Source organism: Brevundimonas sp. KH_058 (assembly GCF_057838505.1).
In genome coordinates, this window is the sequence record NZ_CM174469.1 from 1,685,520 (window position 1) to 1,740,778 (window position 55,259).

The 55,259-nt window shown below is 67.8% G+C and carries 55 protein-coding genes (2 of these 55 cut by a window edge); 22 read left to right on the forward strand and 33 right to left on the reverse strand.

Annotation, left to right across the window (positions count from 1 at the left end):
• Positions 1-20: the 5' end (the start) of a YMGG-like glycine zipper-containing protein gene (locus tag AC3ISA_RS07980; protein ID WP_372694667.1), read on the reverse strand. Its footprint begins 334 nt before the window's first position; 20 of the gene's 354 nt are visible here — the first part of the coding sequence; the start codon lies at positions 18-20; the stop codon falls past the left edge of the window.
• A gap of 134 nt (positions 21-154) precedes the next feature.
• Between AC3ISA_RS07980 and AC3ISA_RS07985 the strand changes: the two genes are divergently transcribed.
• Complete coding sequence (locus AC3ISA_RS07985; RefSeq protein WP_372694665.1) at positions 155-1,090, forward strand: diacylglycerol/lipid kinase family protein; 936 nt, start codon at positions 155-157, stop codon at positions 1,088-1,090.
• Entirely contained in the window at positions 1,091-1,942 is an 852-nt protein-coding gene (locus tag AC3ISA_RS07990; protein WP_372694663.1) for a metallophosphoesterase family protein, read from the forward strand.
• Between the two features lie 6 nt (positions 1,943-1,948).
• On the opposite strand, the gene AC3ISA_RS07995 is transcribed toward AC3ISA_RS07990, so the two are convergent.
• Complete coding sequence (locus AC3ISA_RS07995) at positions 1,949-3,394, reverse strand: AMP nucleosidase (protein WP_489180053.1); 1,446 nt, start codon at positions 3,392-3,394, stop codon at positions 1,949-1,951.
• A gap of 142 nt (positions 3,395-3,536) precedes the next feature.
• On the opposite strand from AC3ISA_RS07995, the gene AC3ISA_RS08000 reads away from it, so the two are divergent.
• The 4 genes from AC3ISA_RS08000 (at position 3,537) to recQ (ending at position 10,487) form a co-directional block, all read left to right on the forward strand.
• Positions 3,537-4,787 (forward strand): multidrug effflux MFS transporter, encoded by a 1,251-nt coding sequence (locus tag AC3ISA_RS08000; RefSeq protein WP_489180055.1) that lies wholly within the window; start codon positions 3,537-3,539, stop codon positions 4,785-4,787.
• Between the two features lie 73 nt (positions 4,788-4,860).
• Complete coding sequence (locus tag AC3ISA_RS08005) at positions 4,861-6,828, forward strand: M1 family metallopeptidase (protein WP_489180056.1); 1,968 nt, start codon at positions 4,861-4,863, stop codon at positions 6,826-6,828.
• Between the two features lie 700 nt (positions 6,829-7,528).
• Positions 7,529-8,506, forward strand: a complete 978-nt coding sequence (locus AC3ISA_RS08010; protein WP_489180057.1) for a complex I NDUFA9 subunit family protein — start codon at positions 7,529-7,531, stop codon at positions 8,504-8,506.
• 85 nt (positions 8,507-8,591) lie between these two features.
• Complete coding sequence (gene recQ / locus AC3ISA_RS08015) at positions 8,592-10,487, forward strand: DNA helicase RecQ (RefSeq protein WP_372694653.1); 1,896 nt, start codon at positions 8,592-8,594, stop codon at positions 10,485-10,487.
• A 6-nt stretch (positions 10,488-10,493) separates the two neighbouring features.
• On the opposite strand, the gene AC3ISA_RS08020 is transcribed toward recQ, so the two are convergent.
• Positions 10,494-10,970, reverse strand: a complete 477-nt coding sequence (locus tag AC3ISA_RS08020; protein WP_489180058.1) for a hypothetical protein — start codon at positions 10,968-10,970, stop codon at positions 10,494-10,496.
• Positions 10,971-11,079: 109 nt separating this feature from the next.
• Between AC3ISA_RS08020 and pgi the strand changes: the two genes are divergently transcribed.
• Complete coding sequence (gene pgi / locus AC3ISA_RS08025) at positions 11,080-12,687, forward strand: glucose-6-phosphate isomerase (RefSeq protein ID WP_489180059.1); 1,608 nt, start codon at positions 11,080-11,082, stop codon at positions 12,685-12,687.
• 58 nt (positions 12,688-12,745) lie between these two features.
• Here the strand turns inward: pgi and AC3ISA_RS08030 are convergent, their stop codons facing one another.
• On the reverse strand, positions 12,746-13,198 hold the full coding sequence (locus AC3ISA_RS08030) for a hypothetical protein (RefSeq protein ID WP_489180060.1): 453 nt from the start codon (positions 13,196-13,198) through the stop codon (positions 12,746-12,748).
• 311 nt (positions 13,199-13,509) lie between these two features.
• On the opposite strand from AC3ISA_RS08030, the gene groES reads away from it, so the two are divergent.
• Together groES and groL are read left to right on the forward strand one after the other, a co-directional pair.
• Complete coding sequence (gene groES / locus AC3ISA_RS08035; RefSeq protein ID WP_008259448.1) at positions 13,510-13,797, forward strand: co-chaperone GroES; 288 nt, start codon at positions 13,510-13,512, stop codon at positions 13,795-13,797.
• Between the two features lie 53 nt (positions 13,798-13,850).
• Positions 13,851-15,497 (forward strand): chaperonin GroEL, encoded by a 1,647-nt coding sequence (groL, locus tag AC3ISA_RS08040; protein WP_489180061.1) that lies wholly within the window; start codon positions 13,851-13,853, stop codon positions 15,495-15,497.
• A 216-nt stretch (positions 15,498-15,713) separates the two neighbouring features.
• Here groL and AC3ISA_RS08045 read toward each other — a convergent pair whose 3' ends face one another.
• Positions 15,714-16,442 carry a glycosyltransferase family 2 protein gene (locus tag AC3ISA_RS08045; RefSeq protein WP_372694644.1) on the reverse strand — a complete coding sequence of 243 codons (729 nt, stop codon included), beginning with the start codon at positions 16,440-16,442 and terminating at the stop codon, positions 15,714-15,716.
• A gap of 144 nt (positions 16,443-16,586) precedes the next feature.
• On the opposite strand from AC3ISA_RS08045, the gene AC3ISA_RS08050 reads away from it, so the two are divergent.
• From AC3ISA_RS08050 to AC3ISA_RS08060, 3 genes are all read left to right on the forward strand, one after another.
• Positions 16,587-18,272, forward strand: a complete 1,686-nt coding sequence (locus AC3ISA_RS08050) for an ArnT family glycosyltransferase (protein ID WP_489180062.1) — start codon at positions 16,587-16,589, stop codon at positions 18,270-18,272.
• Positions 18,272-19,186, forward strand: coding sequence for a hydroxymethylglutaryl-CoA lyase (locus tag AC3ISA_RS08055; RefSeq protein WP_489180063.1), 915 nt, complete (start codon positions 18,272-18,274; stop codon positions 19,184-19,186). Before AC3ISA_RS08050 ends, AC3ISA_RS08055 begins: the two co-directional genes overlap by 1 nt.
• Before the next feature lie 85 nt (positions 19,187-19,271).
• Complete coding sequence (locus tag AC3ISA_RS08060) at positions 19,272-19,697, forward strand: hypothetical protein (protein WP_159847452.1); 426 nt, start codon at positions 19,272-19,274, stop codon at positions 19,695-19,697.
• Between the two features lie 212 nt (positions 19,698-19,909).
• On the opposite strand, the gene AC3ISA_RS08065 is transcribed toward AC3ISA_RS08060, so the two are convergent.
• The 3 genes from AC3ISA_RS08065 to trhA form a co-directional block, all read right to left on the reverse strand.
• A complete protein-coding gene (locus tag AC3ISA_RS08065) occupies positions 19,910-20,266 on the reverse strand; it encodes a hypothetical protein (protein WP_489180064.1) in 357 nt (118 codons plus the stop codon).
• Positions 20,263-20,886: a polyhydroxyalkanoate synthesis repressor PhaR gene (gene phaR / locus AC3ISA_RS08070; RefSeq protein WP_489180065.1), complete on the reverse strand. Its 624-nt coding sequence runs from the start codon at positions 20,884-20,886 to the stop codon at positions 20,263-20,265. Before phaR ends, AC3ISA_RS08065 begins: the two co-directional genes overlap by 4 nt.
• A gap of 102 nt (positions 20,887-20,988) precedes the next feature.
• Entirely contained in the window at positions 20,989-21,705 is a 717-nt protein-coding gene (gene trhA, locus AC3ISA_RS08075) for a PAQR family membrane homeostasis protein TrhA (RefSeq protein ID WP_372694632.1), read from the reverse strand.
• A 160-nt stretch (positions 21,706-21,865) separates the two neighbouring features.
• On the opposite strand from trhA, the gene AC3ISA_RS08080 reads away from it, so the two are divergent.
• Positions 21,866-23,041 carry an acetyl-CoA C-acetyltransferase gene (locus AC3ISA_RS08080; protein WP_489177472.1) on the forward strand — a complete coding sequence of 392 codons (1,176 nt, stop codon included), beginning with the start codon at positions 21,866-21,868 and terminating at the stop codon, positions 23,039-23,041.
• A gap of 165 nt (positions 23,042-23,206) precedes the next feature.
• Here the strand turns inward: AC3ISA_RS08080 and AC3ISA_RS08085 are convergent, their stop codons facing one another.
• Together AC3ISA_RS08085 and htpX are read right to left on the reverse strand one after the other, a co-directional pair.
• Positions 23,207-24,814 carry a M20/M25/M40 family metallo-hydrolase gene (locus AC3ISA_RS08085; protein ID WP_489177473.1) on the reverse strand — a complete coding sequence of 536 codons (1,608 nt, stop codon included), beginning with the start codon at positions 24,812-24,814 and terminating at the stop codon, positions 23,207-23,209.
• Between the two features lie 84 nt (positions 24,815-24,898).
• The gene (htpX, locus tag AC3ISA_RS08090; protein WP_489177474.1) at positions 24,899-25,873 is read right to left on the reverse strand and encodes a zinc metalloprotease HtpX; all 975 of its coding nucleotides are present in this window, start codon (positions 25,871-25,873) and stop codon (positions 24,899-24,901) included.
• 96 nt (positions 25,874-25,969) lie between these two features.
• Between htpX and AC3ISA_RS08095 the strand changes: the two genes are divergently transcribed.
• Both AC3ISA_RS08095 and AC3ISA_RS08100 read left to right on the forward strand, forming a co-directional pair.
• Positions 25,970-26,227 carry a DUF1674 domain-containing protein gene (locus AC3ISA_RS08095; RefSeq protein WP_489177475.1) on the forward strand — a complete coding sequence of 86 codons (258 nt, stop codon included), beginning with the start codon at positions 25,970-25,972 and terminating at the stop codon, positions 26,225-26,227.
• Positions 26,228-26,325: 98 nt separating this feature from the next.
• Positions 26,326-27,507, forward strand: a complete 1,182-nt coding sequence (locus AC3ISA_RS08100) for a hypothetical protein (RefSeq protein WP_489177476.1) — start codon at positions 26,326-26,328, stop codon at positions 27,505-27,507.
• A 49-nt stretch (positions 27,508-27,556) separates the two neighbouring features.
• On the opposite strand, the gene pyrF is transcribed toward AC3ISA_RS08100, so the two are convergent.
• On the reverse strand, positions 27,557-28,276 hold the full coding sequence (gene pyrF, locus AC3ISA_RS08105; protein WP_489177477.1) for an orotidine-5'-phosphate decarboxylase: 720 nt from the start codon (positions 28,274-28,276) through the stop codon (positions 27,557-27,559).
• 85 nt (positions 28,277-28,361) lie between these two features.
• On the opposite strand from pyrF, the gene AC3ISA_RS08110 reads away from it, so the two are divergent.
• Complete coding sequence (locus tag AC3ISA_RS08110) at positions 28,362-29,057, forward strand: MarC family protein (RefSeq protein WP_489177478.1); 696 nt, start codon at positions 28,362-28,364, stop codon at positions 29,055-29,057.
• Between the two features lie 3 nt (positions 29,058-29,060).
• Here AC3ISA_RS08110 and AC3ISA_RS08115 read toward each other — a convergent pair whose 3' ends face one another.
• Positions 29,061-29,474: a metallopeptidase family protein gene (locus tag AC3ISA_RS08115; RefSeq protein WP_372691438.1), complete on the reverse strand. Its 414-nt coding sequence runs from the start codon at positions 29,472-29,474 to the stop codon at positions 29,061-29,063.
• A 130-nt stretch (positions 29,475-29,604) separates the two neighbouring features.
• On the opposite strand from AC3ISA_RS08115, the gene AC3ISA_RS08120 reads away from it, so the two are divergent.
• On the forward strand, positions 29,605-31,926 hold the full coding sequence (locus AC3ISA_RS08120; RefSeq protein ID WP_489177479.1) for a sensor histidine kinase: 2,322 nt from the start codon (positions 29,605-29,607) through the stop codon (positions 31,924-31,926).
• 11 nt (positions 31,927-31,937) lie between these two features.
• On the opposite strand, the gene AC3ISA_RS08125 is transcribed toward AC3ISA_RS08120, so the two are convergent.
• The 3 genes from AC3ISA_RS08125 to AC3ISA_RS08135 form a co-directional block, all read right to left on the reverse strand.
• Positions 31,938-32,849: a CPBP family intramembrane glutamic endopeptidase gene (locus AC3ISA_RS08125; RefSeq protein WP_489177480.1), complete on the reverse strand. Its 912-nt coding sequence runs from the start codon at positions 32,847-32,849 to the stop codon at positions 31,938-31,940.
• A 62-nt stretch (positions 32,850-32,911) separates the two neighbouring features.
• Entirely contained in the window at positions 32,912-34,558 is a 1,647-nt protein-coding gene (locus AC3ISA_RS08130; protein ID WP_489177481.1) for a M28 family metallopeptidase, read from the reverse strand.
• A gap of 37 nt (positions 34,559-34,595) precedes the next feature.
• Complete coding sequence (locus AC3ISA_RS08135) at positions 34,596-35,825, reverse strand: TIGR03862 family flavoprotein (protein ID WP_489177482.1); 1,230 nt, start codon at positions 35,823-35,825, stop codon at positions 34,596-34,598.
• A gap of 64 nt (positions 35,826-35,889) precedes the next feature.
• Here AC3ISA_RS08135 and greA point away from each other — a divergent pair, with 64 nt between their 5' ends.
• Positions 35,890-36,369, forward strand: coding sequence for a transcription elongation factor GreA (gene greA, locus AC3ISA_RS08140; protein WP_489177483.1), 480 nt, complete (start codon positions 35,890-35,892; stop codon positions 36,367-36,369).
• A 3-nt stretch (positions 36,370-36,372) separates the two neighbouring features.
• Here greA and AC3ISA_RS08145 read toward each other — a convergent pair whose 3' ends face one another.
• From AC3ISA_RS08145 to AC3ISA_RS08200, 12 genes are read right to left on the reverse strand one after another with little or no spacing between them, the layout of a single operon-like run.
• Entirely contained in the window at positions 36,373-36,783 is a 411-nt protein-coding gene (locus AC3ISA_RS08145; RefSeq protein WP_372691432.1) for a helix-turn-helix domain-containing protein, read from the reverse strand.
• 18 nt (positions 36,784-36,801) lie between these two features.
• Positions 36,802-38,391, reverse strand: a complete 1,590-nt coding sequence (gene lnt, locus AC3ISA_RS08150) for an apolipoprotein N-acyltransferase (protein ID WP_489180082.1) — start codon at positions 38,389-38,391, stop codon at positions 36,802-36,804.
• 51 nt (positions 38,392-38,442) lie between these two features.
• Complete coding sequence (gene ybeY / locus AC3ISA_RS08155) at positions 38,443-38,889, reverse strand: rRNA maturation RNase YbeY (protein WP_489177484.1); 447 nt, start codon at positions 38,887-38,889, stop codon at positions 38,443-38,445.
• Positions 38,886-39,872, reverse strand: coding sequence for a PhoH family protein (locus AC3ISA_RS08160; RefSeq protein WP_372691430.1), 987 nt, complete (start codon positions 39,870-39,872; stop codon positions 38,886-38,888). The genes ybeY and AC3ISA_RS08160 overlap by 4 nt, the downstream gene beginning before the upstream one ends.
• Positions 39,872-41,314 (reverse strand): tRNA (N6-isopentenyl adenosine(37)-C2)-methylthiotransferase MiaB, encoded by a 1,443-nt coding sequence (gene miaB / locus AC3ISA_RS08165; RefSeq protein WP_489177485.1) that lies wholly within the window; start codon positions 41,312-41,314, stop codon positions 39,872-39,874. The genes AC3ISA_RS08160 and miaB overlap by 1 nt, the downstream gene beginning before the upstream one ends.
• Before the next feature lie 44 nt (positions 41,315-41,358).
• Positions 41,359-41,844 (reverse strand): Fur family transcriptional regulator, encoded by a 486-nt coding sequence (locus AC3ISA_RS08170; RefSeq protein WP_159847368.1) that lies wholly within the window; start codon positions 41,842-41,844, stop codon positions 41,359-41,361.
• A gap of 27 nt (positions 41,845-41,871) precedes the next feature.
• Entirely contained in the window at positions 41,872-42,315 is a 444-nt protein-coding gene (gene rimI, locus AC3ISA_RS08175) for a ribosomal protein S18-alanine N-acetyltransferase (RefSeq protein ID WP_489177486.1), read from the reverse strand.
• Complete coding sequence (gene tsaB / locus AC3ISA_RS08180; protein ID WP_372691427.1) at positions 42,312-42,992, reverse strand: tRNA (adenosine(37)-N6)-threonylcarbamoyltransferase complex dimerization subunit type 1 TsaB; 681 nt, start codon at positions 42,990-42,992, stop codon at positions 42,312-42,314. The genes rimI and tsaB overlap by 4 nt, the downstream gene beginning before the upstream one ends.
• 10 nt (positions 42,993-43,002) lie before the next feature.
• A complete protein-coding gene (locus AC3ISA_RS08185) occupies positions 43,003-43,410 on the reverse strand; it encodes a helix-turn-helix domain-containing protein (RefSeq protein WP_489177487.1) in 408 nt (135 codons plus the stop codon).
• Between the two features lie 45 nt (positions 43,411-43,455).
• Positions 43,456-44,037, reverse strand: coding sequence for a helix-turn-helix domain-containing protein (locus AC3ISA_RS08190; protein WP_489177488.1), 582 nt, complete (start codon positions 44,035-44,037; stop codon positions 43,456-43,458).
• Between the two features lie 54 nt (positions 44,038-44,091).
• Positions 44,092-44,652: a NifU family protein gene (locus AC3ISA_RS08195; protein WP_489177489.1), complete on the reverse strand. Its 561-nt coding sequence runs from the start codon at positions 44,650-44,652 to the stop codon at positions 44,092-44,094.
• 50 nt (positions 44,653-44,702) lie between these two features.
• Entirely contained in the window at positions 44,703-46,265 is a 1,563-nt protein-coding gene (locus AC3ISA_RS08200; protein WP_489177490.1) for a helicase HerA-like domain-containing protein, read from the reverse strand.
• A gap of 61 nt (positions 46,266-46,326) precedes the next feature.
• Between AC3ISA_RS08200 and AC3ISA_RS08205 the strand changes: the two genes are divergently transcribed.
• Positions 46,327-47,499: an AI-2E family transporter gene (locus AC3ISA_RS08205; protein ID WP_489177491.1), complete on the forward strand. Its 1,173-nt coding sequence runs from the start codon at positions 46,327-46,329 to the stop codon at positions 47,497-47,499.
• Here AC3ISA_RS08205 and obgE read toward each other — a convergent pair whose 3' ends face one another.
• Positions 47,500-48,546, reverse strand: a complete 1,047-nt coding sequence (obgE, locus tag AC3ISA_RS08210; RefSeq protein ID WP_489177492.1) for a GTPase ObgE — start codon at positions 48,544-48,546, stop codon at positions 47,500-47,502.
• 87 nt (positions 48,547-48,633) lie between these two features.
• On the opposite strand from obgE, the gene AC3ISA_RS08215 reads away from it, so the two are divergent.
• Positions 48,634-49,374, forward strand: coding sequence for a hypothetical protein (locus AC3ISA_RS08215; protein ID WP_489177493.1), 741 nt, complete (start codon positions 48,634-48,636; stop codon positions 49,372-49,374).
• On the opposite strand, the gene AC3ISA_RS08220 is transcribed toward AC3ISA_RS08215, so the two are convergent.
• The 5 genes from AC3ISA_RS08220 to nepR form a co-directional block, all read right to left on the reverse strand.
• Positions 49,375-50,829, reverse strand: a complete 1,455-nt coding sequence (locus AC3ISA_RS08220) for an NAD-dependent succinate-semialdehyde dehydrogenase (RefSeq protein ID WP_489177494.1) — start codon at positions 50,827-50,829, stop codon at positions 49,375-49,377. It lies immediately after the preceding gene.
• Positions 50,830-50,923: 94 nt separating this feature from the next.
• Positions 50,924-51,061, reverse strand: a complete 138-nt coding sequence (locus tag AC3ISA_RS08225; RefSeq protein WP_017505506.1) for an entericidin A/B family lipoprotein — start codon at positions 51,059-51,061, stop codon at positions 50,924-50,926.
• A gap of 50 nt (positions 51,062-51,111) precedes the next feature.
• Positions 51,112-52,812, reverse strand: coding sequence for a sensor histidine kinase PhyK (phyK, locus tag AC3ISA_RS08230; protein WP_489177495.1), 1,701 nt, complete (start codon positions 52,810-52,812; stop codon positions 51,112-51,114).
• 102 nt (positions 52,813-52,914) lie between these two features.
• Entirely contained in the window at positions 52,915-53,526 is a 612-nt protein-coding gene (locus AC3ISA_RS08235) for a sigma-70 family RNA polymerase sigma factor (protein WP_135194501.1), read from the reverse strand.
• The gene (gene nepR, locus AC3ISA_RS08240) at positions 53,523-53,726 is read right to left on the reverse strand and encodes an anti-sigma T factor NepR (protein ID WP_372691418.1); all 204 of its coding nucleotides are present in this window, start codon (positions 53,724-53,726) and stop codon (positions 53,523-53,525) included. Before nepR ends, AC3ISA_RS08235 begins: the two co-directional genes overlap by 4 nt.
• Before the next feature lie 198 nt (positions 53,727-53,924).
• On the opposite strand from nepR, the gene phyR reads away from it, so the two are divergent.
• Positions 53,925-54,719 (forward strand): anti-anti sigma factor/receiver protein PhyR, encoded by a 795-nt coding sequence (gene phyR, locus AC3ISA_RS08245; protein WP_372691417.1) that lies wholly within the window; start codon positions 53,925-53,927, stop codon positions 54,717-54,719.
• A gap of 308 nt (positions 54,720-55,027) precedes the next feature.
• Positions 55,028-55,259, forward strand: the 5' end (the start) of a protein-coding gene (locus tag AC3ISA_RS08250; RefSeq protein ID WP_489177496.1) for an NADP-dependent oxidoreductase. 800 nt of this gene lie beyond the right edge of the window; 232 of the gene's 1,032 nt are visible here — the first part of the coding sequence; it begins with the start codon at positions 55,028-55,030; the stop codon falls past the right edge of the window.

The window sequence follows — 55,259 nt, forward strand, 5'->3', positions numbered from 1 at the left end:
GCGATGATCGCCTTGTTCATGGTGAAATCCTTTTGTGCCTGGGTGTCTGCCCCTGGATCCGCAAACGTATCGGTCTCGCTTGGGTTCCGCATAGATGCGACAAATATGGTGACGCTTGCGGGGAACGGGCGCGGCTGCGGGGCGTTCGGCCGCCATGACAGACATCACGATCTCACCGCCCGAAGCCGATGCAGGGCCCGCCCTGACGCCTCACGCGGCCCTGAAGCACGCCGTGATGCTGGTCAATCCGCTGTCCGGCAGCGTGGGACCGCGCGCGGCCGCCGAGGCCGAGGCGATCCTGGCCGGTTATGACCTGAAGGCCGAGGTGATGACGTTCGAGGGCGGCAATTTCGATCAGATCATCGCCGACGCCTTCGCGGCCAAGCCGGACGTCATCTTCGTCCTGGCCGGGGACGGCACGGCGCGGTCGGTCGCCTCCAAGGCGCGGCCCGACGGCCCGATGATCGCGCCCCTGCCGGGCGGGACCATGAACATGCTGCCCAAGGCGCTGTACGGCACGGCCGACTGGAAACTGGCGTTGAAACGCGCTTTGGAGGAGGGCGAGCCTCAGGCCGTGTCCGGCGGCGAGGTCCAGGGCGAATATTTCTATTGTGCGGCCATCCTGGGTTCGCCCGCCCTGTGGGCGCCGGCGCGCGAGGCGATGCGAACGGGGAAAGTCAGACTGGCCTGGCAGTACGGGCAGCGCGCCCTGAAACGCGCTTTTTCCGGAAGGCTGCGCTTCAGCCTGGACGGCGGCGAAAAGCGTCGCACCGAGGCGCTTGTTTTGATCAGCCCGATGATCTCCAAGGCGATGGAAGATCCCATCGGACTGGAGGCGGCCGCCATGGACCCCCGCGACACGACCCAGGCCTTCCGCCTGGCCGCCACCGCCCTGTTCAGCGACTGGCGCCAGGATCCGGCCGTCTCGACGCGGCCGGCCAAGCTGATCGAGGTGCGCGCCCGATCCAAGATCCCCGCCGTCATCGACGGCGAGCCGCTGCTGCTGAAACCCGACGCCGTGATCCGCTTCGTGCCCAAGGCGTTCAAAGCCCTGGCGCCCAGGCCGCCGTCGGCCGAGGACAGCGTCTAGGTGGGGCGTATCCTTCAGTTCTCCGACGTTCATTTCGGCTGTGAGCACAAACAGGCCTGCGCCGCCGCCCTGGACTACGCCCACGCCACGCCCAACGACCTGGTGCTGATCACCGGCGACATCACCCAGAAGGGTTTGCCGGGCGAATTCACCGCGGCCGGCGAATGGATGCGAGCCATGCCCGAGCCGCGCTTCGTCATCGTGGGCAATCACGACGTGCCCTATTGGGACGCGGTGGCGCGGGTGCTTCATCCGTGGCGCGCCTTTGAGACGGCGACCGGTTTTCCCGCCCACGACGGTCAGTTCCTGGGTAACGATGTCATGGTGCGGGGCGTGGTCACCGCGCGTGGCTGGCAGGCGCGGCCCAACTGGTCCAAGGGCGTCATCGACCTGGACCAGACACGACGCGCGGCCGAGGCCCTGCGCCAGGCGCCCATCGGCGCGCTCAGAATTCTGGCCTGCCACCATCCGCTGATCGAGATGGTCGGCACGCCGATGACCGGCGACGTCAAGCGCGGCGACGAGGCGGCGCTGATCTTCGCCGAGGCCGGGGTCGATCTGATCATGACGGGCCATGTCCATGTGCCCTTCGCCATGCCGATCCCGCTGGCGGACCGCTGCTCCTATGCGGTCGGGTGCGGGACGCTGTCGCACCGCGAGCGGGGGGCGCCGCCCGGCTTCAACCAGATCGACTGGGACGCCAAGACCATCACAGTCACGGCCCTGGCCTGGGATGGAACCAGCTATCGGTCGCACCAGGTCTGGCGGCTGCCGCGTCGTCAGGACACCCGCAAGGCCGCCACGGCGCCCAGCCCTGTCGAACCGGGCGCCTTGGAGAAGGCGGCGGTCTGACTGGCCTTACCGGAACGGCGGCTCGTCGAAGGCGCGAAGCTTGCGCGAGTGTAGCTTGGAGCCCTCGCTGCGCATCAGGTCCACCGCCTGGATGCCGATCTGCAGGTGTTCGGAGATCGAGCCTTCGTAGAAGCGGTTGGCCTGACCCGGAAGCTTGATCTCGCCGTGCAACGGCTTGTCCGACACGCACAGCAACGTCCCGTAGGGCACGCGGAAGCGATACCCTTGTGCGGCGATGGTGGCGCTTTCCATGTCGATGGCGACGGCGCGGCTCTGGTTGAAGCGCAGGGCCGATTTGGAATAGCGCAGCTCCCAGTTCCGGTCGTCGGTGGTGACGACGGTGCCGGTGCGCAGCCGCAGCTTGACCTCGTCGCCCGGCATGCCGCTGACCGACTTGGTGGCGTCGTAAAGGGCGCGCTGGACCTCGGCGATCGACGGAATGGGGATGTCGGGCGGCAGGACCGCGTCCAGCACGTGATCGTCGCGCAGATAGGCGTGGGCCAGGACATAGTCGCCGATGGTCTGGCTGGCGCGCAGGCCGCCGCAGTGACCGATCATCAGCCAGACGTGCGGGCGCGTGACGGCCAGGTGATCGGTGATGGTCTTGGCGTTGGACGGGCCGACGCCGATGTTGACCAGGGTCACGCCCTTATGGCCCGGCGCGGTCAGGTGATAGGCCGGCATCTGGTGCTTCTTCCAGGCCGTGTCGCTGATCGCCGCCTCGGGGTTGGGGGTGTCGCGCGTGATGACGACGCCGCCGGCGCAGGACAGGGTCTGGTACGGCGAACCCGGCGTTTGAAGCTGTTCGATGGCCCAACGCACGAACTCATCGACATAGCGATTGTAGTTGGTGAACAGGACATAGGACTGAACGTCGTCCACGGGCGTGCCGGTGTAGTGTTTCAGCCGCGCCAGCGAGAAGTCGGTCCGCAAGCCGTCGAAGTGCGACAGGGGAAAATCGCCGCCCATTTCGAACAGGCCGTCGGCGATCTCGTCGCCGATGTGGGCCAGGTCCGTGGTCGGGAACCAGCGCGCCAGGGCGGCCGTCATCGACCGGTCCAGCGCGACTTCCAGCCCGTCCGTTACATAGGGAAAGGGAATTTCCTGGCGCGACAGCCCGACCTCGAAGGTCGCGGCGTATTCCTGCTCCAGCAGGCCCAGCTGTTCGGTCAGATAGGGGCGGAACAGGTCCGGCCGAGTGATGGTGGTGGCGTAGCTGCCCTGTTTCGACAGCCGGGCATAGGCGCGCGGCTCCAGGTCTTGGGGGCGATCCCCGTCCCAGCGGATGCGAAGTTCGGGATAGGCGAACACCCCTTCGGCGCGTTTCAGCGGATCGGGCCGCTCGCCGGTGTTGACGAAATCCCGCACGGCGTCGCGCAGGTTGGTCACGGATTGGGTGTAGAGGGTTTCGAGGCGGTCCAGCGCCGCCTGTGCTGTCATCTGTTCTGTCATGACTTCCTCTAGCGAAGCTTCTTGGCTTTGGCGAGGCGCCTGCCGTTCAAGCTTGATTTCGCTGCCCCGATTTTGCTGCATCGCAGCAATTTATGACAGGGCTGCGGTTGCGGATCGGGGCGTGACGGCGCATCTGGCCCGAATGTCTTCTTCCCTCGCGTCAGCGCCCGCCAAGAAGGAGCTCGGCTTCGTCGAGTTCGTCTGTCTCATCGCCCTGATGATGGCGCTGAACGCCCTGGCGATCGACTCGATGCTGCCGGCCCTGCCGCACATCGGCGCCGATCTGAACGTGGCGAACGACAACGACCGCCAATGGGTGGTGACGGCCTATCTGCTGGGCTTCGGCGGCGCGCAGCTATTCTACGGCCCGCTGGCGGATCGGTTCGGACGAAAGCCCGTCCTGCTGTTCGGCGTGGGCGTCTATGTGGTGTTCAGCCTGCTGGCGACCCTGGCGCCGACCTTCGACACCCTGATCATGGCCCGCATCGGTCAGGGTCTGGGCAGCGCCTGCACACGCGTGCTGGCCGTCTCCATCGTGCGCGACCGCTACGAGGGCCGCACCATGGCGCGGGTCATGTCGTTCAGCTTCCTGGTCTTCCTGGGCGTGCCGATCCTGGCGCCGTCCATCGGCCAGATGATCATGCTGGTCGGGCCGTGGCGCTGGATCTTCGCCGGGCTGGGTCTGATCGGCGTCGGCCTGATCGTATGGGCGTCGCTTCGCCTGCCCGAGACGCTGAAGCCCGAGGATCGCCTGCCGATCCAGGTCAAGCGTCTGACCGCGGCCTACAAGACCGCCCTGACCGACCGCACCGCCATCGGTTACACCCTGGCCATGACGGCCATCACCGGGGCCCTGTTCGGCTTCATCAACTCGGCGCAGCAGATTTTCGCCGATGTCTTCCATGCCGAGGCGGCTTTTCCGGCCATCTTCGCCCTGATCGCGGGCGGCATCGCGGTGGCCTCCATCGTCAATGCGCGGCTGGTGGTGAAACTGGGGTCGCGCAAGATCTCGCACACGGCCCTGATCGGCTTCACCGCCATCTCGGCCGTCCACGCCGCCGTGGCGATCAGCGGCCATGAATCGATCTGGACCTTTGCGGTGCTGCAGACCCTGACCATGTTCTGTTTCGGCCTCATCGCCGGCAACTTCGGCGCCATGGCCATGGAGACGATGGGCAAGATCGCCGGCACCGCCGCCTCGATCCAGGGCTTCATCTCCACCATCGTCGGCTCGCTGCTGGGCTTTGCGGTGGGCCAGCAGTTCAACGGGACGACGATTCCGATGTCAGTGGGCTTCACCGTATTCGGCCTGATCGCCCTGGGCTGGGTGCTGTTCGCCGAGCGGGGACGGCTGTTCCGCGCCCATCACCTGCCGCCCGTCGCGAGCACTTAGACCGAGACTTGATCTTTTCGGCGTTTCCGCGCGTTCTCCGGCCAATCGTTACGGTCAGCCCAGGAAAGCCTCGATGAAGCGCAAAGCTCTCGGTCTCGTCTCCGCCCTCGCCCTCGCCGCCGCCCTGGGGGTGAGCGCCTGCTCCACCACGACCGGGGGCGCGTCGATGACGCCGCCCGCCATCGCGCCTGCGCCCGGTCCCGATGCGATCGACAGCCACACCTATGCCCGGCCCGAGATCGCCCGCGTCGTCGATGTGGCGCTGGACCTGACCGCGAACTTCGAGGCCAAGACCCTGTCGGGCACGGCGACCCTGGACATCCTGGCGGTCCCCGGCGCCAACGAAGTCATTCTGGATATCCGCAATCTGGACATCCAGGACGTGCGCGACGCCGAGGGCCGGCCGCTGCGCTTCGTCGTCGGCGACAACGACGCCATCAAGGGCCAGCCCCTGACGGTCTATTTCCCGGCCTTCGTCCCGAACGAACGGCGCAAGATCGTCGTCACCTATTCGACCCGCCCCGACGCGGCGGCCCTGCAATGGCTCAGCCCGACCCAGACGGCGGGCGGCGAAAAACCCTACCTGTTCAGCCAGGGCCAGGCGATCCTGACCCGCACCTGGGTCCCGACCCAGGACAGCCCCGGCATCCGCCAGACCTATTCGGCCCGCATCACCGCGCCCGCCGACCTGACCGTGGTCATGAGCGCGGACCACCTGACGCCCAACGGCGAGCCGGCCGCACCCAATTCTGAAGGGGGCGGAATGAAGACCTGGCGTTTCCGGATGAACAATCCGATCCCGCCCTATCTGATCGCGCTGGGCGTCGGCGACATCGCCTTCGCTCCGTTCGACGAGCGAACCGGGGTCTGGACCGAGCCCAGCCGTCTGCGCGACGCCGCCGCCGAGCTGGAGCCGACCGCCGAAATGGTGGATGCGGCCGAGAAGCTGTACGGCCCCTATCGCTGGGGTCGTTACGACCTGCTGGTCCTGCCGCCCTCCTTCCCGTTCGGCGGGATGGAGAACCCCAAACTGACCTTCGCCACCCCGACCATCATCGCCGGCGACCGCTCGCTGGTGTCGCTGGTCGCGCACGAACTGGCGCACTCCTGGTCGGGCAATCTGGTGACCAACGCCACCTGGAACGACTTCTGGCTGAACGAGGGGTTCACCACCTATTTCGAGAACCGGATCATGGAGTCGATCTACGGCTATGATCGCGCGGTTCAGGAGCAGGTGCTGAGCTGGGACGGGCTTCAGGACGAGCTGAAGTCCCTGCCCGCCGACGACACGCGCCTGCATCTGAACCTGCTGGGTCGCGATCCCGACGACGGCATGAACACCATCGCCTATGACAAGGGCTCGGCCTTCCTGCGCACCATCGAGCGCGTCGTGGGCCGTGAAAAGTTCGACGCCTGGCTGCGCGGCTATTTCGACCGCAACGCCTATCGCCCGATGACCACGGCCATGTTCCTGGACGACATCCGCGCCAATCTGGTGAAGGGCGACACGCGTCTGGAATCCGAACTGCAACTGGAGACATGGGTCTATCAGCCCGGCCTGCCGTCGAACGCGGTCGCGCCGGTGTCGGACGCCTTCACGCCCGTAGACGCCGCCGCCGTCGCCTTCTTCAAGGACAAGGGACAGGCCTCGGCCATTCCATGGGCCGACTGGAACACCCAGCAGCGCCAGCGCTTCCTGGGCTGGCGTCCCGAAGGCCTGCGCGCCAACGCCGACTGGCTGACCAATGCGCAGCTGGCCGATCTGGAGCGCACCCTGAACCTGGCGAACGAGGGCAATGCCGAACTGACCTTCGGCTGGCTGCAGATCGCCCTGGCGCACCGCTATCAACCCGCTGTCGCCACGGCCGAAAAGTTCCTGACCAGCCAGGGCCGCCGCAAGTTCGTCCTGCCCCTGTTCCAGACCCTGTGGAACGAGAGCGGATGGGGCCGCCCTATCGCCCGCCGAATCTACGGCGAGGCCCGGCCGCTGTATCACCCGGTGACCAGCGGCTCGGTCGATCAACTGGTGGGACGGCAGTAAACGTCCGCTTCTCCCTCCCCTTCATGGGGAGGGACGATCGCGCAGCGATCCGGGTGGGGCCGTAAAACGGGTGAAGCGCTTCAAACGCCCCCACCCCGGCTGCGCTTCGCTTCGCCGCCCCTCCCCATGAAGGGGAGGGAGAAACGCGCTCCAACCATCACAATGTCGCTGGTCCATTCCTAACGAATCCAACCGCTTGCCGATTTATGTCCCCCTTTTCCCATCCCCCCTCCGAAACGCGCGTATTCTAAACCCGTCCCGTCGCCCGGAGGGCTCGCTTGGCCTGCGACCTTGCGGCGGCGGGAGCGGATGGAACGGGAGCGGGTCTGAAACGGCCCGCGCCGGCGGCGAACGCCGTCGGAGGGTCGAGGGGGATACTCGATCGCACTCGGGACGGGGTTTCGCAGACTCCGCCGACCCGTCGCAGGCTTATGGGGTTAGGCGATAAGACCGCCACCGCTCGACGCCCCGAGCTTGCAGGCCAACCAACCGCGCGGAGCGTCAACCCTTCGTCGAAACGGTAATCTCTAATCACACTCCGGGCGAAGGCCCGGCGCTCCGCCCAGCCCTCCATCAACTTCGCTGCGAAAGCGCGAAGACGAAGACGCTTGTCTGCTTCCTGCGGAATCCGCCGTTTGCGTTGCAGCACGGCGCCCTATCGTCTATCCCGCCGACACGGATTTCGACTGGAGCTTTCCCCATGGCTGACCTCGCCCCCGGCGTCGTGACCCTCTTCGGAGGATCGGGCTTTATCGGGTCGCAGGCGGTGCGCGCTCTGGCGCGTCGCGGCTGGCGCATTCGCGTGGCCGTGCGCAACCCGGTCCTGGCCATCGAGATCCAGCCGCTGGGCGATCCCGGTCAGATCCAGTTCATGCGCTGCGACATCACCAGCGCCGAGGACGTGGCCGCCGCCGTGCGCGGTGCGGACGCCGTGGTCAATCTGGTCGGCGTCCTGCACGACGCGGGCGGCAAGCGCGGCTTCGACGCCGTCCATACCGAGGCGGCCAAGACCATCGCCGAAGCCGCCAGGGCGGCGGGCGTCCAGCGTCTGGTCCAGATTTCGGCCATCGGCGCCGACGCCGCCAGCCCCTCGGCCTACGGCCGCTCCAAGGCCAAGGCCGAGGAGGCGGTGCGCGCCGTCTATCCCGACGCGGTGATCCTGCGGCCGTCGCTGGTGTTCGGCGCCGGCGACGGCTTCCTGAACCGCTTCGCCGCCATGGCGACCCTGTCGCCGGTCCTGCCGTTGATCGGCGGCGGCGAAACCAAGTTCCAGCCGGTCTATGTCGGCGATGTCGCCGAGGCCATCGCGCGTGGCGTGACCCGCATCGACGCCGCCGGCCGCACTTTCGAACTGGGCGGGCCGAGCCTCTATACCTTCCGCGAAGTGCTGGAGCTGGTGCGTCGCGAGACCGGTCGCGACCGGATGCTGGTCCCCGTTCCCTTCGTCGTCGCCAAGCCCCTGGGCTCGCTGCTGCAACTGGGCCGGTTCGTCGGCGTCACACCACCGCTGACCCGCGATCAGGTGCTGATGCTGGAGAAGGACAATGTCGTGGCCCCCGACGCCCTGGGCCTGAGCGACCTGGGCATCGACCATCCGGCCGGCATGGCGGCCATCGCCCCCTCCTATCTGTGGCGCTACCGCGTCGGCGGCCAGTTCGCCGAAGCGCCCGCTCACTGAATCCATCCCCATCCGATGAGGTCGTCGGTCGCTTTCGCGGCCGGCGGCGTTTCGCATATGGGAACAAAGAGTGCACAGCTTAAGGATGTCGGCCACGCAGCCCCAGTTCTCCTCGACCGATACGCCTGACCTGAACGACGCGCGGGCCCTGCTGTCGCGCGTCTGGGGCCACGCCGATTTCCGGGGGATGCAGGGGCAGGTGGTCGAGCAGATCCTGTCCGGCGGCGACGTTCTGGCCGTCCTGCCCACAGGCGGCGGCAAGAGCGTCTGCTATCAGATCCCCGCCATCCTGCGTCCCGGCCTGGGCCTGGTGGTCTCGCCGCTGATCGCCCTGATGACCGACCAGGTCGAGGCGTTGAAACAACAGGGCGTCGCTGCGGCTCGGCTCGATTCCGGGGTGTCGCTGGACGAGCGTTCGGCCATCTGGGCGGCGGCCCGCTCCGGCGATCTGGACCTGCTCTACGTCTCGCCCGAAGGCTTGGCGGCCGGCGCCATGATGGACCGGCTGGCGGAACTGCCGCTGAGCCTGATCGCCATCGACGAAGCCCACTGCGTCTCGCAATGGGGCCACGACTTCCGTCCCGACTATCGCAACCTGGGTCTGCTGGCCGAGCGGTTCCCCGACGTGCCGCGCATCGCGGTCACCGCCACCGCCGACGCCCGCACCCGTGACGACATCCTGCGCTCGCTGCGGCTGGAGGAGGCCAAGGTCTTCGTCGACAGTTTCGCCCGTCCGAACCTGCAACTGTCGGCCGAGCGCAAGGAGAGCGCCTCGCGCGCCAAGACCGACGCCCGCGTCATCGAACTGGTGCGCGAGCGGCGGGGCAAGTCGGGCGTGGTCTATTGCGGCAGCCGCGACGGCTGCGACCGCGTGGCCCAGGCGCTGCGCGACGCCGGGACCAACGCCATCGCCTATCACGCCGGCATGGACACGCGCGAACGCGACCGCCGGCTGGAACGGTTTCTGGCCGAGGAGGGCGCCGTCATGGTCGCCACCATCGCCTTCGGCATGGGCGTCGATAAAGCCGACGTGCGCTTCGTCATCCACGCCGATCCGCCGGGCAGCCTGGAGGCCTATTGGCAGGAGATCGGCCGGGGCGGTCGCGACGGCGAACCGGCCGAGGGCATCACCCTGTACGGCCCCTCCGACATCGCCTGGGCCCTGCGCCGGCTGGACAGCCGCCCGATGGCCGAAGAGGTCAAGCAGGTCCAGGTGCGCAAGGCGCGCCAGCTGTTCGCCATGCTGGACGGCGCCGCCTGCCGCGCCCAGGCCGTGCGCCGCTATTTCGGCGAGACGGACGCGGAGCCTTGCGGCGTCTGCGACATTTGCGGCGACCCGCCCCTTCTTTATGACGCCACCGTCCCCGCACAAAAGGCCCTGGCGGCGGTCCAGCGTCTGGGTGGCCGGTTCGGCCGGGGCCGGATCGTCGACCACCTGACCGGCCGGACCAAGGCGGTCCAGCCGTGGGAGCAGCAGCTGTCTACCTGGGGCATCGGCGCCGACATCTCGCCCAACGGCTGGCGCGACATCGTCGATCACCTGTTGTTCGAAGGCCTGCTGGTCGAGGACGCCAACGACGGCAAGCCCCTGGTCGGTCTGGGCGACGGCGAGGCGGTGCGCGCCGTCTACAAGGCCGAACGCAAGATCGAGGTTCGCCGCGTGCCCGCAGGCTTCGACGCCGGCACGCGCTCGGGCAATCCGCGCAATCGCCGCGACCGCACCGGCGAAGGCCGCAACGCGGCGCTGGAGACGATGGACGTCGACGTCCGCGCCCGGTTCGAGGCTCTGCGCGCCTGGCGCCGCGACCGCGCCTCCGAACAGCATGTCCCGCCCTATGTCATCTTCCAGGACAAGACCCTGCTGGAGATCGCCGAGGCGGAGCCGGGCGACTTGAACAGTCTGGGCGCGATTTCCGGCGTCGGCCAGTCCAAGCTGGACCGTTACGGCAAGGGCGTGCTGGAGACGCTGAACGCCCTCTAGATAGGGTCAGACCGCCGGTTTGGGCGGGGCGGTGATGACTTCGACATTGTCGTTCAGCAGGTAGGACAGTTCCGACAGGGCCACGGCGCGTTCGGCCGGGCTGGCGGCGGCCTGAACGGCGGCGACCTTCTTGGGCATGTCCTCGGAGATGCCGCGCAGGATGCATTTCAGGTCGCCGTCGGTTCCGCGCTCCTTCAGGATCAGGTGACCCTGCATGTCCAGGGCGGCCAACTGTTCGGCCTGGGCCTTGAAGCCGGTGAAGGCCTGGCTGGTGAAGAAGGCGGCGTCGTCGGCGGCCCTGGCGGCCGCCCAGCCATCGACCATGGCTTTCAGGCTGGTCGAGCGCGAGATTATGTCGGCGAACAGAGGCTCGCCCGCCACCGAGATCGGCGCGCCGGGCACCGCCGCCGGCTGATCCGCCGCCAGGGCGACGGCGGGATTGGACATCGCCAGGGCGATCGAAAGCGCGAGGCCGCAGGACATGGGGATGACTTCCTGTTTCACCGTCCGCTAGGACGTTGAACCTGTTTACCCCCGACCCGTAAACGAGTGTTTACCCTCTCCAACGCCCACATCATCGACCGAGGACGCCATGAGCCGCGACGACGCCTGGAAGACATTCGATCGCACCGCCGTCGAGGCGGCCCAGACCCGGATCGTGGATCAGTTCGCCGCCGATCCCGATCGGCTGGCGCGGATGTCGGTCGAGGCGGCGGGGCTTTATCTGGACCTGTCGAAACAGAGCTGGACGAAAGCGGCCTTCGACGCCTGCCTGGATCTGGCGCGGGCGTCCGACGTCGAGGGGCGTCGCGCGGCCCTGTTTGCGGGTGAGGCCGTCAATCTGACCGAAGGTCGGGCGGTGCTGCACCCGGCTCTGCGCGCCGCGCCCGGCGCCGACTTCAAGGCTTTGGGCGAGCCGGTCTCGGCCGAGGTGGATGCGGTTCGGGCGGACATGAAAGCCTATGCCGATGCGGTGCGGTCGGGCGCCGAGGCGGGGGCGACGGGCAAAACGTTCGAGGCCATCGTCCATGTCGGCATCGGCGGGTCGGACCTGGGGCCGCGCGTGGTGTGGGATGCGCTGCGTCCGCTTGATCCCGCCATCGACCTGCGCTTCGTGGCCAATATCGACCCGCGCGACATGGCCGAAGCCCTGACGGGCCTGGACCCCGAGACGACCCTGGTCGTGGTGGTGTCCAAGACCTTCACGACCCAGGAAACCTTGGCCAACGCCGAGGCGGCCAAGGCCTGGTTGGCGGCGTCGCTGCCGGCCGAGGGGATGACGAAACACTTCATCGGGGTGACGGCGGCGCCGGAGAAGGCGGGCGCGTTCGGATGCGGCCGGACGTTCGCCTTCCGGGACTGGGTCGGCGGGCGCTATTCGCTGTGGTCGGCGGTCAGTCTGTCGTGCGGCATCGCCCTGGGCTGGGACGTGTTCGAACAGATGCTGGCCGGGGCGGCGGCCATGGACGACCATTTCGTCTCGGCCCCGCTGGAGGGGAACGCGCCGATCCTGCTGGCCCTGGCCCAGGTGTTCAACGTCGATGGGCTGAACCGGCCGGCGCGGACGGTGGCGCCCTATGCGCACGCCCTGCGTCGGCTGCCGAGCTTCCTGCAGCAGCTGGAGATGGAGTCGAACGGCAAGCGGGTGCATCGCGACGGCACGCCGGTGACGCGTCAGACGTGCCCCGTCGTGTTTGGCGAGCCGGGCACCAATGGACAGCACGCCTTCTTCCAGCAGATTCACCAGGGGCCTCAGACGGTGCCGGCCGAGTTCGTCATCGTGGCCAAGACGCATGCGGATGCGCCGGAATCGCCGCTGTGGTCGAATGCCCTGGCGCAAGGCCAGGCCCTGATGCTGGGCAAGACGACCGAGGCGGCCAAGGCCGAAGGCCTGGCCCAGGGGCTGTCGGATGAGGAGGCGACCCGTCTGGCGCCTCACCGCACCTTCACCGGCAACCGACCCTCGACGGCTATCGTCATGGAGCGGCTGACGCCCGAGACCCTGGGCGCCCTGTTGGCGCTGTATGAGCACAAGACTTTCGTCGAGGGCGTGATCTGGGACATCAACAGCTTCGACCAATGGGGCGTCGAACTGGGCAAGGTGCTGGCCAGGGCGATCCTGAAGGACGTGGACGCCGGCGGGCCGTCGGCAGACCTCGACCCGTCCACGGCGGCGCTGATGACGCGTTTGCTCGGCTGACGAGGAAAGGGCCCGACCTTGCGGCCGAGCCCTCGGTGTCTTTCAGGCCGTCGCGCGATCACCAGCGGCGATCGTAACGATAGTCGCGGTCGTCCCGGCGATAGTCGCGGTAGTCACGGTGGTCGCCGCGCGATTCATAGCGACGATTCTCATAGCGATAATCGTAGCCGTTGCGGCTGTTGAAGCCCTGTCCGCGATCCCAGCGGCCCTGGTTGCGATAGCACTGGCCGCCGCCATAATAGTCGCAGCGCGAACCGCGGTTCGAGGACGAGGCCACCGCGCCGATGGCTGCGCCGCCCAGGGCGCCGCCGGCGATGTAGCGACCGTCGCCATTGCCGTAGATGGCGCCGGCGATGCCGCCGACAGCGGCGCCGATCAGGGCGTTGCGGCCGGTGTTGTCGCGGTCACGCGCCCCGTGCCCGTAAGATTGGGCCGAGGCCGGAGCGGCCATCAGGCTCAGAGCCATGACCGGGGCGGCGACGACGGCGGTGATCTTCAGCAGCTTTGACATGTTCCGTCTCCTTTGTTTCGGGCCGATGCGCCTTTCCGAGGGGGAGAAGCATCAGCGTTGAAACGGTTTTATCTGCCCGTGTTTGAACGACCCCAGAGGTCCGCATTCATTTTCGGTTCATGCGCGCGTCGCGTTGTCGCGGAAGTTTCGCGCGCGATTAAGGGCGGCGCCGCTTGACGATGACCCCCCGTCTGCCTAACTCCCGCTCGCGTTAGCACTCTCGCTGGTCGGCTGCCAAAACGGCGATCGCGGGAATGCCGCACACCGTTTCAAAAACGCCCCGATCCGGGGGTTTTACAGGGAGAAGTCCGATGGCGTTCCGTCCGCTCGGCGACCGCGTGCTGGTCAAGCGCGTTGAAGAAGAATCCAAGACCAAGGGTGGGATCATCATCCCCGACACCGCCAAGGAAAAGCCGCAGGAAGGCGAAGTCGTCTCCGTCGGCCCCGGCGTCCGTGACGAATCCGGCAAGGTCAACGCCCTGGAGCTGAAGGCCGGCGACCGCATCCTGTTCGGCAAGTGGTCGGGCACGGAAGTGAAGATCGACGGCGACGACCTGATCATCATGAAGGAATCCGACGTTCTGGGCGTGCTCTCGTAAGCACCCGCGTCGACGACCTTCTTCAACCTAATCCATAGATAGGAGCAGCCCGCATGGCCGCTAAAATCGTACACTTCAACACCGACGCGCGCGACAAGATGCTGCGCGGCGTCAACGTCCTCGCCAACGCCGTCAAGGTGACCCTGGGTCCCAAGGGCCGCAACGTCGTAATCCAGAAGTCCTTCGGCGCCCCGCGCTCGACCAAGGACGGCGTGTCGGTCGCCAAAGAGATCGAGCTGGAAGACGCCTTCGAGAACATGGGCGCCCAGATGATCCGCGAAGTCGCTTCGAAGACGAACGACAAGGCGGGCGACGGCACCACCACCGCGACCGTTCTGGCTCAGGCCATCGTGCAAGAGGGCCTCAAGGCCGTCGCCGCCGGCATGAACCCGATGGATCTGAAGCGCGGCATCGACAAGGCCGTCACGCTGGTCCTGCAAGAGATCAAGGACAAGTCCAAGCCCGTCTCGAACAACTCGGAAATCGCCCAGGTCGGCACCATCTCGGCCAACGGCGACAGCGAAATCGGTGAGCTGATCGCCCAGGCCATGGCCAAGGTCGGCAACGAAGGCGTCATCACCGTCGAGGAAGCCAAGACCGCCGACACCACCGTCGACGTCGTCGAAGGCATGCAGTTCGACCGCGGCTACCTGAGCCCTTACTTCATCACCAACGCCGACAAGATGGAGGTTCAGCTCGAAGAGCCGCTCATCCTGCTGTTCGAGAAGAAGCTGACCTCGCTGCAAGCCATGCTGCCGATCCTGGAAGCCGTGGTGCAGTCGGGCCGTCCGCTGTTGATCATCGCCGAGGACATCGAAGGCGAAGCCCTGGCGACCCTGGTCGTCAACAAGCTGCGGGGCGGCCTGCGCGTCGCCGCCGTCAAGGCGCCGGGCTTCGGCGATCGCCGCAAGGCCATGCTGGAAGACCTCGCCATCCTGACGGGCGGCCAGGTCATCTCGGAAGACCTGGGCATCAAGCTTGAGAGCGTCACCATCGACATGCTCGGCAAGGCCAAGAAGGTCACCATCACCAAGGACGACACCACCATCGTCGAAGGCGTCGGCGAGAAAGACGCGATCGAAGCCCGCGTGGCCCAGATCAAGCGCCAGATCGAAGACACCACCTCCGACTACGACAAGGAAAAGCTGCAGGAACGTCTGGCCAAGCTGGCCGGCGGCGTCGCGGTTCTCCGCGTCGGCGGTTCGACCGAAGTCGAAGTGAAGGAAAAGAAGGACCGCGTCGACGACGCCCTCAACGCCACGCGCGCCGCGGCTGACGAAGGCATCGTTCCCGGCGGCGGCATCGCCCTCTTGAAGGCCTCCAAGATCCTGGCCGACGTCAAGGGCGACAACGCCGACCAGAACGCCGGCATCGCGATCATCCGTCGCGCCCTGCAGGCTCCGATCCGTCAGATCGCCGAAAATTCCGGCGTCGAAGGCTCGATCGTGGTCGGCAAGGTTCTGGAAAACGAAGACGCCTCGTTCGGCTTCAACGCCCAGACCGAAGAATACGGCGACCTGGTCAAGATGGGCGTCATCGACCCCGCCAAGGTCGTCCGCACGGCCCTGCAAGACGCCGCTTCGGTGGCCGGCATCCTGATCACGACGGAAGCCGCTGTCGCCGACGCCCCCAAGAAGTCGGGCGGCGCTGGCGCCCCTGACATGGGTGGAATGGGCGGCATGGGCGGCATGGACTTCTAAGTCCAAGCCACTTGACGCTGAAAATGCAGAAGGGCGGGGTCGCGAGACCCCGCCCTTTTGTTTTCCTTCTCCCCTTGCGGGAGAAGGTGGGCCCGAAGGGCTCGGATGAGGGGTTGTTCGCTCTGGATTGGATCGAGTGGTTGTCCATCGACAAACCCCTCATCCGACTTCGCTTCGCTCAGCCACCTTCTCCCGCAAGGGGAGAAGGAAGAGGGCTCAGAACTCCGAGATCGCGCCGGGCCGGCGCGAACGCGTCTTCAGCCACATGACGCCCAGCAGGTCCGAGAAGGACGCCCGCAGGCGGCCCCAGTTGGTGTATTTCGAGCGGCCGACCTCGCGGTGGCGGTGGTCCACGTCGAGGTACTGGTTCCTGAACCCCTCGCGGATCATCAGGGCCGGCAGGTAGCGGTGGATGTGATCGAAGTAGGGCAGGCGCAGGAAGACGTCGCGGCGGAAGGCCTTCAGCCCGCAGCCGGTGTCGTCGGCGTCGTCGCCGAGCAAGCGACGGCGGATGCGGTTGGCCCAGATCGAGGCCTGACGCTTGGCCTCGGTGTCCTGACGCTTGGCGCGACGGCCGCCGACCAGGCCGACGTCGGCGGGGGCGGCCAGCAGGGCGTCGACCAGGCGCGGCGCGTCGGCGGGCGGGTTCTGGCCGTCGCCGTCCATCGTCACCACGACCGGCGCGCGCGCCGCCAGGACGCCGGTGCGGACCGCCCGGCTCTGGCCCGCATTGGTCCCGTGGGCCAGGACGCGCAGGGCCGGCAGTTCGGCCATGGCGGCCTTCAGCTCGGCCAGGGTCGCGTCCCTGGAGGCGTCGTCGACGAAGATCATCTCGTACGAACGCCCGGCGAAGGCGGCGGCGATCTCGCGCGCCAGGGGCACGGCGGCGCCCGCCTCGTCATGGACGGGAACGACGACGGAGATTTCGGGCGTTTCGGCGGTCATTGGCGCTCCATAGAGCATGATCGTTTCCGACGGAACTGCGCAGCGGTTTCAGCTGAAACGTGAATCATGCTCGGATTCAAGCCGAGATCGAACGCTTAGGGGAGACGGCTGACGAGGGCGCGGTGGCCGTGTAAGGATCGCCAGATGAAGACTTTCGATCTGGATGGCCGCATCGCCGGCTGGCGCGGGCCGGTTCTCGCAGCCCTGTTGACGCTGATCGCCGGCCTGCCCGGCCTGTTGCTGCTGCCGCCGCTGGATCGCGACGAGAGCCGGTTCGCCCAGGCCACGTCCCAGATGTTGGAAAGCGGCGACTATGTCGATATCCGTTATCAGGACGAGCCGCGCTGGAAGAAGCCGGTCGGCATTTACTGGATGCAGGCCGTCGCCGTCGGGCTGACGTCGGACGTCGAGGATCGCGAGATCGCGCCCTATCGCATCCCGTCTCTGCTGGGGGCGATGCTGGCGGCCTGGGCCGTGGCCTGGGCCGGGTCGGCCATGCTGGGCAGCCGGGTCGGCTTCTTCGGCGGGGCCATCATGGGGGCGACCTTCCTGCTGTCGACCGAGGCGGGGATTGCCAAGACCGACGCCATGCTGTGCGGGGCGACCACCCTAGCCATGGCGGCGCTGGCGCGCATCTATATGGCGACCAAGGCGGGTGAAGGACCGATCCGACCGCACAAACTGCTGTTCTGGATCGGGATCGGGCTGTCGATCCTGATCAAGGGACCGATCGGCTTCCTGGTCGTGGCCCTGGCCATCATCGCCCTGTCGATCTGGGATCGGGACGTGAAATGGCTCTATCGCCTCGGCTGGGGCTGGGGGCTGCCGCTGGTCGCCCTGATGGTCGGGCCGTGGGCCATCGCCATCACCATCGCCACCGACGGCGGTTTCTGGCGCGAGGCCATCGGCGGCGATCTGGCGCCCAAGATCGCGGGTGCGCATGAAAGCCATTCGGGCTTCCCCGGCATGTATCTGCTGCTGGCGCCCCTGCTGTTCTTCCCCTCGACCCTGCTGCTACCCGCCGCCGTCTCGACGGGGTGGAGCCGGCGGGCCGAGCCGGCGATCCGCTTCCTGGTCTGCTGGCTGGTTCCCGGCTGGCTGATGTTCGAACTGGCCCCGACCAAGCTGTGGCACTATACCCTGCCGACCTTCGGGGCGCTGGCCCTGCTGGCCGCCGCCGCCCTGGCCCAGCCCATCGGCAAGGTGTCGAGGATCACCGGTGCGGCGCTGGCGGCGTTTGCGGCCCTGCTGGTCATCGGCATCACCGTCTATGGACTGACGGTCTATGGCACCTCGACGGCCCAGACCTGGGCGGCGTTGACCGTGGTCATGGCGCTGGCGGCGGGGGCGATGGGCGGCTTTCTGCTGTTGAACCGGGCGCCGGTTGCGGCGCTGGTCGCCTCGCTGGCCTTCGGCATCGTGGCCCACGCGGCCCTGGCCGGCACGATCCGGCAGCTGCGGCCGCTGGCTGTCGCGCCCCAGCTTGAGAGGGCGCTGGAGGCGGCCGACCTGCATCCGCGCCAGGGCCGCACGCCGGGTCCGGTGGCGATCACGGGCTTCCATGAACCCAGTTTCGTCTTCCTGACCGGGCGAGACACCGATCTGACCGACGCGCAAGGCGCGGCCCAGGCTCTGGCCGAGGGGCGTCCCGCCATCGTCGAGGGACGCGACGCCGACGCCTTCCGCGCGGCGGCGGCACGGCTGGGCGTCTCGGGCCGCGCGGTCGGGGTGGTCAACGGCTTCAACTATTCGGGCGGGGACGAGGTCAGCCTGACCGTCTATGCGCCGCCGCCCCGGAACGGGTCGGGCGCTGGCGCGGGAGGCTCGTGATGGGCCGGTTCATCCAGATCGTCGAGGTCGGTCCGCGCGACGGGCTGCAGAACGAGAAGGCCGTGCTGGAGCCCGCCGTCCGCGCCGATCTGGTGCGACGGCTGGAGGGGGCGGGGGCGAAGCGGATCGAGGCCGTGTCCTTCGTCCATCCCAAATATGTGCCCCAGATGGCCGGCGCCGAAGAGGTCATGGCCGCCCTGCCGCACGAGGCGGGCCGCAGCCGCATCGGCCTGGTTCTGAACGGAAAGGGCTATGACCGGGCGCTGGCGACCGGGGTGGACGAGGTCAATGTCTCGGTCGCGGCCACGGACGGCTTCGGCCTGAAGAACCAGGGGCTGGCGGTGAAGGATCAGTTGGTGATGCTGGGCGAGATCGTCGCCCGGCGACACAATGCGGAGGCGTCAGAGGGTGCGCCGGCGCTGTCGGCCATGATCTCGTGCGTCTGGGGCTGCCCCTTCGACGGCGAGGTCTCGGTGGATCAGGTCGCGGACATGGTCGGAGCCATCGCAGAGATGGGCGTGGGCGAGATCGGTCTGGCCGACACCATCGGCGCGGGCGATCCCTGGGCGGTAACGCGGAAAGTCGATGCGGCGAAAGCCGTAGCGCCGGACGCAACCCTGCGCCTGCATTTCCACGACACCCGCAACACCGGCCTGGCCAACGCCTATGCGGGGGTCGAGGCCGGGATTGATGTGCTGGATGCGTCGGTCGGCGGCATCGGCGGCTGTCCCTTCGCACCGGGCGCCACGGGTAATATCGCCACCGAGGACCTCGTCTATATGCTGGCGCGGGGCGGGTTCGAGACAGGCTATGACCTGGACGCCCTGATCGCCACGGCCCGCTGGATCGGCGAGGCCATCGGTCGGCAGGCGCCGTCGGCGCTCAGTCGCGCGGGCGGGTTTCCCAAGGGCTGAAGCCTTGCTGTGGCGAGGATTCGCAAACGGGGCTATTCATGATGAACAGGCGTAGCCGTCGGGCGGGCTGCGAAAAGGACCAACCATGCTGATCGCCATTCCGCTGCTGCTGATCCCCGTGGTGCTCTACAATATCGTGGTGCTGTTCGGCGGGTCGGGCGGCGGCGCCATCGTCCAGGCGGACGCCCTGCTGCGCGATCCGCTGTTCTCGATCACGATGACCTCGGGCGCGCAATGGACGATCGGGTCGGGCGACCTGATCCTGTTCCTGGGCCTGATCCTGCTGTTCTTCGAGCTGGTGAAGTCGACCTCCAGCCAGCGGGTCGCCATCATCAATCACGCCCTGTCGATGATCCTGTTCATCGCCGTGCTGGTGGAGTTCCTGCTGCTGCCGGGCTTTGCGACCTCGACCTTCTTCCTGATCGTGATCATGATCCTGCTGGACGTGCTGGCCGGCTTCATCGTGACGATCATCGCGTCCCGCAAGGATTTCGATTTCGGCGGTGCGTGAGCCACACGGCCTCAAGTAGGTCGAAGGCCGATAGGCCCACGAACAATGGCCTCAAGTAGCGCGAAGCGCGATAGGCCCTACGAAAAAGCCGTGAAGATCAGGGCGACCACGGCGACGTCGAAGAATTTGGCGGCGAGGGCGAAGACGGCGGGCATGGGCAGGTCCGGCTGAGGGCGATCTGCCGCGCCTCCAGCAAACCCCGTGCCGCCGGATCAGATGTCGGTCTTGGCCGTCTTGCCCGTCGCCGGACGACGCTCGGCCGCGCCGGAATATTCGGCTCCGAGATAGGCGGAGCGGGCGGCGTCCAGCACCGGCGGGCCGCCGCGCAGGCCGCGCTTTTGTCCGGTCTGACCCATCTGCTGGGCGACGAAGGCGGCGGCTCCGGGCTCGGGCGCCGGGGGGACGGCAGCTCTTGCCGGGGCCGGTTGGGCGTCGATGTCGGGCGCGGGCGCATCGACCGGCACCAGGGCGCGCGAGGCCGAGCGTTCGCGACGCTCGCGCTCGCGACGGTCGCCCTCGCGGCGATCCACCCGCTCCGGTCCGCCGACAGATTGAATCCGGTCGGTCATTTGGGCTTGGCGCCACCCGCCAGCTTATCGATCTGGCGGCGCATCTCGTCCATCTGGCGGCGCATTTCGTCGAGAGCGTCGGGCGCCTCAGACGCGGGCTCCGGCTTGGCCTCGGGCGCGGCCGTCGGTTCGGCGCGCGGATAGCCGAAGGCCGGGAACATCTGCATGGCGCGCTCGAACATGGCCATGTTCGCCTTGGCCGTTTCCTCGATCAGGGTCGCGCCCGAGCCGGCGCCGAAAGCGCGGCCGACTTGGCTGGCGAACTGTTCCTGCTGGCGGCCGAAGTTGGCCAGCGACATCTCAAGATAGGAGGGCAGAACCCCCTGCATCGACCCGCCGTAGAAGCCGATCAGCTGACGCAGGAACTGGACGGGCAGCAGGGCCTCGCCCCGGCTCTCTTCCTCGAAGATGATCTGCGTCAGGATCTGGCGCGTCAGGTCGTCATTGGTCTTGGCGTCATAGACGACGAAGTCTACCCCTTCGCGCACCATGGCGGCCAGGTCCTCCAGCGTCACATAGGCGCTGGTCCGCGTATTGTAGAGACGGCGGTTCGCATACTTCTTGATGACGACCGCATTCGCCTCGTTCTTGTTTCCGCCCTTGGTTTTTTCGTCAGCCACGCTTGTTCTCGCGATGTTGCAACGCATCACTATCCCCCCTTGCGCCGCGAAGCGCCAGAGGGGGCGTCAATGCGCGCCCCACACAGAAAGTGCGCGGACGGATCAGCCGTGGCTCATCGCCGGGGCCAGGACGACGCCGACCAGCACCGCCGTCCAGTGCACGGTCGCGCCCGTGACGACGAAGCCATGCCAGATGGCGCGGCGGAACTTCACGCGCGGGCTGACGAAGACGAAGACGCCAGCGGTGTAGATCAGGCCGCCGATGACCAGCAGGGCCAGGGCGACGGGATGGACCGTCTCGACCATCGGCTTCAGGGCCGCGACCGCCAGCCAGCCAAAGACGACATAGACGCCGCTCCAGAACTTGTCCGAGATGCGCGGCGCGAACAGTTTCACCCCGGCGCCCATGAAGGCCAGGGTCCAGATCAGGGTGGTGAAGCCGATGGACCACAGCCCCTCGAACCGCTGGGTCGTGAAGGGGGTGTAGCTGCCGGCGATCATCAGGAAGATGGCCGCCTCGTCCAGCCGCCGCAGCACAGGCCGCGCGGCGCAGGGGTTGGTCCAGTTGTAGATGGTCGAGGCCGTCAGCATGCCGACCAGGCACAGGGCGTAGATGGCCGTCGCCATGACGCCGCCGATGCCCGTGTAGACTCCCGCCAGTCCCGCCAGGATGATCCCGCCGACCGCCGCCAGCATCAGGCCGACGACATGGACCCACAGGTCCGCCAGTTTCTCGGCGCGTGTCGGATAGTGCTCGATCATGTCCAGCTCGTCCGGCGTGCAGACGTGGGTGACGAGACGTTTCAGCGTACGAAGCATAGCCCTTCCAATCCATGGATCGCTTCTATCGTTCCGCGATAATGCGCCGACAGGGTGACGAAGGGCTGAATCCGGCCGGGCTTCTATTGTCGCAGGTGACGAAGGCGTCGCGATGCGGCAAAACGGCAACGCAGACCTATTCTCCAGAGAGTGAAATCCCATGACCGACGTCGTCATCGTTTCCGCCGCGCGCACGCCGGTCGGCTCTTTCCTGGGCGCCCTGTCGTCCCTGCCGGCGTCAAAGCTGGGCGAGATCGCCATCAAGGCGGCGCTTGAGCGAGCCGGCGTGTCGGGCGACGAGGTGGACGAGGTGATCCTGGGCCATGTGCTTCAGGCCGCCGCGGGTCAGGGCCCTGCGCGCCAGGCCGCTGTGGGCGCCGGCGTCAGGAAAGAGGCCGCCGCCTGGAGCCTGAACCAGATCTGCGGCTCGGGCCTGCGCGCCGTGGCCATCGCCGCCCAGCAGATCGCCCTGGGCGACGCGAAGATCGTCGTCGCCGGCGGTCAGGAGAGCATGAGCCAGGCGCCGCATGCACAAGCCCTGCGCAACGGACACAAGATGGGCGACGTCGCCCTGGTCGACACCATGGTCAAGGACGGCCTGTGGGACGCCTTCAACGGCTATCACATGGGCCAGACCGCCGAGAATATCGCCGACAAATGGTCGATCAGTCGCGAGGCCCAGGACGAATTCGGTCTCGCCAGCCAGCACAAGGCCGAGGCGGCTCAGACCGCCGGCAAGTTCGACGACGAGATCGTTCCCGTCGTCATTCCCGGCCGCAAGGGCGACGTGACGGTCGACAAGGACGAATACATCCGCCACGGCGCGACTCTGGAGCTGATACAGAAGCTGAAGCCCGCCTTCGCCAAGGACGGCAGCGTCACCGCCGCCAATGCGTCCGGGCTGAACGACGGCGCCGCCGCCTTGGTGCTGATGAGTGCGGACGAGGCCAAGGCCCGCGGGCTGGAGCCGCTGGCCCGCATCGCTTCCTACGCGACGGCCGGCGTCGATCCCTCGATCATGGGCACAGGGCCGATCCCGGCCTCGAAGAAGGCGCTGGAGAAGGCGGGCTGGAGCGTCGCCGATCTCGATCTGGTCGAATCCAACGAGGCCTTCGCGGCCCAGAGCCTGTGCGTGGTCAAGGAGCTGGGCCTCGACCCGGCCAAGGTCAACGTCAACGGCGGCGCCATCGCCATCGGCCACCCCATCGGCGCCTCGGGCGCCCGCATCCTGACGACGCTGCTGTTCGAGATGAAGCGGTCGGGCGCCAAGAAGGGCCTGGCGACCCTGTGCATCGGCGGCGGCATGGGCGTGGCCATGTGCGTCGAGCGGGCGTGACCTGACATAATCGCCCTTCTCCCATTGGGAGAAGGTGGCTCGAAGAGCCGGATGAGGGTCGGATGGTGGGCCAGATCGCACCACCGAACCCTCACCCTTTCGCACAAGGACGACGGCTGCCGCCGTGTGCTCAAGCCCTCTCCCACCGGGAGAGGGAGGCAATTTTCAGTCCACCGCCGGGTATTCGAACGGATCGCTCGGCGTCGGCTGGGTCGGCAGCGGCATGCGCGGCAGGGGCTCGTCGCGGTTGGCGGCGTTCAGCAGGAAGCTGGCCAGGATGACGGCCGCCTGACGCAGGTCCTCGGCCTTCAGGTGGTCGTAGCTGTCGATGCTGGTGTGGTGCAGGCGGCTGGAATAGTCGAGCGGGTCCTGGATGAACTGATAGCCCGGCACCCCCACAGTCTGCATATAGACGTGGTCGGTGCCGCCCGAGTTGCGCAGGGACACGGTCGTCGCCCCCATGCTGGCGAAGGGCGCCAGCCATTCCTGGAAGATCGGGGCGGCGGCGACATTGCCCTCGGCGTTGATGCCGCGGATCTTGCCCGAGCCGTTGTCCAGATTGAAATAGGCGACCAGATCGCGATAGCCCGCGCGCGGTTCAATCGGCCAGCGGCTGCGCCAGGTGCGGTTGTCCGGCAGGCCCGCCAGCGCCGGATCGTTCGACGCAGCGCGCGTTGCCAGATGCTGGTCCACATAGGCCAGCGAGCCCAGAATGCCCTGTTCTTCGCCGTTCCACAGCGCGAAACGGATCGTGCGCTTGGGCCGCACGTTCAGGGTTTTCAGGATGCGCGCCGCCTCCATGACCACCGCGCTGCCCGCCGCATTGTCCACGGCGCCGTCCGAGGCGACCCAGCTGTCCAGGTGGGCGCCGGCCATGACGTATTCGCTGCCGCGCGCTGTGCCGGGGATGTCGGCCAGGATGTTGTAGGCGTTGACGTCCTCGTCGTGGAACCGGACCTCGCTGTTCAGCTCCAGCGTCGGCGGCGCATCGGTCAGGGCCAGGCGCGCCAGGCGGCGATAATCCTCGGCCGCCAGCTCCATCCCCGCCAGTTTCGGCGTGGCGCCGACCTGATAGGTGTAGCCCGTGCCATGCAGCAGGCCGCCGTCGCGCTGGGAAATCCGCACCCAGGCCAGGGCGCCCTGTTCGACCAGGAAGGCGTCCAGCTCGTTGGCGAAGTTGACGGTCTTCAGCGAGCGTTCGATGGCGGCCGGCGAATGCTGCGGCTGGTTGTAGACGTTGCGCTCGGCCAGTTCGGCGCTGGTCCAGCGGCGGAAGGCCGGCTCGGTCGGCTCCGACCCCGTGCCCGGCTGGGACAGCATGACGATCTTGCCCGCCAGCTTGCCGCGCCATTTGTCGAAGTCCTCGACCTTGGAGATCGGGGCCACGATGACGCCGCCGGTGATGGTCCCATTGGTCGAGGGCGTCCAGGCGACGGGGATGGCGCGCAGGTCCAGCGGGCGCGGCGCGGTCATGCGGGCGCTGGAGCGGACGATGGACCAGCCCCGGCCGAACTCGAAGCCTTCGGCGCGCACGTCGGACAGGCCGTAATCGCGGAACTGCTGCTGCGCCCACCGCTCGGCCTCGCGCATCTGCGGCGAGTTGGTCATCCGCCCGCCGATCCGGTCGGTCAGATAGGCGGCGGTCTGCATCACCTGGCTGTGGTTCAGCCCCTGGTCGATGATGCCGTTGACGGCGACCCGGTCCACCGACTGGGCGGCGACGGGCGTGGCGAGAAGGGCGGCGGCGGATACGAAGGCGAGCAGACGCGACATGGATTCCCCTGAGCTGAACAGGGGCGCATCTGAGGCGATCCGCCTACGGAGTGCAAACCGCAAACCGTATTCAGGCCGCGACGATCAGCCCCAGGGTCCGCGCGGTTCGGTCGGCGTGGCAGGCACGCCGGTGGTCGAGGCGGCAAAGCCGGCGGCGGGGCGAGGCTGGGTCAGGTCCGGCGTTCGCGGGCGCGGCTGCATCCCCATCTTGGCGCCCAGCTCCATCAGCGCCTTGATGCGATTGACCGTCGCCGGGTGGGTCGAGAACAGATTGTCCGCCCCACGTCCCGCCAGGGGATTGATGATGAACATCTGGCCCGAGGCCGGATTGCGCTCGGCCGTCTGATTGGTGATCCGCTTGGCGTAGGCGTCGATCTTCTGCAGGGCGCTGGCCAGGGCCTGGGGGTCGCCCGCGATCTCGGCGCCGACGCGGTCGGCCTCGTATTCGCGGCCTCGGCTGATCGCCATCTGCACCAGACCAGCCGCCATGGGCGCCAGAAGCATCAGGGCCAGGGTGCCGATGATGCCGCCCGGCCGTTCGCGATCCTGACCCCCGCCGAAGAACAGGGCGAAGTTGGCCAGGGCGGCGATGGCGCCGGCGATGGTCGCCGTCACCGTCATGATCAGGGTATCGCGGTTCTTCACATGGGCCAGCTCGTGCGCCATCACCCCGCGCACCTCCTCGCGCGTCAGCATGTCCAGCAGGCCGGTGGTGGCGCAGACGGCGGCGTTCTCGGGATTCCTGCCCGTGGCGAAGGCGTTGGGCTGATCGTTGGGAATGATGGCGATCTGGGGCGGGGGCAGGCCGGCGTCTCGGGCCATCTGGCGCACGTCGGCGACATAGTTCCTGACCACGGCGTTGGGATGCTGCTCGTCGACCGGCTGGGCCCGGTACATCTTCAGCACGATCTTGTCGGCGTTCCAGTAGCTGAACAGGTTCATCCCGCCCGCGAACAGCAGGGCGATCGCCATGCCGGGGCCACGACCGATCAGATAGCCGACGCCTGCGAACAGGGCCGTCATCGCCGCCAGCAGGATGAAGGTCTTCAGATGGTTCATCGCGGTTCCGTCACTCGATCCGGCCGCTATGTCTGGCGTCACGAGTTTGATCCTCTATTTGAGAGAAGGCGCATCAAGCCTCAAGGGAGCCGCCCTGTGACCGAACATCCCACCCCCGGCCCGGACAACGACGCCGAAACGGCTCCGGCGACCCCCGTCTTCAACGCCGACGTGCCCAACGCCACGTCCGAGCGGCCGGTCAGCGAGGCCGCGCGCCGGGCCTTGCAGGAGGCGGCCGATCGTCGCGCGGCGGAGCCGTCGATTCAGGCGGACACGGAATACGGCGGCCCGTCCGGTCCCGAACCGACCCGTTTCGGCGATTGGGAAAAGAAGGGGCTGGCGGTCGATTTCTGACCCTCTGGCCCTGTCGGGGTGGGGGGAAGGGTTAACGACGGCTTAAGAAACAGGCGCCGGATTTGCCAGTGCAGGGACAACTCAGAGGAGTCTGTCCCGTGACGATACAGTCGATACTTACCGCCGCATCGGCGGCTCTGCTGCTCTCGGCAGCGCCCGCTCTCGCCGGAGGGCCTGGAGGCCACGGCGGCGGCTATGGCGGCGGCCATGGCGGTCAATCCGGCGGCTGCGGCGGCGGATGCGGTGGCGGCGGCTACCAAGGCGGTGGCGGCCATTACGGCGGCGGCAACTACAACGCCAACCACAACGTCAATGTGAACGTGAACGGCGGGGCCTACGCCAACGCCAATGCGAACGCTTATGCGGGCGCCTCCAGCTATTCGGCGATCAACGCCCGGTCCTATTCCAGCTCGTCCAGCTTCCAGCGCGGCTACGTCGGCGGCGGCACGACCTATGTCGGCAGCGGCGGCTATTCGGACGGCTACTATGGCGGCGGTTACGGCGGCGTCAGCGCCACCTCGGTCCTGGTCGGTCGTCCCCCGGTCAGCGCCCCGGTCGGCTATCCTGTCTATGGCTTCGGCCGCGACTATATCGGCTGGCGTCCGTATCAGCAGGGCCGCCCGGCCGACTGCAACTGCCGCCCGCCCGTTCGCCCGCCGGTGCGTTACGAACAGCGCTATGAGCAGCGTTACGAACAACGCTACGTCGAGCAGCCCCCGGTCTATGTCCAGGCGCCGCCGGTGCAGGTCGCGCCGCAACGCATCGATGTCGCCCCGTCGCAAGTGAACTTCGCGCCGCCCCAGATCGAGATGGGACCGCCCACCTATATCGAGCAACCGCCCATCTATGTGCAGGCGCCGCCGGTCAACATCGGGCCTCAGCGTGTCCAGGTCGCCGCGTCGCAGGTGAACCTGGCCCCGCCGCAGATCGAGACGGGCGGTCCGGTCTATTACGATCAGGCCCCGGTCTATGTGCAGTCGGCCCCGGTGAATATCGGCCCGCAACGCATCCAGGTCGCCCCCGGCCAGGTGAACATGGCCCCGCCGCAGATCGAGACCGGCGGCCCGGTCTATGTCGATCAGTCGCCCGTCTATGTGCAGTCTGCGCCGGTCAACGTCGCCCCGGCCCAGATCTATGTGGCCCCGCCGGAGGTGAACACCATTCCTGGACCGCCGCCCCCGCCGCAGGGTTATTACGGCGATCTGCCGCCGCCGGAAGCGCCCGCGCCCCACGCGCCGCCGCGTCACGGCTATGCCCAGGAGCCGGGCGAGCGGGGCTGATCGCCTCGCGGCAGGACAACCGAAGACGAAAGGGTCGCCCTGGTCTGTCTCAGATCAGGGCGATCTGCTGTGCGATCTCTTGCGCCGCCGCGCGCGGATCGGCCGAGGTCGTGATCGGCCGGCCGATGACCAGATGGGTGGCTCCGGCCTCAAGCGCCGCCTCCGGCGTCGCCGCCCTCGCCTGGTCGTCCAGCGCCGCGCCGACCGGCCGCACGCCCGGCGTGACGATCAGGAAGTCCGGCCGTCCCGCCGCGATGGCCAGGGCGCGGGCGCGGGCCGCCTCGTGCGGGCTGGAGACGACGCCATCGATCCCGGCGTCCAGCGCCTGACGCACGCGTCGCTCGACCAGGTCGGCCGGCGACAGGCTGTGGTCGTCGGCGGACAGATCCTCGGCCGTCAGACTGGTCAGGACCGTGACACCCAGCACTTTCATAGTCGACCCCGCCGCACCGCGCGCCGCCGCCGCCATCACCTGCGGCCGCGCATGGACGGTCAGCAGGTCGCAGTCGGCGCTCGCCAGGTTGGCCGTCGCCTTCTCCACCGTCGCGCCGATGTCGTGGAGCTTCCAATCGAGGAAGATCTTGCGCCCTTGCGCCTTCAGGTCGCGCGCCAGGTCCATGCCGCCGACCGCGAACAGCTGAAGCCCGATCTTGTAGAAACCGACCGCATCCCCGATCCGCGCGACCAGAGCCGACGCCTCGACCGTCGTCGGCACGTCCAGAGCGCAGATGATCCGCTCGTCCACGGTCGCGTTAAGGGTCTGGGTCATCGACGGACTCGCGCTTAGCGGCTATGCCGGGACCTGTGGGGGCGCGTCGGCATGCGGCGTGAATGATTGAGGGCGAGGGCAGGCGATGAACGCAGTCGATTTGGGTGTCAACCTGTTCGTGACGCTGTTCGCCCTGCTGGACCCGATCGGCAATCTGCCGATCTTCGCCGCCGCCACGGCAGGCGCGACCCTGCGTCAGCGGATTTCCGTCTCCGCCCTGATCTGCGCCTTCGCCGCCGTCTTCCTGGCCTTCTTCCTGTTCACGGGCCTTGGCCTGCTGCAGTTCTTCGGCATTTCGCTGGCCGCGTTCCGCATCGCCGGGGGCATTCTGCTGCTGTTCCTGGGGCTCGACATGGCGCGCGGCGACTTCCTGGCCATGTTCGCCGACAAGGACGCCCTGGCCGACACCAAGGACGTGCGCGGCTATGCCCGCCGCCGGTTCCAGCGCCTGGTCGTGCCCTTCGCCATTCCGCTGATGATCGGCCCAGGCGCCATATCCGCCGTCATCATCCAGGCGGGCGAGGCGGCGAAGCTGGGCTATGCCGGGACCATGGGGTCGCTGGTCGCCATCGCGGCGGCCTGCGCCGTCTCCTTCGTCTGTTTCGCCCTGACCGGGTCGCTCAGCCGCCTGCTGGGCGAGGTCGGCATGGCCATCATCGTGCGCGTGCTGGGCCTGATCCTGTGCGCCCTGGCGATCCAGTTCATCCTGCTGGGCCTGGGCGAGGCCATCCCCGGCATGATCTCCGGCGCGGTGACCACCCCCTATCCGGCGGCGAAGTAGGCTTCAGTCCTCGTCGTCCTCGATGGCGTGGATGTCGTCGTCGGTCAGGCCCAGGTGGTGGCCGATCTCGTGGATCAGGACGTGGGCGATCAGTTCGGCGATCCCCACGTCGCCGCGCTCGCACCATTCGTCCAGGATCGGGCGGCGATAGAGGAAGACCCGCGACGGCTCGGCCGCCGGCCCCAGACTGTCGCGCCGACCGATGTCCACGCCGTGATACAGGCCCGTCAGCTCGAACGGATCCTCGATCTCCATCTCCGCCAGCGTCGCTTCGTCGGCGAAGTCGTCGATGCGGATAACCACCTCGCCCGCCGCCTGTCTGAACGGCCCCGGCAGGGCGTCGAACGCCTCTTGCGCCAGCCTGGCGAAGTCGTCGAGGGAGGGGGCCAGAAACGAAGGGGGGCGCGCGTCGGTCATGACTGCGATATCGCGGTCCCGAGGGGGCGGCGCAACGGGGCGCGATGACGCGATCACGAGACTGCCGCTTTTTCGCGCGCTTGGGGTATGGTTACCGAATCGGGGCGCAGACCTTTCTCCAGGGACACGAATGGCCGAGGCCGACATCGCCTATGTCGCCACAGCGGGCGCAGCCGGACTGGCCATGGCCGTCAGCGCCTGGGCCTTGCTGCTGCGCGGACGGCTGAACGAGACGGCCGTCCAGGCCGAGCGCGAGCGGGTCGAGGCCCTGGCGGACCTCAGCCGCCACGACGCCATGCTGCGCGCCTTCGACGATGTCAGCCTGGCCCTGACGCCGGACGGTCAGGCGGCCGGCGCGCCCATCGGCTCGGCCGAACTGATCGCGCGCCTGGCGGGCGACAGCGACGAGGTCGGCGCCGCGGTCCTGACCAAGCTCAAGATCACCCACGACGCACTGATCGAGGCCCTGGTGCAGGCGGGCCAGGCGTTCGAGGGTCTGGTCGCGTTGGACGACGTCGAGCCGTGGCGGATCGAGGGGCGGGTCGCCGGCGGTTCGGCCTGGCTGCGGCTGTCGCCCGCGTCGCGCTTCACTTTGACCGGCGCCGATGCGACCGAAAGCGGCCTGGCCATGCTGGGCGACGCCTCGCCCATGCCGACCTGGGTCGTGGACGGGACCGGCAAACTGGCCTGGGCCAACCGCGCCTGGCTGGCCGAGATCAACGCCGAAACCATCGACGCCGCCATCGAGGAAGGCCTGTCGTTCGACCGGGGGGCGGACGCCCTGGTCGCCGAGGCCGCGCGCCTGGGCGTGCGCCAGGAAGGCTTCCGCTGGACGACTGGCGGGGGCGCGCGCCGCGCCTGGCGCATCATCGCCGAACCGGCGGGCGGCGGCGCCGTCACCGCCTTCGCCATCGAGGTGACCGAGGCGGAAGAGACGCGCGACACCCTGCGCCGCCACGTCGACGCTCATGACGAGACACTGAACCACCTGGCTGACGCCGTCGCCATTTTCGGCCCGCAAAAGCGGCTGGCCTTCCACAACACCGCCTTCCAGACCCTGTTCGACATCGACGCGGCCTGGCTGGACGAACGCCCGACCCATGCCGAACTGCTGGACCGGCTGCGCCAGCGTCGAAGCCTGCCCGAAGTCGTGGACTATGCCGGCTGGAAGGCGCGCGAGCTGGAATTCTATGGCGCGTCGGAGGCCTCGCCCGACGATAGCTGGTCTCTGCCGGACGGTCGCACCCTGCGTGTCGTGCGCCAGCCGCATCCGCTGGGTGGCATATTGCTGATCTTCTCGGACATCACCGACGAGCTGAAGCTGCGCAGCCGGTTCAACGCCCAGATCCAGGTCCAGCGCGCGACGCTGGACAAGCTGAACGACGCGGTCGCCGTGTTCGGCTCGGACGGTCGGCTCAGGCTGCACAACGAGGCGTTCGAGACCTTCTGGAACCTGTCGGTCGATCGGATCGCGGCGGCTTCGGATTTCGACGCCCTGGCCGAACTGTGCAAGGCGGTGCTGCCCGATCCGGCCCTGTGGCTGGGGCTGAAGGCGCGGGTCGCCGATCCCGACCCCGAAAGCCGTGTCGCGATTTCAGGCGAGGGACGCACCGTCGATGGCCGCGTCGCCGCCTGGCAGACCCGGCCGCTGCCGGATGGCGCGACCCTGGTCGCCTTCTCGGACGTCACCGCCCGGCGCGGTCTGGAACAGGCCCTGGTCCAGCGCGAACAGGCCCTGGCCGAAAGCCAGGCGCTGAAACGCGAGTTCGTGGGCAGCGTCTCCTATGAACTGCGCACGCCCCTGACGACCATCGTCGGCTATTCCGAATTGCTGGAGACCATGGGCGATCTGCCCGAGCGCAGCCGCCAGCACGCGGGCGCCATCCGTATCGCCGCCAGCCAGCTGGCCCGCTCCATCGACGACGTGCTGGACATGGCCCAGATCGACGCCGGCGAGATGGAGCTGTCGCTGGGCGACATGCGCGTCAGCGACCTGCTGAACCAGGCGGCAGAGAAGGTTCGTGCGCGGGTCGAAGGACGCGGCGCGACTCTGATCCTCTCCTGTCCCATCGACCTCAAGCCGATCCGCGCCGACGAGCACCGCATCGGTCAGGCGCTGGACCATCTGCTGGAGAACGCGGCGCGCGCCGTGGCCGACGGCGGGGCGGTGGTGCTGAAGGCCGAGACGGGCGCGTCCGAAATCCGCCTGACCGTGTCCGACACCGGGCGCGGCATCCCCTATCATCTGCAGGCCCACGTCTTCGACCGCTTCGTGCGACGCGAGCGCGGCGGCCCCGGCGTGGGTCTGGCCCTGGTCAAGGCCCTGGTCGAACTGCACGGCGGCTGGGCCGAGGTCGAGAGCGAGCCGGGCAAGGGCGCCGCCTTCATCCTGCATCTGCCGCTGGGCGCCGCGACCACCGCCGCCGCGCCCGAGCTTCAGCTGGAACTCTAGCGCCTCTCGATCTAGGTCTTTTCGACGCGCGCCGGACGGGTGGCGAACTGACCGGCGCGCCAAGCCATCCAGGTCGCCAGAACCCCCACGGCCATACAGACGACCAGGGCCGGCAAGGACGCTTCGGGTCCGAAAGCGCCGCCGGTCAGCCATTCTGGAAAGCCCGGCTGAGCCGTGCTGCTGGCGATGGCGGGTCCGAAGTCGCCGCCGCTGACCGCCGCGCCGAACAGATAGCCCTGCGTGAAATTCCAGGCGGCATGAACCCCGATCGAGACCCAGATGCGTCCCGTCAGGGCATAGAAGGCGGCCAGCATGATTCCGGCCTCCAGCGCGATGCAGATGGCCGCGAACACGGTCGCATTGGGATTGGTGATATGTCCGAAACCAAATAGGGCGGCGGAGGCGGCGAAGGCGATCCACGGACCGAACGCCCGCCAGATCAGACGCAGCATGACGGCGCGCAGCATGATCTCCTCGACCACCCCCGACTGGATGGCCCCGCCGGCGGCGGCCCAGGCCGGGGCGACGCCCAGAGCGCGGATCTCATAAAGGCCGAACACCGCCATTATGGCCATGACGGCGGCGAACATCAGGGCGCCGATCAGCAGGCCGACAAGAAGCTGAGGTAGGAGCGGCCGCAGGGCGATCTCCGACGGTCTGCGGCCTTCGGCCAGCCAGACCGCCAGAGCATAGAAGCCCAGGCCGACGACGGCCCCAACGACATTGGCCGCCAGCTGCGCCGGCCCCGTGTTCGGCAGAAAATCGCCCAGCACCTGGATCGTCGGAAGGGAAACCAGCACCACCAGGAAGAACAGGGCCACGGCCCAGCCTACGGCCCGCAACCACCGCAGCGGCCCCGGATGCAGGAAACGCCGCTCGCCCAGGTCCACCGGATGGACCCAGGCCTTCATGTCGATCGTCATTCCGCGTTCCCAACCCAAAGGCGAAGCTTAGGCTGCGCCGGGGAGACGACGCAATCGTCAGCCTAGCGCCGCGAAGCTTTCGACGTATCGCGCGAGGGACCGAACTCGGCGCCCGCGTTCCATTCCGGCCATTGGTCGCTGTCCGCCAGCTCACGGCCGACAGCGTAGATCAGCGCCACATCCGCCGCTGCGGCATCCATTTTCCAGGTCGCATCCCATTCGTCCGTGGGCTGATGATAGCGGTTCTGGACGTAGTCGCGGCTGGCGGCGCTGGCGCCGGTGAAGCCAGCCGCCGGGAACAGGGCCGGCACGCCGCGCAGGGCCAGGGGGAAGTGGTCGGAGCGATAGAAGGCGCCGGCCTGGGGCGCCGGATCGGCGATCAGGGTGCGGCCGGCCTGGGTCGCGTGGCGCGCCAGCACGTCGTCCAGCTGGTTCTTGCTTTTGCCGATGACGACGACGTTCGGGTCGATCTCGGTTCCGGGCAGCAGGCTGTCGACGTTGATGTTGGCGACCGTGGTCTCCAGCGGCCAGACCGGATTGGCGGAGTAATAGGTCGAGCCCAGAAGCCCAGCCTCCTCGCCCGACCAGGCGGCGAAGACGACCGAGCGTTTGGGGCGCGGCCCGTCGGCGAAGGCGTGGGCCAGCTCCAGCAGGGCGGCGACGCCGGTCGCATTGTCCACGGCGGCGTTATAGATCTTGTCGCCTTGGGTGTTCGGCGTGCCGACGCCGTAGCCGTCCCAGTGGGCGCCGTACATGACGGTCTCGTCCGGACGTTCCGAACCGGGAATGCGGGCGATGACGTTCTTGGTTTCCACCCGGTCGGCGATCTGGCCGAAGTCAACGCTGAGGGTCAGGCCAGGCAGGATCACGGGCTTGAAGTCGGCGCCGCGGGCGCTGTCCTTGAGGGCGGCGAAGTCCAGGCCGGCTGCGGTGAACAGTTCTTCGGCCCTGGCGCGCTGGATCCAGCCCTGGAAGGGCGCGCGCTCGGCGTCGGGATCGGCGCGCACGATGTCGAACTTGGGCGCGGCCGACGAGTTCTGCAGCGTGGACCAGCCGTAGCCGGCGCCCGCCGTCTCATGCACAACCAGCACGCCCGCGGCGCCCCGACGGCCCGCCTCCTGGAACTTGTAGGTCCAGCGGCCATAGAAGGTCATGGCGTTGCCGTCGAACTTGCCGGCGACAGGATCGCCTTCGGGGGCCTGGAAGTCGGGATCGTTGACCAGGACGACGATGACCTTGCCGCGCACGTCCACGTCCTTGAAATCGTCCCACTGGCGCTCCGGCGCCGTCGCGCCATAGCCGACGAAGACGACGGGCGCGTCGGTCACGGTGATGTGGTCGGTCGGTCGGTCACTGGACACCAGCACGTCGGGACCGCGCTCAAGGCTGATCGTCTTGCCGCCGACGGTCGCGGCGATGGTCGCGGGGCCGTCCTGGCGGGTGCGCGACAGATGGGCGACCTGGACGAAGGCGCCGTCCGGTCCGCCGCCCTGGGCGCCGGCAGCGCGGAACTGTTCGACCAGCCAGGCCACCGTCTTTTCCTCGCCCGGCGAAGCAGGCGCACGGCCCTCGAACTCGTCCGACGCCAGGACCCGCACCGATTCGTTCATCCGCGCGGGGTCGATGTTCGGCGCGGCCTCCTGCGCCAGGGCGGGGGAACAGGCCATCATCAGGGCCAGAGCGGAAACGGTGGGCAGGGTGCGGCGCATCGGAAACTCCTGATCGAACCGGGCGACCCTGCCTTTCTCAGTCCCGGCTGTCGAGCCAGTCGATGACGCCGGACGCCGCGACCAAGCCAGAGGCAAAGCTGGCCTGAAGCAGATAGCCGCCGGTCGGCGCCTCCCAGTCCAGCATCTCTCCGGCGGCGAAGACGCCCGGTCGCGCAACCAGCATCAGCCGTTCGTCCACCCCGTCCAGAACCACCCCGCCCGCCGAGGAAATGGCTCGCTCCAACCCCTGAACGCCCGTCAGGGTCAGCGGCATGGCCTTGATCCGTTCCGCCAGGGCGCGAGGCGAGGCGGGCAGGGGGCCGGCTTCGTAGAGCAGGGCGACGGCGGCCGGATCCAGCCCCACCACCTTGCGCAGATGGTTCGACAGGCTGGCCTTGCCGCGCGGCTTCGACAGCCGGTCGGTCAGCTTGCCGACCGCCACGTCCGGCTTCAGGTCGATCTGGATATCGGCGCGGCCGTCCGTCTCGACCGTCGTCCTCAGCGCGGCGGACAGCGCATAGATCGCGCCGCCTTCGATGCCGTAGCGGGCGATCATCGCCTCGCCGCGCGCCGTCCGGTCGCCATGGGTGACGGCGACGCCCTTCAGCGGCTGGCCGGCGAAGCGGTCACGGAACAGGGGGGACCAGGCGACGTCGAAACCGACATTGGCGGGTCGGAACGGCGTAACGGATGCGCCGGCCGCTTCGAGCCACGGCGCCCAGGCCCCATCCGAACCCAGACGCGGCCAGCTGGCGCCGCCCAGGGCCAGAACCACGGCGTCCGGTCTCTCAAGCCGCTCGCCGTCCGGTGTCTCGAACGCCAGCGCGCCGTCGCGCCACCCGATCCAGCGCGAGCGGGTGCGGATCTCGACGTTCAGTTCGCTCAGCCGCGCCAGCCAGGCCCGGACGAGGGGCGAGGCTTTCATCGCCTTGGGAAACACCCGGCCGCTGGACCCGACGAAGGTCTCCTGCCCCATGGCCTCGACCCAGGCGGTCAGATCGGCGGGTGGGAATCGGTCGATCCAGGCGGCGGTCGTCGGCTGAGCGGGGCCATAGCGGGTGGTGAACCGGTCCAGCGGTTCCGAATGGGTCAGGTTCAGCCCGCCCCGCCCGGCCATCAACAGCTTGCGGGCGACCGACGGCATCCGTTCATGAACGATCACTGTCGCTCCCGCCTGCGCCAGCCGTTCAGCGGCCATCAGTCCGGCGGGACCGGCGCCGATCACATGGACATGTCGGGAGGGCGTCAGGCGGGGGGACTGTTGCATGGCGTCGCTTTGCGCGCTTGCGGCGGCGCTGGCTATAGGCAGCCGCATCGCTATGTTCTGTACCATGAGCGTTGCATTCACCCGCGAAGAAGATCTTGAGGCCACCGCCGCCGATCTGGCGGACCGCCCGATCTCGCCCCACCCCAATCTGGTCACGCCACAAGGCCTGGCGATGATCGAGGCCGAACTGGCCTCGGCGCGCGCCGCCTATACCGCCGCCCAGGTAAAGGGGTCCATCGAGAGCGACCGCACGGCGATGGCGCGCGCGACGCGCGATCTGCGCTACTGGTCCGCCCGTCGCGCCTCGGCCCAGTTGGTCGAGCCGACCGAGGACGAGGGGGCCGTGCGGTTCGGCGGGTCGGTCTCCATTGAGCGCGAGGACGGCCGTGCCCAGACCTGGCGTATTGTGGGCGAGGACGAGGCCGATCCGGCGGCCGGATCCGTCAGCCATGTCTCGCCCCTGGCCCGCGCCGTCGTGGGCAAGCGGGTCGGCGACGAGGTGATCGTGGCGGGGCAGTCGGCCGAGATCGTGGCGGTCGGCTAGACCTTACGGCTGGGGCTCTTCGTCGCCCAGCATCTCACGCATCATGTCCAGGATCAGCTTCTGCTTGCGCGGCGGCAGGCGCGGCGCAAGGCGGGTGATCTCGACGCTGTTCCTGGTCGGCTTGTGCTCGTGGTCGAAGGCGGGGGCCACCTCTTCCGCCATGCCGGGCTGGGCGTTGGCGTAGCCGTTGAAGAAGAAGGGGATATCCACCTTCATGAAATCGGCCATCTCGAACAGTTTCGAGGCCGAGACGCGGTTGGTGCCCTTCTCGTACTTCTGCACCTGCTGGAAGCTGACGCCGACGGCCTTGGCCAGGGCGGTCTGGGTCAGGCCCAGGTCCAGACGCTTTTCCTGAACGCGACGGCCGACATGGCGATCGACGGGATGCGGATCCTCGTCCTTGTCACGCGCCATGCCATCCCCCCTCTTTGCTCAGATCGCTGCCCGATTCGCACGGACCCTAGATCGCCGGATCAAAGGCCACAAGGACAGGATGAATGCTGTTAGGGTCGAGAAAAAGAACAGGAAATCGCCGAACCGACCATAGGGCGTGATCCCGGTCGGGCGCGGCAGCGGCGCGTCGATCACGCCCATGACGCCGGGGTCCAGTCGTTGGCCGTCCACGATCCGGCCCCAGGGATCGATCATGGCCGAAATCCCCGTCGGCGTGGCCCGTGCGATCGGCAGGCCGGTCTCGATGGCGCGATAGCTGGCCAGGTTCAGATGCTGGCGCGGACCCGAGGTCGCGCCGAACCAGGCGTCGTTGGAGGCGTTGACGATCCACGCCGGCCGCCCCGCCGCGCCGGGGGTGAAGCCGGGGAACAGGCTCTCGTAGCAGATCAGCACCTGGGCCGGCGGCGCGCCCGGAACCTGGATCGGCGCCGGCGTCGGTCCGGCGGAGAAGTCGCTGGGCATATGCACCAGGCTGCGCAGGCCGACCCTGGTCATGATCCCGCTCAGCGGCAGATATTCGCCGAACGGCACCAGCCGGTGCTTGTCATAGACGGCCGCGACCCTCAGGCCCGCCCCGCCTTCGTCGGCCAGGGCGAACAGGCTGTTGTAGTAACGACCGCCCTCCGGCGCGGTCAGGTCCGGCTCGCCGCGCGCCAGCCCCATCAGCAGGGTCTGTCCGGGCCGCAAGGCGCCGGCGATGGCCTGGGCGTCCGGCGAGGCGAAGACGTCGTTGGCCGAGGCGGGCAGGGCGCCCTCGGGCCAGACCACGACATTGGGCGTGCGTGCCGCCGCCTGACCCGTCAGGGCGACATACCGATCGACGATGGAGCGATAGGCGTCGGGCGACCATTTGGTCTCCTGCTTCACATCGGCCTGAACCAGACGCACGACGGTGTCGGTGAACTGCAGGTCGGCCTGCGCCAGCCTGACGGCGCCGAACGTCCCGACGGCGATCAGGGCCAGCGCCCCCAGGCCGGCGGAGATCAGGCGGCTGCGCTTGGCGCCGGGTCCGATCAGCGGCGCGAAGGCAGCGGTCGCCGCGACCGTGACCAGGCTCAGTCCATAGACGCCGACCACCGAGGCGAACTGGGACATGCCGCCGCCCGCGCGCCAGGTCGCGCCGGCCGGGTTCCACGGAAAGCCTGTCAGCACATGGCCGCGCAGCCATTCGGCGGCGCAGAACAGGGCCGCGAACAGCAGCACCCGCAACGCGCCAAGCGGCGCCCAGCGACGATACAAGGCGGTCGCCGTCCCCCAGAAAAGGCCCAGACCGGCGGGCAACAGGCTGGCCGCGAAGGGCGCCATCCACGCCTGTTCGGGATTGACGAAAAAGGCCTCGGCCACCCACCAGCAGCCGATGAAGAAATAGGCGAAGCCGGCCAGCCACCCCATCCAGAAGGCGCCGCGCACCGTGTCCGAACGCTCCGACAGGATCATCAGCAGCGGATAACCCAACAAGCCGATCAACACGCCGAACGGTGGATGCGCAAAAGCGGTCCCGGCCCCGGCCAGCAGCGCCAGGGCGATGCGGATCAGCCGCCAGGTCAGGGCGCGTTTCTTGTCGGGCATGGCGCGGATCGGGGCGGCGAAACGGTCCAGCAGGGCGTCGGGAAACATCGGTCAGTCCTGCTCGGCTAAATAGGGGTCGGCGACGCCGATCTGGGCCAGGATCTCGCGCTCCTCGGCCTCCATCTCTTCGGCCTCGGCGTCGTCCTCGTGGTCGCGGCCCAGCAGATGCAGCACGCCGTGGACGACCAGATGGCCCAGATGATCGGCCAGGGTCTTGCCCTGCGCCTCGGCCTCGGTCGCGCAGACGCCGTAGGCCAGGACGATGTCGCCCAGATGCGGCGCGGCGTTTTCCGGCGCGGGAAACGACAGGACATTGGTCGGCCTGTCCTTGTCGCGAAACCGGGCGTTCAGTTCGCGCACGCTTTCGTCGTCGGTCAGCAGGACGACGATGTCGCCCTCGACCTTCCCCAGCGCAGCGAGCGCCGCCCGTTCCACGACGGCTTCCGTTTCCGGCAGGGCGCCGGTCCAGGCCTCGGCCTCGACTTCAATCTCGATCATGCGGGGTCTTCGGCAACCGGGGCCGGGCGGCCCTTTTCAGCATCGGCGTCATAGGCGCGCACGATCCGCTCGACCATGGCGTGGCGCACCACGTCCGAGGCTTCGAACTTCAGGATGCCGACGCCCTTGACCCCGTCGAGGATCCGCAGGGCGTGGGCCAGGCCGGAGTCGCGCGGGTTCAGCAGGTCGATCTGCGACGGGTCGCCCGTGACCACCATCCGCGCGCCCTCGCCCAGGCGCGTCAGCACCATCTTCATCTGCAGGCGCGAGGTGTTCTGGGCCTCGTCGACGATGACGAAGGCGTGGCTGAGGGTGCGGCCGCGCATGAAGGCGATGGGGGCGGCTTCGATCTCGCCCTTGTCGCGGCGACGCTGCACGTCCTCAGGCCCCAGGATGTCGTTCAGCGCCTCCCAGATCGGGGCCAGATAGGGATCGACCTTCTCGTTCAGATCGCCGGGCAGGAAACCCAGCTTCTCGCCCGCCTCGACCGCCGGCCGGGTGATGACCAGACGGTCCACCTGTCCGCGCCGCAGCAGGGACGCGCCATAGGCCGCCGCCAGGAAGGTCTTGCCGGTGCCGGCCGGGCCGACGCCGAACGACAACTCGCACCGGCCCAGCATGTCCAGATAGGCCGCCTGCGCCTTGGTCTTGGGCACGATGGAGCCGCGCTTGCCGCCCGGAAGCGAAACGCCCGCCGCCGCCATGCCCGGCGTGCCCTTGCCGCCGCGCGCCTGGCCCAGGGCCGCACGCACGTCGGCCTCGGTGACCTCGGCGCCCAGGGCCGCGCGCTTGGCCAGATCCTCGATGACCTGGCGCGCATCGGTGCGATCGCGCGTGCCGCCGTTGACGGAGACCCCGCCGCCGGGCGCCTCGACCAGCACCTTGAAGGCGTCCTCGATCAGGGCGACGTGACGGCTGTTCGGCCCTACGACCGCACGCAGTTCGGCGTCATTCAAAGGGACGAATTCGGATTCTCGCGCCATCAAGCAGCCTTTTCTTTTTGGGCTAGCGCCGAGACCGCGGGGCTCGGCTGCTTGAGCCCGTCTGCTATGAGCCGGCCTGACAGACTGTTCTGCTGGCCCGCAACGATCTCGACCGGAACGATCTGTCCGATCAGATGATCCGCGTCGTCGACATGGACCGATTGCAGATATAGGGATCGACCGATCGCCTGGCGACGGTGGCCGTGTCGACCGGGCTTGTCGAACAACACATTCAGGGTCCGGCCCGCCTGGGCGAGGTTGAACGCGGTTTGCTGTTCGGTCAGCAGGGCGATCAGACGATGCAGCCGCGCCTTGGCGACTTCCGGCTCGACCTGTTTGCCCATGCCGGCGGCGGGCGTGCCCGGACGCGGCGAATAGGCGAAGGCGAAGGCCCCCGCGTAGTTCACACGCCGCACCAGATCCAAGGTGTCCTCGAACTCCTTGTCCGTCTCGCCGGGGAAGCCGACGATGAAGTCGCCCGCGATGGCGATGTCGGGCCGCGCGGCGCGGATCCGGTCGATCAAGTCGAAGTATTTCTGGCGGCCGTGTTTGCGGTTCATCGCCCGCAGGATGCGGTCAGACCCCGCCTGCACCGGCAGGTGCAGATAGGGCATCAGGGCGTCCAGGTCGCCGTGCGCGACGATCAGTTCGTCGGCCATGTCGTTGGGATGGCTGGTCGTATAGCGGATCCGGTCCAGGCCAGGAATATCGGCCAGGGCATAGGCGAGTTCCGCCAGGGTCGCCTTCTTCCCGTCCGGCCGTTCGCCGTCATAGGCGTTGACGTTCTGGCCCAGAAGCGTGACCTCGCGCACGCCGCGTCCGGCCAGTTGGCGCGCCTCGTCCAGCACCGAAACCATCGGCCGCGACCATTCGGCGCCACGCGTATAGGGCACGACGCAGAAGGTGCAGAACTTGTCGCACCCCTCCTGCACCGTCAGGAAGGCGGTCGGTCCTTCAGTGAAGCGGGTGGTGGGCAGGGCGTCGAACTTGTCGTCGGGGGCGAAGTCGGCGCCGATCCGCTCGCCCCGCGCCCGCGCTGTGCGGGTCAGAAGTTCGGGCAGCTGGTGATAGGCCTGGGGGCCGACGACGATATCGACCGCCGGCTGGCGGCGCATGATCTCCTCGCCCTCCGCCTGGGCGACGCAGCCGGCGACGGCGATGGTCAGGTCGCCACCCGTTTCGCGCCGGACGTCGCGCATCTCGCGCAGCTTGCCCAGCTCGGAATAGATCTTCTCGGCCGCCTTCTCGCGGATGTGGCAGGTGTTCAGGATGACGAAGTCGGCGGCCTTAACATCGTCGGTCGTCGCGTAGCCCAGCGGGCGCAGCACATCGGCCATGCGCTCACTGTCATAGACGTTCATCTGACAGCCGTAGGTCTTGATGAACAGGCGCTTTTCGGGCGCCGCCATCGCTTCGGCCGTTGGAACCAGGGTCTCAGTCATTGCGGGCTTATGATCGCCCGCACGCGCCCCGACAAGACGGGCGTTCAGCCGGCATCCACGTCGGCGGGATCGACCCGCGCGGCGTGGCGGGTGAAGATCAGGCCTTCGCGTTTGGACGGCTCGGCGCCCTCGATCGCCACGCCGTAAAGCTCCAACTTGTGGCCGATCAGCTGGAAGCCCAGCCGTTCCGCGATCTCGGACTTCAACCGCTCGATCTCGGCGTCGAAGAACTCGATCACCTCGCCCGACTTGGTGTCGATCAGGTGGTCGTGGTGATCGTCGCCCGCCTCTTCATAGCGGCTGCGGCCATCGCCGAAGTCATGCTTCTCGACCACGCCCGCCTCTTCGAACAGGCGCACGGTGCGATAGACGGTGGCGATGGAGATGTGCGGGTCGATGGCCGAGGCGCGACGGTACAGCTCCTCGACATCGGGGTGGTCTTCGGCGTTCGACAGCACGCGGGCGATCACCCGACGCTGTTCGGTCATACGCATGCCGCGGTCGGCGCAGAGTTTTTCGATCCGGTCCATGACCCTAGAATAGGGGCTCGGATCGCATCAGGGAAGCGGCACGTTGGCCTGATCCACACAGAGATCGCGGCTCATCACCAATGCATCCGTCCGAGACCCGTCGGCGGCGGCGTAATAGGCCTTTCGACGGCCGATCTGGGTAAATCCAGAGCGGTCGTACAGGGCGCGGGCGGCGAGGTTGTCCTCAGAGACTTCCAGGAACAATCGCGATGCCCCCGCCCGCGCCGCCGTGACGGCGCCGAGTTCGACCAGGCGACGGCCCAGCCCTGTTCGGCGCGCAGACGGACGCACCGCCAAGGTCAGGATTTCGGCCTCGTCCTGCACCACGCGGATCAGGATGAAGCCATCCGGCTCGATGACGGCGAAGACGCCGGTCTGGGACAGCAGGTCCGCAAACTCGGTCTGGCTCCATGGCGCCGCGAACGCCTCGGCATGAAGGGCGGCGAGAGTGTGCGGATCGGGAGCGGTCATGACGCCGGTTGGCGCGGCTGGCCTGGCAGGCGGCTGGGCGGGGTCGCGTCGGGTGCGCGCAGGTAGAGCGGGCGCGGCAGGTGAACCGCCGGATCGGCGGCGGCGCTCAGCCGGGCCAGCGCCTCTGGCGACGGCGCGACGCGGTCGTCCCGGCTTGCGAACTTCAGATTGGGATGGGCCTCAACCAGAACCGCAGCGCCGTTGCCCACGAGGGCGATGTCGGGGCCAAGATCGGCGATCCGGCCCGCCGCGTCGCCTAGCGACAGGGCTTTGTCGGGTCCGAGAGGCTCGCCATTGGCGAACAGCCGCGCGTAAACCTGACCGCGTCTGGCGTCGATCAAGGCGGCGACCGGCCCCGTAACGGCATCCGAGGAGGCCGCGAGGGCGTCCAGGGCGGATAGACCTACAACCGGCCGATCCAGCGCCGCGCCCAGTCCCTGGGCGAAGGCCAGACCGACGCGAAGTCCGGTGAACGATCCCGGTCCGACGGTCACGCCGATCCGGTCCAGACTATCGAAACCGCCGCCCGCCTCGGCCATCGCATCGCGAACCAGACCGCCCAGCCGCTCCTGATGTCCCTTGGTCATCGGCTCGAACCGCACGGCCAGAGGGCGGTCGTCCTCGAACACCGCCGCCGTGCAGGCGCCCAGCGCCGTATCGATCACCAGAAGTCTCATGAGCGGCCTTCTAGGCCGCTCTGGCGAGAACCTCCACCAGTCGCGTCAAGGCTTGCCGCACGGCGCGGTCGTCGATGCGGGAAAACCCGTCGGCCATCGCCCGTCCCTCAGCCGTTACGGCCAGGGATCGGATCATGATTAGTTCGGCGCTTTCGGCCGGTTCAGGACGATCCGGAAAGAAGGCCTCGACGGGCAGGCCCAAGGCCAGAGCCAGCCGATGCAGGCGCGCCGCAGAAATGCGATTGCGCCCACCCTCGTATTTTTGAAGCTGCTGACAACTGACGCCGACCATCGCGCCCAGCGCCGTCTGCGATAGACCCAAGGCCGTTCGCCGCGACGCAATGCGCGTCCCGACCAGAGCATCCAGAGGCTCCACGGCGCGGGCCTTCTTGCGAGAAACGCTATCCGTCTTTTCCATAGAAAGACGATTTCACAACCTTACCGAGAATGCAACGTTTTCGTTTCATCGCTCCAGTCGGGCGACGACCGCCGATGTTCGCACGATGAGGTGACGGTCGATGATCTCGGCTTGATCGAGCTTTCCGGCGCCGCGCACGTGCATCTCTTGAGCATCCGTCCGCTCGAATAGCCGCACACGCATCGTCCCATCGGCCATCTCTATCACGCAGCCCTGCCCCTGGCGCGGCTGCATCCCCGGTTCGAACTCCAGAACGACGCCGGGTTCGGCCCAAGGTGACAGGTGGTCGTCACGAACTTCAATACGGTTCGGTGCGCGCGATAGCCCGTCGAAGGGGCGTCCGCTGTTTTCGACGCCGTTCGGATCGACCGCTGTCGGTCGATCGGCCTCGTCTGATAGCAGCAGGGCAAGGGCTTCGGGGCTGGAGTCCAGAGCGCCTGTCAGGCGGCGTTGCACATCGGGTCGGAACAGGCCGGGACGCCGGCCGGATTCGTACAGGCCCCAACCCTGGCTCGTCATATTGACCCGAGCACCCGCCTCGGCCTGCGACAGGCCGCGCTCGCGGCGCAGGGCGGCGAGGGCTTCGCCGAGGCGAAGAACTTCAGGGTCGGGAACGAAGCGGGGCATCAACTCAAGATGGCGCCCGGCGATGTGTCTGGCGAGACGAAACCGTCGAAACGATCAGATCGTCTGCTCGACCCGCGTCACTTCCGGCACATAGTGGCGCATCATCTGCTCGACGCCGGCCTTCAGCGTGGCCGACGACGAGGGACAGCCGGCGCAGGCGCCGCGCATGCGCAGGTTCAGAACCCCGGTCGATTCGTCGAAGGAATCGAACAGGATGTCGCCGCCGTCCTGGGCCACGGCCGGGCGGATGCGGCTATCCAGCAGGGCCTTGATCTCGGCGACGATCTCGCTGTCGTCCTCGGCATGGCTGTCGGTCTCGACGCTGGCGCCGCGCGTCAGCGGCTGGCCCGAGACGAAATGATCCATGACGACGCCCAGGATCGGCGCCTTCATCTCCGACCACTCCGGCCCCTGGGGCTGGCGGGTCACGGACACATAGTCGGCGCCGAAGAAGACGCCGTCGACGCCTTCCAGCTCGAACAGGGCTTCGGCCAGGGGAGAGGCCGTCGCCTCGTCTATGGTGCGGTATTCCAGCGCGGCGGCCGGCGACACGTCGCGGCCGGGCAGGAACTTCAGCACGTTCGGATTGGGCGTGGGTTCGGTCTGGATGAACATGGGCGGGAGATGCGCTCGCCCCCGCCCCGTTGCAAGACCCCGCGCGGAACCTAGCGCCGTTTCAACCCGCCCAGCAGGCCGCGCATCAGCTCGCGGGTCAGGGTCGATCCGGCGGTGCGAAGGACCGACTTGGTCATGGCTTCGATCGGTGTTTCACGCGTGGAACGACGGGCCGGGGTCGGTGTCGCGCGCGCGGCGCGCGCATCGGCCTGAGCCTGTGCTTTCGCTTGCGCCTGGGCCGCCTTCTCATCGGCCCTGGCCTGAACCTGAGCGGCCTTGTCGGCCTCGACCTGGGCCTTCGCCTGAGCCGCTGCCTGATCGGCGGCGCCGTGGCGGTTGGCCAGGATTTCGGCGGCGGATTCGCGGTTCAGAACCTGATCGTAGAGGCCGCGCACGGGACTGGCGGCCATGATCGCCGCGCGCTCGGCGTCGGTCGCCGGACCCAGGCGTGACGCCGGCGGGCGGACCTTGGTGCGGGCCACGATGGTCGGCGCGCCCTTCTCGTCCAGCACCGAGACCAAGGCCTCGCCCACGCCCAGACCCTGGATGGCCTCGGCGGTATCGAAGGCGGCGTTGACGCGGAAGCTTTGCGAAGCGGCCTTCAGCCCCTTCTGTTCGGACGGCGTATAGGCGCGCAGGGCGTGCTGGATACGGTTGCCCAGCTGGGCCAGGACGGTGTCGGGAATGTCGGCCGGGTTCTGCGTCACGAAATAGACGCCGACCCCCTTGGACCGGATCAGGCGGACGACCTGTTCGACCTTTTCCAGCAGGGCGCGCGGGGCGTCGTTGAACAGCAGGTGGGCCTCGTCGAAGAAGAAGACCAGGCGCGGCTTTTCCGGGTCGCCCACCTCTGGAAGTTGCTCGAACAGTTCCGACAGCAACCATAGCAGGAAAGCCGCATACAGGCGCGGACTGTTCATCAGCCGGGTCGAATCCAGCACATTGACCTGGCCCCGTCCGTCCAGACCGACGCGGATCATGTCTTCCAGCTTCAAGGCCGGTTCGCCGAAGAAGGCGTCGCCGCCCTGTTGCTCGACCTGCAGCAGCGAGCGCTGGATGGCGGCGATGGAGGCGGGGGCGACATTGCCGACCTCGCGTCCGATCCGCTCGGCGTTCTCGCCGACATAGACCAGAAGGCTGCGCAGATCGTCGAGGTCCAGCAGCAGCAGGCCCTCCTTGTCGGCGACGTGGAAGACGACGGTCAGCACGCCTTCCTGCACGTCATTCAGGTTCAGCATCCGCGCCATCAGCACCGGGCCGATCTCGGACACGGTGGTGCGGATCGGATGGCCCTTCTGGCCATACAGATCCCAGAAGACCGTCGGCGCGGCGCGCGGCGTCAGGGTCAGCCCCATCTCGGTCGCGCGGGCGATCAGTTTCTCGTTCGGGGTTCCCACCTGCGAAATGCCCGACAGGTCGCCCTTCACGTCGGCGCAGAAGACCGGCACCCCGGCGTCGGAGAACCCTTGGGCCATGATCTGAAGTGTGACCGTCTTGCCCGTTCCGGTCGCGCCGGCGACGACGCCGTGGCGGTTGGCGCGGTTGAACAACAGGCTTTCCGGCTGGTCGGCGTCGGATTGGCCGAGGAACAGGCCGGGCAGGGCGTCGGGCATCACGGGTCTCCGATGGGCGTCTCGAAGAAAGGTCTAGCGCGTTCCAAACGCGGTCGGAACAGTGATTGACGCCGAAGCCGGGCGGTTCGACAACACAGGCATGAAAAGCCCCGTCGCCATGCCGTCCTCGGCCGTGTCCCGCAACGCCCTCGGGATCATCGCCACGGTGGCGGCGGGAGCGGCCATCTATTGGCTGCGGGACATCCTGACGCCGCTGGCCATGGCCATCTTCCTGCTGATCATGATCGACGGGGTGAAGCGGTCGGTCGAGGCGCGCACGCCGTTGAACAGCCGTATGGCCGGGATCGCGGCCCTGACCCTGGTGGTGCTGGCCTTCTTCGCCTCCATCGCCATCATCGTGAACGGCGCGGCCGGCTTCTTCGGCGAGGCGTCGGGCGTGTCCCAGAACATCGGCCCGCGCATCGATCAGATCATTCGCGATGTCTATGGCATCGTGCGGCTGGCCAATCCGCCGACGGCCCAGGACCTGATCAACGGCATCGACGTGCGCGGCTATCTGACGTCGATGGCGTTTCAGGTGCAGGGCATCGCCTCGGGCGCCTTCTTCGTCCTGATCTATCTGGGCTTTCTGCTGGCGTCCCAGGTTGGGTTCCGCCGCAAGATCATCGCCATGTTCCCCTCGGAGGCCCAGCGCGACGAGGCTGTCGCGGTGTTCCAGCGCGTGCGCGGCGGGGTCGAGGGCTATATCTGGGTGCAGTCGGTGACGGGGGCGATGATCTGCGTCGTGGCCTGGATCCTGATGCGGGCGGTGGGGCTTCAGAACGCCGAGTTCTGGACCTTCGTCATCTTCATCGTTGGCTTCATCCCCGTGCTGGGCGGGGCGGTGGCGGGGCTGGCCCCGCCGCTGTTCGCCCTTGTCCAGTTCGAAAGCTACTGGCCGGCCGCCATCCTGCTGGTCGGGTTGCAGGTCATCCTGTTCGTCGTCGGCAACTTCATCCAGCCGCGCATGCAGGGCGACAACCAGAACATCGATCCGGTGGTGGTGCTGCTGGCTTTGGCCTTCTGGGGCAAAATGTGGGGTGTGATCGGCATGTTCCTGTCCACGCCGCTGGCCGTCATGGCCATGGCGATCCTGGCCGAGTTCAAGGGGTCGCGCTGGATGGCGATCCTGCTGTCCGGCGACGGCGAACCCTATGCGGACGAGGACAAGACGACCGACAAGCCGAAATCGGCCCGGCGCAAGCCTAAACCTGAGCCTGCGCCGGAGGCCTGATCAGGGCTGCCAGCCGCTGATCTGATCCGTGTCGCCTTCGCCGGCCAGGGCGCCGCGCGTCTTCTTCACCTCGGCCCAGGCGGCGCGCAGCAGGGCGGGCACGCCCTCGCCCGACACGCCGGACACCAGCATGGGGCGGCGACCTGAGACGGCTTCCAGTTCGGCCGCCTTCTCCTCGCGCGCCTCTGGCGTCAGGGCGTCGATCTTGTTCAACGCCAGGATCTCGGCCTTGTCGGCCAGGCCCTCGCCATAGGCCTCAAGCTCGCCACGGATGATGCGATAGGCCTCCGCCACATCGTCCTGTGTGCCGTCGATCAGGTGGATCAGGCTGGCGGATCGTTCGACGTGACCCAGGAACCGCGTGCCGAGCCCGGCGCCCTCGCTGGCGCCTTCGATCAGACCGGGGATGTCGGCGATGACGAACCGTTCGGACGGCGACAGGTCCACCATTCCCAGGTTCGGGGCCAAGGTGGTGAAGGGATAGTCGGCGATCTTGGGCTTGGCCGCGCTGGCTGCCGACAGGAATGTCGACTTGCCTGCATTCGGCAGGCCCGCCAGACCGATGTCGGCGATCAGCTTCAGCCGCAACCAGATCCAGCGTTCCTGACCGTCCTGGCCGGGATTTGCGTATGTCGGCGCTTGGTTGGTCGGGCCCTTGAACCGCACATTGCCCCAGCCGCCGTTGCCGCCCTTCAGCAGCAGTTCGACCTTGCCGGGGGTGTCCATGTCCAGCAGGACGGTTTCCTTGTCCTCGTCCAGAACCTGTGTGCCGACCGGCACCTTCAGATGCACGTCGTCGCCCTTGCCGCCATGCATCTGGCGACCCTGACCGTGATGGCCGGTCTGGGCCTTGAAATGCTGCTGGTAACGATAGTCGATCAGGGTGTTCAGCCCGTCCATCGACTCGATCCAGACGTCGCCGCCCTTGCCGCCGTCGCCGCCGTCCGGGCCGCCGTTGGGAATGAATTTCTCGCGTCGGAACGACACGGAGCCCGCGCCGCCGTTACCGGAGCGGATATAGATCTTGGCCTGGTCGAGGAACTTCATCGCGGGCTTATGCCAAAAGACGAGGGCGAGGGCGAGGCGCCGCGTAATTCATAGGTCATTAAGCGACGCGATCCAGACTCTTCGCCCATGAACGTCTCGTCCGCCGGCGCCATGGTCAATGTCCTGAACGAGGGCCGCGTCCAGCGCGAAAAGGCCGCGGACGAGCGATCCGCCGCCCGGCTGCGCGACGCCAGGTCGGCGGTGGCGACGCTGAAGCAGATGAACACCGACGCCTCGGACCAGAAGAAGGCCGCCGCAAAACAGCGCGTGGACCAGCTCAAGGCCCGGCTGCAGATGCTGAGGATGAGCAGTCCCGTCGATCCCAAGGTGCTGGCCCAGCTGGCGCGCGAACTGAAATCGGCGGTCAGCAGCTATGCCGGCGCAGGCGGGTCCGCCGGCGATCTTGGCGTGACGGCGACAGCCGCCGCCTCGACCCCGTCGGCCGATGCGGGCGCGGCTCAAGTCGAGTCCAGGGACGACGCCGCTGCGACCCAGGCTGTCGCGACAGAACAGGCGGGCGAGCCAAAACAGGACGAGGCCGGATCGCCTGACAATCCCTACCAGCGCTTGGCGCAGGACGCCGAGGTCAAGCTGGCTGACGCGTCACGTCGCGGCGCGGCCAGCCAGGCTGACAGGGACTTCCTGACCGACGTTCGGGGCCTGGCTAATCAGATCAAGGCCCTGGCCAAACAGGCGGCTGCTGCAAAGGCCGATCCGGTCGAACGGCGCGACGCCGAGGCGGCGGAAAACGCCGCGGCCGAGGTGCTCAAGGCCGTCGATGACGCGGGCAAGAGCCTGAACGTCGGCGGCGTGTCGCTGACGGTCTGATCACCGCAGCGCCAGCGTCACCGTCTTGATGTCCACATATTCGTCGATGCCGTGGATCGAACCCTCGCGGCCATAGCCCGACTGTTTGACACCGCCGAACGGCGCGACAGCGGTGGAGATCAGGCCCGTATTGACGCCGCACATTCCCGCCTCGATCCGACGCGAAAACCGCATGGCCCGGTCCAGGTCGCGGGTGAACAGATAGGAGGCCAGGCCGTAATCGCTGGCGTTGGCCTTCTCCAGAACCTCCTCCTCGGTATCGAAGGCGAAAACGGGGATCATCGGACCGAACGTCTCTTCCTCGCGGAACAGTGCGTCGTTCCCGCCCAGGGTGACGGTCGGCTGGAAGAAGCGGCCGCCCAGCTCATGGCGCGAGCCGCCGGTCAGCACCTTGCCGCCGTCGGCCTTGATCGTCGCCACGTGTTTCTCGACCTTGTCGATGGCCTTGTCCTCGATCAGTGGCCCAACCTTCACGCCCTCTTCGAAAGCGTTCCCGACGTTGATCTTTGCGACTTCCGCCGCGAGTTTTTCGGCATAGGTCTCGGCGACCGACCGCTCGACATAGACGCGGTTGGGACAGACGCAGGTCTGGCCCGAGTTCCTGAACTTGCCCTTGATGGTCTCGGCGACAGCCAGGTCCAGATCGGCGTCGGCGAAGACGATCAGGGGGGCGGCGCCGCCCAGCTCCATCGACACCCGCTTCAGCGTCGGAGCGCACTGTTCCGCCAGCTTGCGGCCCACGCCGGTCGAGCCGGTGAAGGACAGTTTGCGGATCGCGGGACTGTCGGTCAGCGCCTTGCCGATGGTCGCGGCGTCGCCCGTGACGATGGACAGGGCGCCCTTGGGCAGGCCCGCCGCATAAGCCAGTTCCGCCAGGGCGATGGCGGTGAAAGGGGTCTGGCTGGCCGGCTTGACCACGGCGGTGCAGCCGGCGGCGAAGGCGGGGCCCAGTTTCCGCGTCAGCATGGCGGCCGGGAAGTTCCACGGCGTGATCAGGGCGCACGGGCCCACCGCCTCGCGATAGGTCAGGATCAGATGGCCCAGCGGACTGTCCTGGGTCTCGCCGATCAGTCGCTCGGCCTGACCTGCGAACCATTTCAGAAAGCCGTTGGCGTATATCACTTCGCCCTTGGCCTCCTCGAACGGCTTGCCGTTCTCCAGCGCCATCAAGGCGCCCAGCCCCTCGACGTTGTCGTCGATCAGCGCGGCCCATTTGCGCAGGAAGGCGGCGCGCTCGTGAGGATCGGAGCGGGACCAGGTCTTGAATGCCTCGGCCGCCGCTGCGATCGCCTGTTCGGTTTCGGCGGCGCCCAGGTCGGGGACATGGCCGATGATTTCGCCGGTCGCCGGATCGTCGACGGCGATGCCGCCACCGTTCGCAAGGATTGGCTCTCCGGCGATCAAGGCGTGCTGGCGCAGCAGCGCAAGGCCGGCGTGGCGGGCGGTGTGGTTCACGAGAGAAGCTCCTGTCGCAGTCCTGAAACGAACAAGGCCCCGACGATGCGGGGCCTTGCAAGTCCGACGATGCAGCCGAGGCTGCGGCCGTCGATCAGTTCTTGGCGTCTTGGGCGGCGCCGGTGACGGCTTGGCCGGCGGCCTGGGTGTCGCGGCCCACGCCTTCGACTGTGTTGCAGGCGGCGGTGGTCAGGGCGGCGGCGGCGGCGACCAGAACGAAAATCTTGCGCATGAGAAAACTCCGAAGGTTAGCCGGGGTGAAACTCCGCCGGTCTTGCTGCATCAACGCGACGCCACGGCTCCGGTTCCGTTGCTGGACGTCTTGTCCGCCGGATCGACCGGCGCCAAGGCCTCGGGCGTGGCGAAGGTCATGCGGGCGATGGTGCCGCCGCCGCGGGGCGTGATGAAATCGGTCTCGCCCCGCAACTGTTTGGCGAAGGCGCTCATCAGGGTGCGACCCACCCCGACCTCAGCCCCGGCCTGGGCGCCGGGTCCGTCGTCCTCGACTTCAAGCACGGACGTTTCGCCCTGGACCCGGAAGCGGACCTTCAACTCACCGCCGCTGCCGGCGAAGGCGTGCTTCTGTGCGTTGGTCACCGCCTCGACCAGCCACAGCGCCAGGGGCGCCAGCTTGTCGGGATCGACGTGAAGCGAATCCGCATCGACCGAACTGATGACGACCGGGCCGCGGGTGGCCTCGCTGGCGACCAACTGCCCCACCAGTTCGTTAAGGAACTCACGCGCATCGGCGTGGCGGATGTCGTTGCTCTGGTAGAGGGTGCGATAGATCAGGGCCAGGGCCGAGATGCGCTGACGCGTATCGCCCAGAGCCGCCTTGGCCGGGGCGTCGGTCAGGGCGCGCTGCTGCATCGACAGCAGGGAAGAGATGATCTGAAGGTTGTTCTTCACCCGGTGGTGGATCTCGCGCATCAGCGCGTCCTTCTCCGCCAGGGCGTCGGTCAGCTCCCGATCTCGAACCGTGATGGCCTCGGCCATTTCGTCCAGAGTGCGGGCCATGGTGCGGATTTCAGCCGGGGCGTTCATCGCCTGAAGAGGCCGCACCGAGAACCGACCGCGCGCATAGATGGCGGCGACCCGCTCCAGATAGTCCAGCCAGCGGATGAAGATGCGCTCAGACAGCAGCATCACCGCCGCGAACGCCGTCAACCAGGCGCCCAGGGGCAGCAGCAGCGTTCCGATCGGGTTCAGCCGCGCCCAGGACAGCAGGCCGGGCGCCGGCGCCGACAACAGGGCGTAGAGGTCGCCGCCCGCCAGCGCCGCACCGGCATAGTCGCGCCTGTGGTTCTGCACATCCTTGGCCTCGAACACGGCCGAACCCTGGTCGCGCGCACGGGCGACCCATCCGGCGATGTCGTCGCCGTCGGCCAGCTTGAAGACATCCGCGTCGCTGGCGGTCAGGATACGCCCGGCGCCGTCGGTCAGCGCCGCCTCGGCGCCCGATGGCAGGGCGGGGTCGCCGATGTCGGGTTGCAGGGCGGAGAGGGGAATGACGGCGACCATGGCCCCGTCGAACCGGCCCATCGGCCGCTCGGCCCGTGTCGCCACGATCAGCGCGCCTTGATAGCCCGCGCCGTCGGGTGCGCGCACCACGACCAGTTCCTCGCCGTTGCGCAGACGCTGGAACCATGTGGCCTGTGCGGCCGGCGCGACGCCGGAACGCAGCCCGTCCGTGCGGCCGGATGCGCAGACCGCCTCGCCGGTCGGACTTATGCGATAGAGGCCTTCATAACCTTCCAGCCGTCCGACAAGCGCGGTCAGGCGCGGCGCGCAATAGGGGCCAAGCGCATCGGGGCTGAGCGCGCGCAGCAGAACCTGGGCGCTGTCCAACTGGGCCTTGGCGCTGGAGGCGCTGCGTTCGGCGGCTAGTTGCAGATCGACCTGTCGATCCTCGGCCTGTCGGCGGAAATCCGCCTGGGTCTGGATCAGGCTGAGGACGAAGATCGGCAGCAGGGCCATGGCCATGGCCGCGCCCAGCCGAAAGCGAATGCCCTGAAACCGGTCCGTATTCCACGTGCGACCGAGGCGCGGCCTTGAGGCGTCTCTGGTCGTCTCATTCACCGCAGGTCAGCTCCGGGCGCCGGCCAGCCTGTCGGCCTCGCCCAGGATGGAGCGCATGGCGTCGCCCGCCGCCTTGCCGTCGCGGCCATAGCCGCCTTTTTCCAAGGTGGCCGCAAGCGCCCGGCGCGCCCGGCTGACGCGGCTCTTTACCGTGCCGACCGCGCAGCCGCAGATTTCGGCCGCTTCTTCGTAGGCGAAGCCGCCGGCGCCGACCAGGATCAGGGCTTCACGCTGTTCTTCGGGTAGGGTCTTCAGGGCCTGACGCAGTTCGTCCAGCGCGACGGGCGCCTCGGGATCGTCCACGGCGACCAGGGTCCGCTCGGCGGCTTCCTGATCCAGCTGCGACTGACGCCACGAGCGACGCTTCTCGGAATAGAACTGATTGCGCAGGATCATGAAGGTCCAAGCCTTCATGTTCGTGCCCATCTGATAGGAGGCGCGGGCGTCCCACGCCTTCATCATCGCGTCCTGCGCCAGGTCGTCGGCGGCGGTCGGATCACCGGTCAGTGTGCGGGCGAAGGCGCGCAGATGCGGGATCAGCACCACCAGTTCGCGCTTGAAGCCTTCGTCGTCGGCCGAGGCGGGCTTGGGGGCGGCCCCCAGGCGAGACGTACTCATGCGGCGCCATCCGCCGCCTTGGCGTCGGCGCGCTTCAGGATGTCGAGAAACTCGTCAGGGACGGGTTCGTTGACGACCTCGTCGAACATGTGCCGCAGCTTTACGCCGATGGCCTGCTGACGAAGGCGAGCTTCTTCAAGCCCGGCCTCCCCCTTGTTTTCGGCGCCCTTGGGGCGCGAGGAGTCGGTAGAATCAATCATAGACAGAACACGCCCACCCAACGGTCTTCGCAGAGATGCCCGCCGATAACGTCGTCCCCGCGCCGGGGTTCCTGTGCGATGGCGATTTTACGCTCAAGCTTTGTCCAAACTGCGGAACCGTGACGCGTATGATACGTTTAGACCCGCTGTAGCGCCTTCCATTGCTGGGACGGCGGAGATTTGTCGGGGACTATCTGAATGAGCCTTCTGGCCAGACTTGCGCCGCACCTGCCTTATGTGCGCCGTTACGCCCGTGCGCTGACCGGCGACCAATCCACCGGCGACAATTACGTCCGTGTCGCCCTTGAGGCCCTGGCGGCCGGTGAGCAGCAGCTGTCGGCCGACATGACGCCGCGCGTGGCCCTGTATCATGTCTTCCACGCCATCTGGTCGTCCACCGGCGCCCAGTTGGAGACCGGCATGCTAGAGACCACGGGCAATGACGCCTCGCAGCGTCTGCTGCGTATCGCGCCCCGTTCGCGTCAGGCCTTCCTGCTGACTGCTCTGGAAGGTTTCACCCCTTCGGAAGCCGCCCAGATCCTGTCCGCCGATCCGCGCGACGTCGAACGCCTGATCGCCGACGCCCAGTCCGACATCGACGCCGAACTGGCGACGGACGTGCTGGTGATCGAGGACGAGGCTATCATTTCGGCCGACATCCAGAGCCTGGTCAAGGAACTGGGTCACCGCGTCACCGGCACCGCCACGACGCATGACGAAGCCATCGACGCCGTCGCCCGCCACAAGCCGGGTCTGGTTCTGGCCGACATCCAACTGGCCGACGGTTCGTCCGGCATCGACGCGGTCAAGGACATCCTGAAGACGCTGGACGTGCCGGTGATCTTCATCACCGCCTTCCCGGAACGCCTGCTGACCGGCGAGCGTCCCGAGCCGACCTTCCTGATCACAAAGCCGTTCCAGCCGGAAACGGTGAAGGCGGCGATCAGCCAGGCGCTGTTCTTCCATCCTTCGCGTCAGAAAGAAGCGGCGTAAAGCCGCAGCCCGTCTTTCAGACGACAAAGAGGCCCCGTTCGCATCCGCGACGGGGCCTTTTCTTTTGCGCCGACAGAAAAGTCGCAGCCGCCGGGAACCGGTGTTCAGTCTTGTCGTTATCGGGATGCGGAGGCGGCGACGCCCCCCGACTTGATCAGCGACAGCCGATCATGCCGCCTCCGCGCCTCATTCTCGATGATGCCACTTCAAAGCGGTCCGCAATGGCCGCTTTTTTCTTGGTCATGGCTCGACCGCCGCGCGCGCCGGGGCCAAGGTGGTGCTCAAAGAAACCCACGGGAGAAACGCGCATGGCCTCGACGAACGGCAAGACGAACCGACAATGGGTGCTGCGCCAGCGCCCCAAGGGGCTGATCCAGCCCGGCGACCTCGAACTGGTCGAGACGGCCATCCCCGACCTGAAGGAAAACGAGGTACTGGTCCGCACCGTCTATCTGTCGCTGGACCCGACCAACCGCACCTGGATGAACGATTCCGAAGGCTATCTGCCGCCGGTGGGCCTGGGCGAGGTCATGCGTGGTT

Coding starts and splice junctions, on each gene's coding strand:
- AC3ISA_RS07985 (WP_372694665.1), top strand. CDS start 155: ATGACAGACATCACGATCTCACCGCCCGAAGCCGATGCAGGGCCCGCC.
- AC3ISA_RS07995 (WP_489180053.1), bottom strand. CDS start 3,394: ATGACAGAACAGATGACAGCACAGGCGGCGCTGGACCGCCTCGAAACC.
- AC3ISA_RS08000 (WP_489180055.1), top strand. CDS start 3,537: ATGTCTTCTTCCCTCGCGTCAGCGCCCGCCAAGAAGGAGCTCGGCTTC.
- AC3ISA_RS08005 (WP_489180056.1), top strand. CDS start 4,861: ATGAAGCGCAAAGCTCTCGGTCTCGTCTCCGCCCTCGCCCTCGCCGCC.
- AC3ISA_RS08010 (WP_489180057.1), top strand. CDS start 7,529: ATGGCTGACCTCGCCCCCGGCGTCGTGACCCTCTTCGGAGGATCGGGC.
- recQ (WP_372694653.1), top strand. CDS start 8,592: ATGTCGGCCACGCAGCCCCAGTTCTCCTCGACCGATACGCCTGACCTG.
- AC3ISA_RS08020 (WP_489180058.1), bottom strand. CDS start 10,970: ATGTCCTGCGGCCTCGCGCTTTCGATCGCCCTGGCGATGTCCAATCCC.
- pgi (WP_489180059.1), top strand. CDS start 11,080: ATGAGCCGCGACGACGCCTGGAAGACATTCGATCGCACCGCCGTCGAG.
- AC3ISA_RS08030 (WP_489180060.1), bottom strand. CDS start 13,198: ATGTCAAAGCTGCTGAAGATCACCGCCGTCGTCGCCGCCCCGGTCATG.
- groES (WP_008259448.1), top strand. CDS start 13,510: ATGGCGTTCCGTCCGCTCGGCGACCGCGTGCTGGTCAAGCGCGTTGAA.
- groL (WP_489180061.1), top strand. CDS start 13,851: ATGGCCGCTAAAATCGTACACTTCAACACCGACGCGCGCGACAAGATG.
- AC3ISA_RS08045 (WP_372694644.1), bottom strand. CDS start 16,442: ATGACCGCCGAAACGCCCGAAATCTCCGTCGTCGTTCCCGTCCATGAC.
- AC3ISA_RS08050 (WP_489180062.1), top strand. CDS start 16,587: ATGAAGACTTTCGATCTGGATGGCCGCATCGCCGGCTGGCGCGGGCCG.
- AC3ISA_RS08055 (WP_489180063.1), top strand. CDS start 18,272: ATGGGCCGGTTCATCCAGATCGTCGAGGTCGGTCCGCGCGACGGGCTG.
- AC3ISA_RS08060 (WP_159847452.1), top strand. CDS start 19,272: ATGCTGATCGCCATTCCGCTGCTGCTGATCCCCGTGGTGCTCTACAAT.
- AC3ISA_RS08065 (WP_489180064.1), bottom strand. CDS start 20,266: ATGACCGACCGGATTCAATCTGTCGGCGGACCGGAGCGGGTGGATCGC.
- trhA (WP_372694632.1), bottom strand. CDS start 21,705: ATGCTTCGTACGCTGAAACGTCTCGTCACCCACGTCTGCACGCCGGAC.
- AC3ISA_RS08080 (WP_489177472.1), top strand. CDS start 21,866: ATGACCGACGTCGTCATCGTTTCCGCCGCGCGCACGCCGGTCGGCTCT.
- AC3ISA_RS08085 (WP_489177473.1), bottom strand. CDS start 24,814: ATGTCGCGTCTGCTCGCCTTCGTATCCGCCGCCGCCCTTCTCGCCACG.
- htpX (WP_489177474.1), bottom strand. CDS start 25,873: ATGAACCATCTGAAGACCTTCATCCTGCTGGCGGCGATGACGGCCCTG.
- pyrF (WP_489177477.1), bottom strand. CDS start 28,276: ATGACCCAGACCCTTAACGCGACCGTGGACGAGCGGATCATCTGCGCT.
- AC3ISA_RS08110 (WP_489177478.1), top strand. CDS start 28,362: ATGAACGCAGTCGATTTGGGTGTCAACCTGTTCGTGACGCTGTTCGCC.
- AC3ISA_RS08115 (WP_372691438.1), bottom strand. CDS start 29,474: ATGACCGACGCGCGCCCCCCTTCGTTTCTGGCCCCCTCCCTCGACGAC.
- AC3ISA_RS08120 (WP_489177479.1), top strand. CDS start 29,605: ATGGCCGAGGCCGACATCGCCTATGTCGCCACAGCGGGCGCAGCCGGA.
- AC3ISA_RS08125 (WP_489177480.1), bottom strand. CDS start 32,849: ATGACGATCGACATGAAGGCCTGGGTCCATCCGGTGGACCTGGGCGAG.
- AC3ISA_RS08130 (WP_489177481.1), bottom strand. CDS start 34,558: ATGCGCCGCACCCTGCCCACCGTTTCCGCTCTGGCCCTGATGATGGCC.
- AC3ISA_RS08135 (WP_489177482.1), bottom strand. CDS start 35,825: ATGCAACAGTCCCCCCGCCTGACGCCCTCCCGACATGTCCATGTGATC.
- greA (WP_489177483.1), top strand. CDS start 35,890: ATGAGCGTTGCATTCACCCGCGAAGAAGATCTTGAGGCCACCGCCGCC.
- AC3ISA_RS08145 (WP_372691432.1), bottom strand. CDS start 36,783: ATGGCGCGTGACAAGGACGAGGATCCGCATCCCGTCGATCGCCATGTC.
- lnt (WP_489180082.1), bottom strand. CDS start 38,391: ATGCCCGACAAGAAACGCGCCCTGACCTGGCGGCTGATCCGCATCGCC.
- ybeY (WP_489177484.1), bottom strand. CDS start 38,889: ATGATCGAGATTGAAGTCGAGGCCGAGGCCTGGACCGGCGCCCTGCCG.
- AC3ISA_RS08160 (WP_372691430.1), bottom strand. CDS start 39,872: ATGGCGCGAGAATCCGAATTCGTCCCTTTGAATGACGCCGAACTGCGT.
- miaB (WP_489177485.1), bottom strand. CDS start 41,314: ATGACTGAGACCCTGGTTCCAACGGCCGAAGCGATGGCGGCGCCCGAA.
- AC3ISA_RS08170 (WP_159847368.1), bottom strand. CDS start 41,844: ATGGACCGGATCGAAAAACTCTGCGCCGACCGCGGCATGCGTATGACC.
- rimI (WP_489177486.1), bottom strand. CDS start 42,315: ATGACCGCTCCCGATCCGCACACTCTCGCCGCCCTTCATGCCGAGGCG.
- tsaB (WP_372691427.1), bottom strand. CDS start 42,992: ATGAGACTTCTGGTGATCGATACGGCGCTGGGCGCCTGCACGGCGGCG.
- AC3ISA_RS08185 (WP_489177487.1), bottom strand. CDS start 43,410: ATGGAAAAGACGGATAGCGTTTCTCGCAAGAAGGCCCGCGCCGTGGAG.
- AC3ISA_RS08190 (WP_489177488.1), bottom strand. CDS start 44,037: ATGCCCCGCTTCGTTCCCGACCCTGAAGTTCTTCGCCTCGGCGAAGCC.
- AC3ISA_RS08195 (WP_489177489.1), bottom strand. CDS start 44,652: ATGTTCATCCAGACCGAACCCACGCCCAATCCGAACGTGCTGAAGTTC.
- AC3ISA_RS08200 (WP_489177490.1), bottom strand. CDS start 46,265: ATGCCCGACGCCCTGCCCGGCCTGTTCCTCGGCCAATCCGACGCCGAC.
- obgE (WP_489177492.1), bottom strand. CDS start 48,546: ATGAAGTTCCTCGACCAGGCCAAGATCTATATCCGCTCCGGTAACGGC.
- AC3ISA_RS08215 (WP_489177493.1), top strand. CDS start 48,634: ATGAACGTCTCGTCCGCCGGCGCCATGGTCAATGTCCTGAACGAGGGC.
- AC3ISA_RS08225 (WP_017505506.1), bottom strand. CDS start 51,061: ATGCGCAAGATTTTCGTTCTGGTCGCCGCCGCCGCCGCCCTGACCACC.
- phyK (WP_489177495.1), bottom strand. CDS start 52,812: ATGGCCATGGCCCTGCTGCCGATCTTCGTCCTCAGCCTGATCCAGACC.
- AC3ISA_RS08235 (WP_135194501.1), bottom strand. CDS start 53,526: ATGAGTACGTCTCGCCTGGGGGCCGCCCCCAAGCCCGCCTCGGCCGAC.
- nepR (WP_372691418.1), bottom strand. CDS start 53,726: ATGATTGATTCTACCGACTCCTCGCGCCCCAAGGGCGCCGAAAACAAG.
- phyR (WP_372691417.1), top strand. CDS start 53,925: ATGAGCCTTCTGGCCAGACTTGCGCCGCACCTGCCTTATGTGCGCCGT.